The organism is Rhodococcus sp. NKCM2511, from assembly GCF_014905595.1.
In the GTDB taxonomy this organism is placed as follows: Bacteria; Actinomycetota; Actinomycetes; order Mycobacteriales; family Mycobacteriaceae; genus Rhodococcoides; species Rhodococcoides fascians.
The window spans coordinates 2,641,023-2,696,934 of record NZ_BNHJ02000001.1 but is presented as its reverse complement, the minus strand read 5'-3'; the positions used below and the strand labels follow the sequence as shown (position 1 = coordinate 2,696,934).

Sequence of the window (55,912 nt, the reverse complement as noted above, 5' to 3'; positions counted from 1 at the left end):
ATCGGCGGAGGCCGACGCGAAGTACCGCGAGTTCCGCGCCGGACCGGGCAAGATCGTCGAATTGCCGCCGCTGCTCGCCGCAGCACCGTCGTTGACTAAATTCACCGTCGATTCCTCGGTGTAGCGGATTCGTCGATCCGGCCACCGGCCACGGTGGCCGGTTGTGGTCGACCGGTGAGGAACCCCTGCACCATGTCGGCACCGAGATCGGCCGCCACCCGCAATTCCGCGTCGGTCTCGACACCCTCCATGATCACGCCGGCACCGATCTGTCGGGCGAAGTCGATGATCGCCGTGGCCGCGGCGCAACGGAACGAGTCCCGATCGATTCCGTGCACGAGTGCGTAGTCGATCTTGAGGGTGTCGGGCCTGAGCTCGACGATGTGGCGCATACCGGCGAATCCGGCTCCGACGTCGTCGATGGAGATTTGGACCCCCGCGTCGCGCAGGCTCTCGATGGCGCGCGTCACCGCACGGTAGTCGTCGACGCGTTCGTGCTCGGTGATCTCGAGGTGGAAGGTTCGGGTTGCCAGATGCGGACGCAACCGGTCGAGTAGGTCGGTCGTGCGGATGGTGTCGGCCGACGCATTGAGCGACACGAACGGCCCCGGTGGCAGCAGGTGAACATCCGCTAGTGCCCGTTCCAGTGCGGCGCGTTCGAGCCGTGGACCGACGCCGGCCTCGGCTGCGTCGCGGTACCACGACAGGGGCGATCCGTGGCCGAACGGGAATCGCGACAGTGCCTCGTAGCCGACGGTCGAACCGGTGACCGTGTCGCAGATGGGCTGAAAGAAGATGTCGGGACCGCCGGATTCGATGAGCGCATCGATTCTCTGCCTGGCCTGTTCGCGGGCGTCCGCTGCGGACAGTCCCGTCTCCGGAAACTTTCCGGAGGTCCGTGCTTTGAAGCGATACATCTCGATGTCGGCGAGTGCGATCAACCGTCGGACCAGTACGTGCAGGCCGGTGTCGGCGGGTGGCGTCTCCACGGCCGAGCCCACACTGGTGGTGAACGGCGGGCCGTCGAACGATTCCTCCAGCGATGCGCGAATCCTGTTGTCCGATTCGGCGATCGACTCTCTGGTTCCGACGCTGACGACCACGAACTCGTCGCCGCCGAGTCGTGCGACCGCGGACTTGTCCCCCACCGCACAGGACAGGCGACGGGCGACCTCGACGAGCACTGCGTCACCGGAGGGATGGCCGAACCTGTCGTTGATGTGCTTGAACCGATCGATGTCGAGGACGGTCACTCCGACCGCCTGCTGTGCGCGGTCTTCGGCCGGGGACAGGCGCAACGAGTCGACGGTATCGAGCAGCCCACGTCGGTTCCACAGACCGGTCAACGGATCTCGCAATGCCCTCGCCGCGCTCGTTCGCAGCTGACCGATGTACGACTTGATCATGAAGGGCGCGGCGTAGAGGGATCCGATGGTCACCATCCGAGAAGTGGTGGACCATGGATCGGCACCCTCGGAGACAGCCAGAGCGGCAAGGCCAGCAAGGGTGAGTGCACCGATTGCCAAGTGAATCAACATGACACGGTGCGAGCTCGCGACGACGATGAACGCTGCGACGATCGAGAACATCGCACAGCCCGGCATCGCGTCGAAGTGGGTTTGGAAGGCGAACAGAACGGTCACGATACCGACGTCGGCGTAGAGGATGTAGACGATCGCCATTCTCGGGGATGCCCACGGCCGGAGGTACCAGGCAATCGCCACCGGCACCGTGGTGACGGACGCCAGGAGCACGGCGATCGACATGGGGTTGGAGAACTGACCGGCGGGGACCATCAGGGCCCCGGCGAGGCCGAATGTGAGCGTCATTCCGCTGATGAACAGCCGCACCCAGCGTTCCTCCGCGGTGGGTGCGAAGTCTCCCGGTTCGGAAATGGTGACGCCCTCCGTAGAACCAGCCACTAACCTGCGTGAACGCTAGCACCCACACCTGGTCCCGTAGTGGGGATACAGCCGTTCAGACCATGTCGTGCTTGGTGAGCCAGCGCAACGTCGGCCAGCCGAGAAACACCGGTAACCAGCAGGTCAGTACGCGATAGAGCAGCACGGACGGGACTGCGATGGAGGCGGGGAGGCCGAACGCGGCAAGCCCGCCGATGAGGGCTGCTTCCACGGCCCCCACACCGCCCGGCGTCGGGGCGGCCGAGGCCAATGTTCCACCGATCATCGTCACCACTGTCACCGTCACGAACGTCGTTCCGCCGCCGAACGCCTCGACACTCGCCCACAGGGCGAGCGCAGCACCCAAAGTGGTTGCGGCGCAACCCAAGATGATGATCGAGAACCGTTTCGGGTCGCGGGCGAGTTCGCCGAGCTCGGTGAGCACTTCGGCAACCTGGGGCCGGACGGCCACTTTCAGCCACAGTCGCAGCTTGGGCACGAACATGAAGGTCCCGACGACTCCGAATGCGACGCCGGCGATGAGGTACAGCACGGTGTTGCCCGGCACCATGTTGGACAGCCCCGACGACGTTCCGGCGACGACGCTGAAGAAGATCAACAGGCTGACATGGGTGATCACCTGAACCGACTGTTGCAGTGCCACAGCGGCCGTCGCGCGGACGGTACCCAATCCACCCTTCTGCAGAAAGCGAACGCTCAGGGCCAGGCCACCGACGCCCGCAGGTGTCGTGGTCGCGGCAAAAGTATTCGCTACCTGCATGATCGTCAGATTCCTGAAGCTGACCTTGCCGAATGCGCAGGCCCACAATGCGGCACCCGCACCGATGTAGGTCAGTGCGGAAACGGCCAGACCGAGCAGTGCCCACCACCAGTCGACCGAGCCCAATTCGACGACGAACGCGGGAACTGCACTGATGAACGGGTATGCGACGTAGACCAATCCGATCAGCAACACGAGCGAGATGATCTGGTTGCGGCTGAATCGAGTCACCTGCTCGGCCTCGATCCTCGCGGCACCGGTCTGATCGAGGACTTCGAGCCGGACGGACTTCATCGTCTTTCCTGCATCGGCGACCGACTGGCGCACCCGAAGGGGGATGGCGGACTTGGTCAATCGACCGGACGCCGCGATCACGACGTCGATTCCCAGTACCTCGACGGCCCTGGCCACGGCGCGATGGGAGCCGAAAAGGTCTGCGGTGGTGAGTAACAGCTGTGCGACGTCGGATTGCATCTGGGCGTCCGACGCGCCGAGTTCTGCGTGCCCGAACCCGCAGAACAGTGCCGCGCCGTCGTGGAGCCGCAGTTCACCCCGATGCAGGTCACCGTGCGAGATCTGATTCTCGTGCAACGTGTTCAGAGCCGACCAGAGAGCTCTGAGCGCGGCATCGTCGAGCTCGGCCTCGATGGGGTCGCCGATGGGCTGGCTGTGCGCGTACAACGTCCAGCCGCGGTCGAGTGCTGCTACCGCCAACGGGTGGCTGCCTGCGGCATTCATACTCTTGATGGCCAGGCCCATCAACGCGCGATGCTCGACGGCGCGGCGCATGGACGCGTGCAACGGCGCCGTCTCGCTGCCGCGGCGGGTGATCCATCGCCAGAACTGGCGCAGCGCACCGCCACTGCGTTGGTTCTGTCCGTAGAGTTCGACCACCACATCGGCGTCCGGGGTGTGTGCGTTCAGCACCAACGGGCCCGGGCCTGCGGGGCGCACGACGGTGAAGCTGCGGACGTCGACGCCCCGGCTGCGGAACAGGCGCACGGCCGCGTCGAGTGGAACCTCCAGTGCCGGGGTGCCGACCAGCAGCACGATGATCGCACCGACGAGCCAGCCGACGGCCAGCCCGAGCAGCGAACGGGCCGGGACCACCGTGGACACGACCAGGTGTATCGGTACGAAGGCGAGCAACAGTGCCCACCATGCTCGACGCCACCGCGCGGGCAGGCCCGGGCCCGACACCGTAAGTGCCGCGGCGAGCATGGCGATCCAGCGCGAATCGTCGAGGAATTGTGACAGGAACGTGTCGAGTCGCTCGGGCACGTCCAGGTCCCACGTCGGAGTCGAGATTCCGGTACCGGTGATGGACAGAGCCAGCGCGGCGATCAGAGCTGCTGCGGCATACCCGGCCAACAGTTTCCATTTGCGCCCGGCGATCAGCCCGATCAACACTCCGAACGGGAGGGCGAGGATCGCGACGCCGTAGACGATGTAGACAGCGTTGGACTGATCGGGGCTGAGCACGCCGACGATGTTGGACACCGATTGTTCGAGTGCGTCCCACTGATTTCGGGTGATGAGCGAGCCGGCGATGACCAAGCTCAAGAACACCGAGGCGGCAACGACCCGAATGATGTCACTGGTTCTTCTCACCAGCGGCTGCAGCAGGTTTCCCGCTACGGGAACGTCCCGCCCATCCACGCGCATGGGCTCAACTTACCGTGCGGTACGCCGACGGAGTTCGTTGCGCACGGCGGGCCATTCGGATTCGATGATCGAGAACACGACGGTGTCGCGCAGTGAACCGTCGGCCATGCGTTGGTGATTGCGCAGAATGCCGTCCTGCTTGGCTCCGAGTTTCGCGATGGCCGTCCGCGATTGGAGGTTCATCCAGTGGGTGCGGAATTCCACCGCGATACAACCGAGTTCCTCGAAAGCGTGCGTCAGCAACAGGAGTTTGCTCGACGCGTTGGTACCGGTTCCGTGGGCGGAGCGCGCATTCCAGGTGTACCCGATCTCGACGCGACGGTTGTTCGCATCGACGTTGCAGAAGGTCGTCGCGCCGAGAATCTGCCCGGTATCGTTGCGCCGCAGAGTGAATGGAAGCATGGTTCCCGCGTCGAGCAGTCCCAGCCGGCGATCGATCTCTGCGGCCATGTCTTCCGGTTTCGGAACGCTCGTGTACCAGAGGTTCCAGAGCTCGCCGTCGCGGGCGGCATCGCACAGCCCCTCGAAGTGATCGCGGCTCAGCGGCTCCAGGGTCACGAGGTCGTCAGTGAGGGTCACCGGTTGCAGAAAGGACATTGGCCGACGATACGTCCCGGCGTGGTGTTCGCAACAGCGAGAAGATCACCGCCGCGGTCACGACGAGAGCTACGACGACGATCGACACGACCTCGGTGTAGGCGTGCGCGTAGGCGTCGGCAAACCCGGGGCGTCCGGCTGCTGTGGCATCGGCGTCGGCTCGGTCGGGTAGCTCGCCGCGGACCAGGACGGTCAACAACCAGGCATATCCGGCCACCATCAGGGCCTCGCTGCCGATGCGAAACAGGTTCAGCACGCCCGCCGCGGTACCGCTGCTGTGCGGCGGCACCGCAGCCAGTGCCTCGCCGTCCACCAAGCCGATCGGAAGTCCGAATCCGAGCCCCAACGCGATCATCGGGACCACGACGGCACCGAGCGGGACACCTGGTTGCAGCGCCAGCATGCCCAGATTGCCGAGTACGAGGCAGCCGAGGCTGACCAGCACGACGCGAGTGGGGGTGATGGCGTCGAACATGCGGCTCAGGCGGGCGACGGTCAACGGAGCGAGCAGAACGGGGATGGTCATGGCCAGCATGAACACTCCGGCAAGCCCCGGCGTCAGCGACGCGACAGCGCTCAGCGCAGCGGGCAGATACGTGAGCAGCGTGACGAATCCGATGGCCCCGGCCACCGGAACGAGGCACAGGGCCAGGAATCTGCGGTTGCGCAGCAGCGAGAAATCGAGCAGGCGGTGCGCCGTCGATTCGGTTCGCAGAGCCGGCAGAGCGACAGTTCCGATGGCCGCCGCAGCCAGGACGGCCGCCTGGGCGGCGAACACGCCCCGCCACTCGAACGCCGCGACGAGCAGCCCGGAGATGGTGGGCCCGAGTGCCAGACCGAGACCGTTCACGGTGCCGAACAGTGCGAACGCGGTTGCTCTGGCCGCGCCGTGGAAGTGAAGCGAGAGAATGGAAGTGGAGCCCACCAGAACCGCTGCGGCTCCGATGCCCGCGAACACCCGCGCGACATCGAGTAGGTACAACGACGGCGCGACGGCGCTGACCGCACTCGTGACGGCCGTCAGTACCACCCCGATGCGGAACGACGTGCGGTGACCGATTCGGTCCGACACCGCGCCCCAGACGACGGTGAACAGCGCGAACGCGATGTTGAAGCCGTTGACGACCCACTGCAGAGGCGTCGGGTCGGTGCCGAGGTCGCCGGCGATGACCGGAAGGGCGAGTGCAGTACCCGAGATGGACATGGGTACGACGAATTGAGCCGCGAGTACGACCGGTAGCACTGCCTTCATGTGTCCCCCTGAACCGTAGGTACGATGATTGTCGTACTAGACCAGGTTTCAAGGTACGGCGCAAGTCGTACCTTGTAGGAGGAGCGCATGGCGGACAAGGACGGGCATCCCGAGCCCGAGGAAATGCAACTGGGTGCGGTGATGTCCGCGTTGGCCGATCCGTTGCGTCGCCAGGTGGTCACCGAACTCGTCGGCGACGACGACGGGGCCGAGCGGACGTGTATGTCGTTCGAGCTCGGTGTCACCAAATCGACTCTGACGCACCATTTTCGAGTGCTACGCGAGGCAGGCCTGGTGTTCCAGGTCGATCGCGGAAACAGTCGCAAAGTGACGCTGCGTCGCCACGAGCTCGAAGAGCGATTCCCCGGTCTGCTCGATCTGATCGCCAACGAAAACCGGTAGCCCCGCACCCTCTTCGCGTCCTACGGTGGGCGGCATGCACTTCGCGATGATCGGCACGACGGCGCCGAGCCACATCTACCCCTCGCTCGCCGTCGTCGCCGAATTGGTCCGACGCGGGCATCGCGTCACCTATGCCGTCGGCGAGTCGTTGCGGCACTTGGTGGAACCCGCCGGTGTCGAGGTGGTGGCGTTCCCCTCGATACTTCCCGACGGTGAGGGCTCCTGGCCGGACGACCCGGCCTCGGCGATGCAGGTGTTCCTCGACGAAGCGATCGCGTCCTTTCCCGTGCTCACCGCGTTCTACGACGACGATCAGCCGGATGTGATCCTCTACGACATCGGCGGCCTGACCGCCCCGATCCTCGGCGTCCGGTACGGCGTGACGGCCGTGCAGCTCTCCCCCACGTACGTCGCCTGGGACGGCTACGTCGAGGATCTCGGTGACGGGATGACCTCTATCCGCGAGTCGACAGCCGGCGTTGCGTATCGCGATACCTATGCGACCTGGTTGCGAGAGAACGACATCGACGCAGACCCGTGGGACTGGATCACGTACCCGGAGCACTGCCTGTCGTTGATCCCGAAAGTGATGCAGCCGAACGCCGATCGAGTCCCCAGCTCGGTGCAGTTCGTCGGCCCGTGTCTCGATCCGGTGCGACTGCACGACCGATCGTGGTCCGCGCCCGAGGGGCCCGTTCTCTACGTATCGTTCGGCACCGGGTACAACGAACGCCCCGACTTCTACCGGCTGTGCATCGAGACGTTCGCGAACACGGACTGGCACGTGGTGATCTCGATCGGCCGTCGCGTCGACCCCGCCGTACTTGGGGAGCTACCGGCGAATGTCGAAGTCCACGAACATGTTCCGCAGCTCGCGGTGCTCGACGCCGCCACCGTGTTCGTCACCCACGCCGGAATGGGTGGGTGCACCGAAGCCCTGTGGTTCGGCGTGCCGACAGTTGCCCTACCGCAGGCGGTCGACCAATTCGGTAACGCGGCGATGCTCGCCGAACTCGGCGTGGGAGTGCAGGTCGACTTCGACGGGGTGACGGCGACAGGACTGCGCCACGCCGTCGAACAAGCCCGGGGACTCGCGCCGCGCGCACGTGAGATCAGCGCAAAGGTGCGCGCGCTTGGCGGCGTCGACCAGGCCGCGAATGCGATCGAAGCATTCGGTGTCGATGCCGGCGGCGCGGCTACGTAGCCAGCGTCGCCAACTCCTCGAACGTCTCGGCGTACGTGTCTCGGACCTGATCCCAGGAAGCCGTCATGTCCACACTCTCCGGACCGGCGATCGGCAGCGCATAGCCGTACTGCGAGCGCGGCACCGGGCTACCGGGCAGAACGAGTACCTGTGTGAACGCCGCAGAATCAGGATTGAACGTCAGAGTGTGCGAGGCGACGTTGCGGCCCCAATCCTCCGACGGCCACGACAGGAAGATCACGTGCCGAGGACTCTCGGCGGGGTCGGTGTACGAGACGTAGCTGCCGTAATGATCTTCTCCCGGAGACATGATCTTGTATGCGCCGTTGTCGGTGTAGATCAACAACGCCTCGGCGAACGGCTTCTGATCGAACAGTGCGGTGTACCTCAGCGCCTGAACGAACACGGGTCGGCCCAACGGAATCGAGATTGCATCCTGCTGTGTAGTCACGAGAATCAAAGGTACCGATTCAGTCCTCCAGAACGCTGACGCTCACGCCGTAGGGCAGGAAACGAACCCGTCGACGCGGGTCGGTGTTGTCCTTGTGTGCCCGCAGCGCATCGAGTTCGGTGGCGTAGAGCTGATCGATCTGCGCCGAGCCGGCATCGTCGACGCTGTAGATCGCCCAGACGCCATCACCCTTCTGGCCTGTGGTTTCCGGCTCCGGCGGGGCTTTGGGTGCTCCCGTGTTGGCGAACAGCGAGCCGACGACCTCGCGCAGGCCCTCGGTTGCTTCACGCGCGAACTTGTCGAAGTCGTCGGATCCGAATCCGAAGGGTCCCTGGTTGGCCATGGCGCTACCTCCTGAGTGAAACTCCAGTATGCGCGCTTTCTCCGAACGGACGAGAAGCTACTGCTGCAGTCGGGCCCCGATGGTGTTGTGCAGAGCCCGCAGTGAGTTCTGGCCGAGCGAGACCGTCTGCGATTCGATGTGCCGCAACAGATGGGTGTCGTTCAGAACCTTCTCGCTCGACTGGATCAGCACCGTGCCCGCGCCGGTGAAATCGAACTGACGCTCTTCGCCACTGTTGGCCCCGAGAAATCCGCGCGCGGCACCGAGGAAGTTCTGCATCCAGGCGGCATCGAAGTGATGCGAGGGTGACGGGCAATCTGCCCATCCGACGAGCGCTTCCGGGTCGATCCGCAGCGGCGGCTCGGCGAACATGACCGTGCCGTTGGAGGAGGCCAAGAACTTGCCGGTACCGAGCAGCGTCAGGAAGCCGGGCACGATGGACTGCTTGAGGTCGAGAGTCGGCTCGAAAGCCAGCAGATTTGCGGCTCGGATCGTCAGGTTGCCGTCGTCGAGGTCGTAGCTGTTTATGTTGAAGCCGCGATCCCCGAGGATCAGCTTGCCCTGCCCCTGCGCCACCACCCAGTCGTTCGAGTACAGCGGCGACGAGAACCGCGCCGCCACGATGGCGGGCATGGACGTCTGCCCGAGTGGTTCGAATCGGACGTTGCCGTAGTACGCGATCATCGCGCCTTTGGAGGTGAACCACGGCTGGCCTGCGAGTTCGACGCAGAACGCGTAATCGTTGCCGGGGACGTTGTCGTTGACCGGCAGGGTGTACGGGGTGTGAATCTCCAAACTCATTGCCGCTCCCTAGAACTTCTGCTCGGACGCCTGCACCCACACGGTGCCCATGCCGGTCATCTTCAACTGAATCGCCTCGCCGCTGCCCTTGCCGACGGCGTCACGCCAACCGACGTTGGCGGAGATGTCGACGTTGATGTTGCCGATATGGCAGACGTACGCCTGCGGATCGACCACGACCATGGGGTTGTTGGGCCCGACCTGCAGCGGAGTCGCGCCGCCGTGCGAGAGGACCGCGACGCTGCCCTGGCCGGTGAGTTGCGTCGTGAACAGACCCTGCCCGGTCATGGCACCGCGCACTGCTCCGCGAACGCCGCCCTGGGAGGTGAGCGCAACGATGGAACTCTGCAGGTAGCCGTCGTGCACCAGGAGCCGGTCGGCCTCCACGGTGAGCATGGACGAGCCGTCGAGATGGATCACTTCGACGTACAGCCCGGCGTGGCCGTAGAAGACCTCGCCCCGACCCTCGGCGGCCATCATCGCCACGTGCTCGCCTGCCATCATGCGGCCGGCCATCCCCGCGACGCCGCTCATGCCGGGCATGGCACCCGCGCCGCCGCCCATGGAATGCGGGACGAACCGGACGTCGCCGGTGTAGTAGAGCATCGATCCGCGTCGAGCGAGCACGCTCTGATTCGGTGCCAGAACGGATTTGACGACTTTGCTGTTGACGAGTTCGAGCGGCACGTCAGCGCTCCTCGGGTTGGATGTAGACGACACCCTGGCCGTCGAAGCGGAGGGAGAACGCCTCGCCACTGCCGCCGCCGATGGCGGAGCGCCACGTGACGTCGGTGACGAAACTCTGGTTGAGCTGTCCTCGATGCGCGACGAAGGCGTCGGGGTCGACGACGAGCGGATACTGCGGATCGACGGCGAGCGCGATGATCGGCCCACCCTTCGACAGCAGCGCCACCGTCCCGGAGCCGCTCACGACGGTGGTGAACAGTCCCTGCCCCGACGTCGCACCACGAAGGCCGGAGAACTTCACGTCCGTCTTCAATTGACCTGTGAGAGCAAGTAATTGAGACGATTCGACGTGCAGGTTGTCGCCTTGCACCTCGACCAGAGTGATGTCCTGGGCGTCGACCGCGAAGTACACGGTGCCTTTGCCGGACACGTCCATCAGCGACAACGACTCGCCGGTCACCTTTTGTTTGAGCGCGGCGCGAAAACCGCCGCCACCGCCCATGCCTGCGCTCTTGAAGGCGACATCGCCTTCGTAGGCAACCATCGAACCCGACATCGCGCGCAGAGAGTCACCGGTCAGGTCTGCGACCAAGACACGGTGCCCGTTCATCCTCAGCTGAGCCACGGGGGAACTATGCCACCGCTCGCACCCCCGCGGCTACTGCTGGAGAAAATCTAGACGAGCGGCTTCAGAGCCTTGCCCGCTAATTCGACGGCACCGGGCTGGTGTCCGTTGGTGATCAGGTTGATGATGACGCCGTCGATGCCCTGATCGAGTACGCGCTTCTGCACCTGCTCGGCTACATCGTCGGGGGTTCCGCAGAAGTGGCGGTCGGTGGCCTTCGCTGCGTCCTCCTCGGACAGGTTCGTCAGATCGAGGCCCTGCTTCAGCACGAACTCCCGCTGCAACTCCTTGGCCTTGTCGCCGTCCTCGTCGATGATGACGAAGGCGAGGAAGCTCGTCTCGAGATCCTTCGGATCGCGGTCGACTTCCTCGCAACGGGCCTGAACGGCCGCCATCTTGCGGGGCAGTTCGTTTGCGTCGCAGATGATGTTGAGGTGATCGGCGAACTGGGCGGCCAGGCCGAAGGTCTTCTTCTCGCCGCCACCGCCGAGCATGATCGGCAGATCATCGCGGATGCGGGGCTCGTTCATCGCGTTCTCGACCTGGTACCACAGGCCGTCGAACGTCGGGCGCTGGCCGCGGAGCATCGGTTCGATGATCTGTAGGGCCTCGTCGAGGCGCTCGAATCGGTCGGTGAACGTACCGAATTCGAGTCCGAAGCTCTGGTGCTCGAGTTCGTACCAGCCGGCACCGATACCGAGAATGGCCCGGCCGCCGCTGACGACGTCGAGGGTGGTGACGGTCTTGGCCAGGATCGCCGGGTTGCGGTACGTGTTGCCGGTGACCAAGGCGGAGAGCTGGATGGTGTCGGTGGCCGTCGCGAGCGCCGACAGGGCGGAGTAGGCCTCGAGCATCGGCTCGTCGGGCTTTCCGATTCCGGGGAGTTGGTAGAAGTGATCCATCACGAACGCAGTGTCGAACCCGGCCGCTTCGGCCTCGCGCGCCTGCGCGATGACCTGGGGAAAGAGTTCCGCGACCGAACCGTCGTAGCTGAAGTTGGGCATCTGGTAACCGAGGCGAATAGTCACGGGAGCCACGCTACTCGGATATCGGCCCGCAGCACGTGGGAGAGGGCGATAATTCGTCCATGACCACCATCGATCTGGCCCGAGCACCGTTCTCCGGATTCGCCGTCGACGACCTGCCGGCAGCTCGCACGTTCTACGCGGACACCCTCGGTCTCGAGGTGACCGAGAACGAGATGGAGATGCTCGAACTTCACCTGGGAGCGGCGACGGTACTGATCTATCCCCGGCCCGGTCACGTGCCGGCGCAGTATACCATCCTCAACTTCCCGGTGGTCGACATCGAGGCCGCAGTCGATGCATTGATCGCCAAAGGGGTGGTATTCCAACAGTATCCGGACATGGACACCGACGAGAAGGGGATCTTCCGGCACGGCGGACCGCTCATCGCCTGGTTCACCGATCCGGCGGGCAACGTGTTGTCGGTGCTGCAGGACTGAACTCGACCGCTCAGGCAGCCGGGGTTCCTTCCGCCAAAGCCGTTGTCGCGGAACGTCGTACGCCCTGAGGATCGACCCACTCGACGACGGCGACATCACCGGGGTGACGTCCGATGAGAGCCTGGGCAAGATCCGACGACGAACCGACACCGGCACCGTCGAAGGCGACGATCACATCGTCGCCGGACAGTCCGATTGCCGAGGCCGGAGAATCGGTAGCCACCGTCACCACCTCGGCACCCATCGCCGGCTTGTTGTCGAACACGGACACATCTCGCACCGACACCCCGAAGTACGGGGTCCGGCCCACATGAACCGTCCCGCCGGACTGCCCCGCGACGACCTGATCGAGCACGGCAGCAGCCTCCGAGATGGGAACCGCATACGCCTCGGGGGCTTGCGGAGGCCTGCTCTCGGAGCCGGTGCGCGCCTCGTCCGAGAGGCCCGCTGTATTGACGCCCACCACACGACCCCAGGCATCGAACAGTGGGCCACCCGAATCACCTGCTCGCACATCGGCATCGACTCGAATCATCCGATCCAGAGTGTTCCGCGAACCGTCCACCGAACTACGGGTACGCACCTGCTGATCCAGAGCCGTCACCGCACCCGGGGCAGGCACCAGAACACCTGCGCCAGCGGCATTCCCGACGGCAGTGACCGCATCCCCCACCTCGGGAGGTGAGTCCGGAGCGAACTCGACCACCGGCAGGTCGGCCGCGGATATCAACTGCATGACCGCCAGGTCACGAGATTTGTCGTAACCGAGCACGGTGGCGTCGTAGATCAGTCCGTTGCCCATGTGCACCGCGCTGATCTCGGTCGCGTTTTCGACGACGTGGAAGTTGGTGAGCACCAGGCCGTCCGGGGCAACGACGAAGCCGGTACCTGCGACGCCGGAGTAGCCGGCCGTGGCCGAGATCGTGACGACGGTGGGGTTCACTCGCGCCGAGAGGTCCTCGAGAGTGAGCGGGGGCGGCTCGACGACGGGGATGGACGTGACCTCGGGGGCCTGCAGCTGGACGTCGGTGCCTACAATTCCGGGACTCAGCACTCCGGGACTCAGCACTCCGGGACTCAGCGGCGTGGCGAGGAACCAGACACCGGCGGCGACCAGCGTCAGTACCCACGCTCGACCACCCGACTGCATGAAAATCGATTATGGTCCGATGCCGAGCACCGTGCCAGTCAGTCTGCGATCACCGCTCGGGGAACGTCGGCGCGCAACGTGAAGTCGGTGACGAATTCGCCGTCTTCGGGGCCGTATCGATTCTTGATGTCGTAGCTCTCGACGTCGAACGCGTCGAGGGACGGCGAATGGGTGGTGACGGCCATCGAGCCGCCGTCGATGTCGAATTGGAGCAGGCGTTGAAAGCCGGTGCTGCGTTCGCCGTCGACCTCGAAGTACTGGTAGTCGGCCAGCAGTTGCACGACGGTGCGGTCGGTCTCTCCCACGTGCTCGTCGACGACCGCGACCTGGCCGTCGACGTGCCCGGACAGGACGAGGAAGACGGTCTCGTGTGGAACGACCAGTCGATTCCAGATCTGTTGGCCGGAGCTCGACCCGATGTCGCCGAACCCCATCAGTTTCTTCTCGCCGAGTTCGTCGAGGTAGTAGTGCGTGCCGATGACGACATTGCGGTCGGGGTTCTCGTCGAGAACTCGTTCGGCCCACTGCATGACCTTCTCCGGCGGGTTGTAGCCGATGTACAGCATCAAGAATTTGGCACCCGCGATGTCGACCAGGTCGTAGTGCGCCGAATTGTCCTCGTCGGTGAACGAACCGCCCCAATAGGGTTGATCCCGATAACGCTGAGGGCCGAAGTACTCGTTGTAGAGCGCGTGATTCTTCTCGTGCTCCCCGGGGACCAATTTGCCTGCGGCGTTCCAGATGTTGTCGTGGTTACCGGGCAGAACGCCGTGGGCGATGCCGGCATCCTCGAGGATCTGCATCGATTCGCTGGCGGCCTCGAACTCCTTGCGCGCCTGAGTATCCGGACGCCCCGGGCTGATCCAGCTCTGAATCAGGTCGCCGGTGTGCATGCTGTAGTCGATCTTCAGCTCGTCGGCGTTGTCGGCGGTCCACTGCGTCATCTCCGAATACACACCGGGATCGTCGCGGGCTATGTACTGCGTGTCGGTGATGTGCTGGAGCGCGAAATCGTACGTGCTCGGATCGGCGAAGCTGCTGTCGGGGCGCGCGTTGGTTTCGGCGAAAGAACGATCTGCACGCGGGTTGTCGATGACCAGTACTTCGACAGTGCCTCTCTCGGTGGAGATCTCGGCACTCAATTCCACCTGACCGCCGGGCGCAACCGGGTCGGCCGTGGCAATGGCCGGGCCCCACGTGTTGCCCGACTGGTCCCATACATGCAACGCCAGATCGTTGGTGTTCACCGATCTGCCGGACCACGTCAGCGTCGCCGTGTCCGTACCCGGCGCGAACGTCGCGGTGTAGCGGAGGTAGGGGTATTCGTCCCACCCCGAGGTACGCATCTCCGTCATCGACGACTCGACACCGACCTCGTGAGTCGGCGGATTCGGCGCGTCTGCGACACCCGCGACCATGGACGTGGTGATCGCCGCGGGCACCGTCGTCAACCCGATCCCCGGTACCGCAGCCGCCTGGCGAGGCGTCGGCTGGTCGCGGCGCTCGGCAGCCGCATCGGCACCGGTGAGGGCAAGCAGCACACAGGTCAGCGCCAGGGAGCCGAATGCCGATGGGCGCTTCATGCCATCGAGGTTACCGATACCAGCGCCAGAGCTGCGGAGTTGCAAAGACGAGGGTCACTGCTAGGGCGGTGACCACAGCCTGGCCGATACGGCCTGCCGTCACACCCTCGGACGGGCCGTGCAGTGGGTAGTTCACGACGGCATTGGCCACGGCATCGAGCACCAATGTCGTGGAACCGATCAGCAGCCCGATCCGTCTGCGCTGTGCGATGAGAACCGCCGCAAGCGGATCGAGGACGACGAGCGCAACGAAGAACCACGCGATCACCGCGGGTGTGCCCGGGTAGGGGTTCTCCCCGCCGCCGGCCAGCTGCACCAAGTGAACCGCTGTGCCGTAGGCGAAGACTGCGGCGAAGAGGTACGTCAAAATCCGGACGTGTCGAGGGTCTGATCGCACGAGTCCGACGCTACTGCCCGTCTACAGTCGGCTCATGTCCGCGCAGCATCGCCCTCGGGTTCTGATCGGTATCTCCGGCTGGACGTACGCGCCGTGGCGAGGGGATTTCTACCCGAGCGGTCTCGCGCATCGCAAGGAACTCGGGTACGCGTCCGAACACCTGACGTCGATCGAGATCAACGGCACGTTCTACGCGATGCAGAAGCCGTCGAGCTTCACCAAGTGGCACGACGAAACTCCCGACGACTTCGTGTTCTCCATCAAGGGTGGGCGGTACGTCACGCACATCAAGCGGCTCGTCGGCGTCGAGTCGGCATTGGCGAACTTCTTCGCCACCGGGGTCCTCACCCTCGGTGACAAGCTGGGGCCATTCTTGTGGCAGCTCCCACCCAATCTCGAGTTCGACGCGCAGAAGATGACGGACTTCTGCGCCCTGTTGCCCAGAACTGTTTCTGCTGCAGTAACTCTGGCGGAGTCGCGGGACGACAAACTGGCCGAGGATCGAGTGCTGTTGCCGGCTGCGTCGTCTCGGCCACTGCGGCACTGTATCGAGGCCAGACATGCAAGCTTCGCCTCCGACGAGGCAGTGGAACTGTTGCGCGAGAACGATATTGCGATCGTGGTTGCCGACACTGCCGGAAAGTACCCGTACATCGACACCCCCACAGCGGATTTCATGTATGCCCGACTGCACGGAGACGAAGAGTTGTACGCCAGCGGCTACACCGACGACGCTCTCGATCGATGGGCCACCAAGATCTCCGAGTGGACGTCGGCGGGCCGGGACGTCTTCGTGTACTTCGACAACGACATCAAGGGCTACGCACCCTTCGACGCCATGAAACTCATCGAGCGCGTCGGTAGCTGAGTATTCGTCTCTCTAGGATCGAAGCTAGAGGAGCGAATACTCGTGTAGCTACTGACTCGATGCAGGTAGAGCCTCTGCGACACGTGAAAGGCTGCGCGCCGCCGCGAGAATCGTCTCCACCTTGTCCGTCAAGGCGTCGCCCTCGAATGTCTCCACGCGGCCACCGACGCTGATCGACGCGACGACCACCCCGTCGCGTCCGAGAATCGGTGCGCCCACCGCCGCGACGCCGGCCAGGTAGTCGGAGTTGCTCAGCGCGTATCCCTGCGTTCGGATCCGGTCGAGATGATCCATCAACTGGTCTGGTGACGTCAGTGTTCGGCTCGTGTATGCAGCAAGCTCTCCGCCGAGCCAGCGGTCGCGAATGCGAGCGGAGAACGCGAGCATCGCCATCGGCCCGGCCGTGGCGTGATACGGAAGAACGGATCCAATCGAAATGCCAGCTACCACAAGGGGATTGCTGCCCTCGTGGCGGTCGATGCACACCGCGCCCTCGTCAGCGGGAACCATCAGATAGGCGGTGTCGCCGAACTTTTGGGCGATGTCCGACAGATACGGCTGGGCGGCACCGCGGATGTCGAGCTGTGTCAACGCGGACGATCCGATCTCGAACACCGGCATGGCGATCCGGTACGCACCCTCCGCTGTTCTGTCCACCCAGCCGGCATGGATCAACGTCGTCATCAGGCGATGCACGGTCGTCTTGTTCATTCGACTCGCCGTCGTCAGGTCGTTGAGCGTCCACACAGGATGCGTCGTGTCGAAATGGTCGAGCAGAGCGCATGCCTTCACGACGGCACCGACGATGTCGCGGCCGGCCTGGGCGTCGGACTCGGTGGGAACTGCCACGAGTTGTTCCTTCCGGTCGGGTGGAGCGTCGTCGCCATCCTACGAACCGACGCGCGATGCGCTATCGATCCACGGGTATTGACTTGTGATCCGAGCCACTCTAAATTCGGAAGGCGTTCCGCAATACGAAACGGAGAGTGCTCGTGACGATGACTTTGAGAGGCCTGACCGAACAAGGCCTGGTGTATGCGCCCGGCGTCTGGGACGGGTTGACGGCCAAGCTGGCCGAGCAGGCGGGCTTCTCGGCGCTGTGCGCGTCCGGCTTCGCCGTATCGGCTGCGCTCGGACTGCCCGACGCCGAGCTGTACACCATGACCGAGAACCTGCAGGCCGTCCGGACCATTCGCGAGGCATCGTCTCTGCCCCTCGTCGCGGACATCGACACCGGCTACGGAAACGCCGTCAACGCCGCGCGCACCGCGACGCGGTTCGCCGAGGCCGGCGTCCAGGGTGTGTTCATGGAGGACCAGCTGTCGCCGAAGAAATGCCCGATCTGCGTCGGCGAGCCGGTGGACTTGATCTCCGTCGAGGAGGCGTCGGGCAAGGTTCGGGCGGTGCGTGATTCCATGCCGGACGACGTTCTGCTCATCGCACGCACCGACGCACGTGGCGACGAGGCGATCATGCGCGCACAGGCCTACGTCGACGCCGGAGCCGACATGATCATGCCGGTGACGAAGACGTTCGAGACCGTCGAGCAGTGGGAGAACTGTCACCGAGCGGTCGGGGTTCCGCTGATGGCCACGCTCACCGCGTCGACCTGGACCGAGCGGGAGTTCACTCCGGAGGTTCTGGCACAGATCGGAGTGCGGCTGGCCCTGCTGCCCACTCAGGTGCTGATGGCCGCAACCGGTGCCGCACGCGAGACTCTGCGTCGCCTGGCCGCAGGCGAAGCTCCCGCCGACGTCAGTGCCGACGCGCTGCAGCACCACGAGTTCGTGGACCTCATCGGTTTTCCCGAAGTCGAAGCGCAGCAGCGTAAGTACCTTCCTGCGGAGGCGAACCGATGACATCGGCCGCGTTCACGATGGTCGAGAAGATCCTCGGTAGGACCTGTGGCGGTGATCCCGTGCGTGCCGGTGAGAACCACGCGGTTCGACCGGCTCGGATGATCGCGTACGACTTCCCCGGGTACACCGATGTGATGTTCCGGCAGATGCGCGACGACTTCGGTATCACCTCACTCGAGGACCCGTCTCGGTACGTCGTCTTCATCGATCACATGTTGACCAAGCGCAACGACCGGGAACAAGAAGTACACCAGGTCACCCGAGAGTGGTGCGAGTACTACGGAATCGAGTTGCACGAGGGCCGCGGCATCGGGCACCAACTCACCGCTGAACTCGGCCTTGCCATCCCCGGTGACTTCCTCGTCCACTTCGACGGCCACATCAGCGGAATCGGCGCGTTCGGTGCGTTGGGCTGGGGTATCCGCCGAGATCTGATCGAGGCATGGGTGACCGGCCAACTCTACGTGGACATTCCGGCGACCACGCGGTTCGACCTGTACGGAGAATTCGCGCCGGGGGTGGACAGCCGCGATCTGGTGCACACCATCATCGACCTCGTCGGGGCCGACGGGTGCGCACACCAGGTGATGGAATTCGGTGGCCCCGGTGCCCGGTCGATGAAAATCGATCACCGGCAGGGATTGTGCGGCATGGCGATGTTCACCGGAGCCGTGTCCGCGATATTCGAACCGGACGAGACCTCACTCGCCTACGCCAACGATGTTGCGAGACAATCGTTCACGCCGGTCTACCCAGACTCCGATGCGACCTACGCAGCTCGGCACACCATCGACCTCGCCCAGATCGTGCCGCAGGTCGTGCAGCCCGGCTCGGCGCGTGCAGCCAACACCCACACTGCAGCCGAACTCGCCGGCACTCCGATCACCAAGGCGTTCATCGGATCCTGTGCCAGTGGACGAATCGAGGATCTGCGGGCCGCGGCACTCGTACTCGACGGACGCACCGTGGCTCCCGGTGTGGAGCTCAATGTCGTGCCCACGTCGCAGAAGGTGCACGATCAGGCCGAGCAAGAGGGGCTGCTCGACGTACTGCGCGCGGCGGGTGCGCACATTGCAGTGTCGAGCTGCGACTTCTGTTTCGGCTATCAGAAGCCGTTGGCGGCGGGCGAGAATTGCATATCCACCGGCGTGCTCAACATCTCCGGCCGGATGGGTAGCTCGGACGCCAACATCTACATGGGTTCTCCGTACACCGTCGCCGCCAGCGCGCTGGCCGGCACGATCCAGCAGGTGGGCTCGTGAGCGCCTACCCACCCCCGCCCGACGTCATCTCCGGCCGAGTTGCCTGGGTCTTCGGCGACGACTTCGACATCGATCTCGTTGTCGGCGTTGCGAATATCAAGTCGTACGATCCCGAACACCTGAGGTCGGTCTGCATGACCGCATACGATCCGGGTTTCGTCGATCGTGTTCGGCCGGGCGACATCATCGTCGGCGGCCGCAACTTCGGGTACGGTCACCCGCACTATCCGCCGATGGTGGCTCTGCGCAACGCCGGTATCCAGGCCATCGTGGCCGAGTCGTTCTCGCCGGGATTCTGGCGCGGAGAGACATTCAACGGAGTACCCCTCATCACCATTCCGGAAGTCTCCGGCGCGGTCGTCACCGGTGATGCCGTCGAACTCGATTGGCGACGAGCAGCATTGACCACTGCCGATGGGCGATCCCTGGTAGGTAGTGCGCCCAGCCCTCGTACTGTCGCAGTCATCGAGGCCGGCGGATCGTACGAACTACTTCTGGCCGAACACCGAAGCAAGCAACCACTCACAGGACAGGGAACAGCGCGATGACGAACGTCGACCAGCCTTCTGCGGTCACCAGCGCACCGAAAGCCGACACCACCACCGCGCGCCGTGCCGCGCTCGCCGGTGGCGTCGGCACGCTCATCGAGTATTACGACTTCGCCGTCTACGGATTTCTCGCCGTAGTCATTGCGCCACTGTTCTTTCCGTCCACCAGCCCCGGCGTGTCCATCCTCGCGACCCTGGCGGTATTCGGAGTCGCATACGTCGCACGTCCGCTCGGTGGAATCTTCTTCGGACGCCTCGGCGACAGAAAGGGTCGTCGACAGGCTCTGGTCGTGACGGTGGTCTGCATGGGCATCGCGTGCGGAGTCCTGGGAATGCTGCCCACACACTCGAGTGTGGGCGTGCTGGCACCGATTCTGCTCGTCGTCATCCGACTCGCCCAAGGGTTCTCTGCAGGAGGTGAAATCGGTGGTGCAGCAACCTATATCGCAGAGTCTGCACCGCCGAACCGTCGCGGCTTCTTCGGGTCGTTCACGCCGGTCGGTTCCACCCTCGGATTCGCGGTCGCCGCAGCCGTTGTCGGAGTGGTCGCCCTCATCACCACCGACGACCAGATGTCGTCGTGGGGATGGCGCATTCCGTTTCTGCTTGCACTTCCCCTCGCTCTGGTCTGTCTGCGAGTGCGGCTGAAGCTGGAGGACAGCCCGGAGTTCGAGGAAATGGCGGCGAAGAACGAGGTTGCGAAAAGCCCGTTGAGCGATGTCGTGAAGAAGCAGCCGTGGTCGGTGCTGCGCGTCGTGGGCATCGCCATCGCGATGAACGGATCCGGTTACATCGGTCTGACGTACTTCAGCGTGTACCTGATCAATGACCTCGGATTCTCCAAGGACTCGGTCTACTGGACATCGGCGATCGCAATTGCGTTGGCCTGTGCGACCTTCCCGCTCAGCGGCATGCTCACCGACAGATTCGGGCGCAAACCGGTACTGCTCAGCGGCTACGTTGCATATGTCGTCATTGCGTTGCCGGTGTTCATGATCCTCGGCGCGACGTCGTCGATCATCGTGGTGGGCTGTGTGTACTTCGTCTACATGGTTCTCAACGGAGTCGTGCAGGTACCCGCGTTCCCACTGTTCACCGAGCTGTTCCCCCGGGCAGTCCGATACACCGGAGTGTCGTTGGGCTTCAACATCGGCACCATCGCCGCAGGCGGAACTGCACCGTACGTCGCCGCCCAACTGGTCGAGTCGACCGGTAACGCCATGTCACCCGCCTACTGGGTCATGGGTGTCTGCGTGATCGGCGTACTCACGGTGCTGACCATCAAGGAAACCGGACGCGAGAAACTCCCGGTGTAGTGCGGCGTAGATGCCGGCCGTAGTTCGAGACTCGCCCCACCACGTGCACTCGGCGTGGTGGGGCGTCCCGCGTGTGTGCGGTCGAGGACGCGCCGACCGGGGTGACAAACGCGAGCGCACTTGCCAGATGCGCGCAGAATAGCGACGTGATCGGCGTCTAATTTGTGCGCGTCTGGCAAACGCGCGCGCGTTTGCGGAAATGGGGGCCGCTACCCCAGTATTCCGCACTCTTGCGTCAAAGCTAGATATGGATAGACAGCGCTACGGAGCGCAGAGTCGACGCACGGCGGCTTCGATTTTCGACGCCCGACGCTGAATTTCGGCGTCGTCGGCAGGCTCGCAGTGCGGGCTCGGCGCGGTCATCCACGCCGAGGTGATGCCGAACATCATGGTGATCAGATCCTCGACGGTGAAGGCGTCGGAGATCAGTCCGTCTCGCTGGGCGTCGGCCATGGCCCTGTGTCGCTCGGCGATGACCGAGTGGATGTCGTCGGTGCCCGAGGTCGCCATACCGCCCTGAAGCTGAGTCCACAGCAGGAGGCGGTGCTCCTCGGGATGCGCAGCGAGGTGCAGGTATTCGCGCGCTGCGTATCCGCCGAGGTCGTCGACGGCGAAGGGTACTTCGTCGATGAACCGCGCGAACCCGTCCTCGACGACGGCCCGGAACAGGGCTTCTTTGTCGCCGAAGTAGGCGTACAGACGTTCTTTGCTGGCCTTGGCCGCGGCCGCGATCCGATCGACGCGGGCCCCGGCCAGCCCGTGTACCGAGAACTCGTCCCGGGCGGCGACGACGATGCGGGCGCGGGTCGCACTGGCGTCAGGTTTCATGGCGGTCACCATACCCCCAACCAACTAGTTCGTTTGACTATTGGTTCTGGGTCGCCTACCTTTTTGCTCGGGACATTTTTCGTGCCCAGAATCAACGAGTACGAGTGGGGTACAAGCATGTCGCAGCACTCCGAGCGCGAAGCGCCGGATCTGAATCCGAACTACGAGCGCCGATGGCTGGTGCTGTGCATCGTCGCCATCACGCAGCTCACGATCGTGCTCGACGGCACGATCGTCAACATTGCGCTGCCGCAGGCTCAGCTGGATCTCGGCATCAGCGACAGCAGCCGCGCCTGGGTCATCACCGCCTACGCGTTGTCGTTCGGCGCACTGCTGCTGCTCGGCGGACGCATTGCCGACTACTGGGGACGCAAGCGCTCGTTCATCGTCGGCATGGCAGGCTTCGCCGTTGCCTCCGCTATCGGCGGACTCGCTCAGGAAGGCTGGCAGCTGTTCATCGCGCGCGCCGGCCAGGGTGTGTTCGCTGCACTGCTCGCCCCGGCAGCACTGGCCATCCTGACGGTGACGTTCACCGACACCAAGGAACGCGCCAAAGCGTTCGGCGTCTTCGGCGCCATTGCCGGTGGCGGCGCAGCGGTCGGCCTGCTCCTCGGCGGAGTGCTCACCGAATACGCGAACTGGCGCTGGTGCCTGCTGGTCAACATCCCGGTCGCAGTGTTCGCCATCGCCGCAGCGGTGCCGCTGGTGAAGGAGAGCAAGGCTCACGGAGACACCCGCTACGACCTGCCCGGCGCGATCCTCGTCGCTCTCGGTCTGGCATCGCTGGTCTACGGCTTCACCGAGGCCGAAGACGGCTGGGCGACGGTACCCACCATCTCGTTCATCGCGCTCGGCCTCGCTCTGCTGGCCGCGTTCGTCGTCGTCGAGTCCAAGTCCGCCAACCCACTGCTGCCGTTGAGTGTGTTGCTCGACCGTGACCGCGGTGCCGCGTACATCGGCTCGGCCGTCATCGGCGCTGCCCTGCTCGGTGGCACGTTGTACCTCACGTTCTACTTCCAGATCGTGCTGGAGATGAGCCCGGTGATCGCCGGCGTCGCGTCGCTCCCGATGACCGGCGGCATTTTGATCACGGCCGCGCTCGCTTCTGCACTCGTGCCGAAGATCGGACCCAAGCCGCTGATGGCCGTCGGTCCGGTCGTCTCCGCAGTCGGCCTGCTGCTGCTCACCCAGATCGGCGTCGACACCTCGTACTTCACGCACGTCCTGCCGGGCGTCGTGCTGCTCGGCCTCGGCCTCGGTCTGCTGATGGTTCCGATGCAGAACGTCGCACTGATCGGCGTTCCCGATCACGACGCAGGTGCCGCATCGGCGCTGATCAACGCCACCCTGCAGGTCGGTGGTGCACTCGGTGCTGCGGTGTTCACCACCGTCTACACCTCGTCGAAGACCTCGTACCTGGCCGAGAATCCGGCACCGACTCCGCCCGCCGGAGTTCCCGCGGAAGCTCTCGCCGGCCAGGAAGTGCCCAGCGACGAGATGTTGGCCGCGCTGCCGGAGCCGATCCGCAACTTCGTGCTCGCGACCATCGACCACGCGTTCTCGGCCGAGGTCTCCGGCTACGCCTGGGCATTCGGTACCGCCGCGATCCTCGTAGCGCTGGTGAGCCCGGTCGTGTTGCTGCTCGTCCGCGCGAAGAAAGACGACCTGCCCGTCGGCGACACCCCGGTACATATCGGATAACGCAGGCACGAACCGACAACCCCGCTGCTCAGCCGTCGAGCAGCGGGGTTGACGTTCTTCGAAGGCATCGTCAGTCCGGGTCGATTGCTTCGGCCTGCGCGGTGAGCAACATGTGCAGCAGCTCGGGAGGCAATGCCATCGGAGGCATCGCGCCGAGAGTGATGGAGTTGTCGGAATCGCCGTTCAGTTCCTCCACCTCGTCGTGCAGGCTTTCCATCTTCTCGTCCAGCGTGTTGGCCGTCTCGGCGGCCTCGGTCAGTTCCGCCAACAGGGTGGGCGGAATCTGGCCGCGGTACTTGTAGAAGATCTTGTGCTCGAGGCTCGCCCAGAAATCCATGGCAATCGTGCGGATCTGGAGTTCGACCAAGACCGGTTGGACGCGATCGGACATGAACACCGGAATTTCGACGATGAGGTGCAAACTCTTGTAGCCGTTGGCTTTCGGGTTCGCGATGTAATCCTTGACCTCGACGACTCGAACGTCGGTCTGACTACTGAGCATGTCCGCGATGCGGTAGGTGTCGGAGATGAAGCTGCACGTGATGCGGACACCTGCGACGTCGAAGATGTTCTCGCGAATGGCGTCGAGCGTCAGTGCGCACTTCTTGCGCTGAGCCTTGTCGACGATGCTCTCGGGCGTCTTGAGTCGCGACGAGACATGCTCGATGGGGCTGTAGCGGTGGATGTGAGTGAATTCCTGCTTCAGGATGTTGATCTTGGTGATCAGTTCGTCGATTCCGAACTTGTAACTCATCATGAAGCGGGTGAAATCGTGCCTCAGCTGCACCAGGTCGACGACGGCTTCACTGTTGCTCATGCCCCCGATTGTCCACGATCGCCGGACGTGACCGCGCCGCGCGAGAATCGAAGCTGGCGTCGCTGCACGTGGCACCGAGTTCTGGGGTGAACCGCACGAGATTGCACCTCTGGCACTGATGGGTACGGTGATGCCCCCGCTCACACGAGCAAGCACGCGAACCCACCAGTACCGAACCGGCGACAAGCGGATGGCCGTTGGTGCAGTGAGTAGGTGCTCGTTCTGCCCACCGATCGCCGACGCGGTAGAGCGAGCCGGCAACCGGGTCGGTGTCGCGCTCGTCGGATGCCATCGCGCGCAACCGCCTTCGACACTGTCTACCGCCCGATTTGGACCGCCCGAAGTGGCTCCGCTGGCCGCATCGCCAACTCCGGGGGCCCGCTCAGACTAACAGAAATCGAACGTATGTTCTAACGTGGATGTCAAAACCACGTCTTGCGGCCACCGACTGCGCGCCCCATCGAACCGAGCAACGTCAGAACCGCGCCGACGACCACCAGAATGATGCCGATAGTCGTCAAAATTGAAATGCCGGCGAAATAGCCGATGAGGGCGAGGATGATTCCGAGAACGATCATGACTACTCCTGGTGCCAAAGTGAGCCCACTATCGACGAATTGTCGATGGGACCGAACCTACTCGGGCGCGTGGACGATTGCTCACAATTGTCGCTATTTTCCGGCATCCACTTTCGCCGCGAGGAAAGCCTCCGGATCGATCAGATCCGCCTGCCCCACGATCGATCCCAGATCCGCGATGCGCTCGATCCCGGTGAGCACCATCTCCTCCTCGACGGTGCCCTCGGCGTAGCCGTAGTAGCAGGTCGACGTGGTGTGGTTGTGGTCCTTGTCGATGCGGTTGGCGCGGCCCTCGATCTGCCTGATGTCGATGGGTGTCCACCGAGGATCGTGAATCAGCGTCACGCGCGGTGCGAGTGTGGAGACCGTCCCCTCCGGGAGCAGTAACTCGTTGGTGTGCAGGTTGATCGCGCTCGTGGTGGTCGAGACGATGACCGACGCGTCGCCGGTCTGAAAACGACGAATCGACGCCTCCTGCTCGGGACTGCTCATGCTCCCGTCGACCACGGCGACCTCGAGCCCCTCGTCTCGAAGTGTCTGGGCCAGAGCAGCGACCGACTCGCGGTAGAACATCGAGACGAACACCTGATTGCCTGCCTTGACCCACGTCCGGACTTGATCCGCAGACGCGGGAATGCGCAGGTACGAGCACTTCTGGCGAAATCGCAGCGTCGCCGCACGAGTACTCGGATTCTTCTGCAGCACTCGCTTTCCGCCGACGGCCTTCCAGATCGGCAGGCCGACTTCCTTGCGGTAGTCCACCCACGCCGAGTTGTACAGCCGCTTCTGCGCGGCCGTGAGTTCCTGACCGAGGGGCTCCCGCGGAGTCGGTGGGGACGGCCGCGAAATAGACCACGGCACAGCACCTCCCGAGAGCCAGCCGTGCACAGACGCGATGTCGCGGGCTCGCTTCGTCGCGTCCTCGGGCTCCCACCGCCACGTGGTCAACCCCGTCGTCGCCTTCCCTGCCTTGACAGCGAACCCGGACTCGATGAGGAACTCCGCCCACTTCATGGTCACGGCATACCCGAGATACTCGTCGTCGCCGAGGATCTCGACGCCGCGGCTGCGTTCGACGGCGCGGGCCATGTACGCGAAATGCAGCGGCTGATAGCCGGGAGTGGCAGACATCCACACCACGGATCGGGCCGCCTCTTGATACCGCCACAGAATTTGCGACTGCTGCGACTCGATATTCATCAACGCATGCGACTCGTCGGCGATCACCACATCGATGTCGAACCGCAGCTCGCCCAGCGAGATGGTCCGCTTGTTCTGCGTCCGTTTACGTTTGCCCAGATCGGTCTCGGGCGGAACCGACAGCAGCTTCTTGGTGGACTGATAGGTGATCAGCAACCAACGCTTGCGGTCGGATGGTTCGATGTCGGCCTCGCTGTCTGCAATGGTGCGACGCCACCCCGGCAGCGCACCCTTGGGTGCCACCACCAGAACCGTGCCGATCTCGGCGGCCGACATCTGCCGCACGGCCTCGCACACGGCCAACGTCTTACCCAGACCCGTCGAATCCATCTGCGCGAAGTACGGGAAGCCGGCGTCGAGCGCGGCCAAATGGCGTCGGACCGATTCGAGTTGGGTGTCGCGAGGCTGCATCGCCCGTTCGCGCACCTCTTCGTCGCGCCAACTGTCGTTCGCGTCGTCCTCGAGCCACCGCTGCAGGCTGTACGGCATCGATTCGTACGGCTGCAGGTACTCGGGCAGTTCGGTTCCGTAATACGCGAACACGCGCGGTCCGGGGTACCAGCGCGCTCCCGCTGCGCCCGCCGCGGACCGATCCTCGAACGGCACGTCCAACACCCAGACGCGCTCGCCGGGATCGGGCACCCGAAGATCGGGGGCGGCGGACTTGCGGGGCGAGGTCTTGCGCGGGGCTGCTCTCTTGCGAGGTGCGGCCTTCTTCGGGGCAGCTTTCTTCGCTGCAGGCTCACCGTTCTTCGCAGCCGCGAACTTTCGCGCAGCGCTGCTCTGCCCGGCCTTGACGGTGCGGGCAGTGGTGGATCGGGCAGTGCGTTTACGAGGTGGCATCGGATCCAGTCTGTCGTACGGTGTGCACGAACACCGTAAAGGAGCCCTGTGACATACCCGAACGACCCGCGCGCCGTAGTTCTCGTCCACGACCGGGACCCGTCCCTGGCGCGTCGCGATATCGGCACCCTCGCCGCCGAATTGCGCACCAGGGGTTTCCTGTTGGACGTGCATTCCTTCGACCACAGTCCCGATGTCGCACCACCGACGCTGTCCGACGCGCAGGTGGTCGTGGTCATGGGCTCACCCGACGCTGCGTACGACGACACCCTGACGTGGCTCGCGCCGGAGATCGCGTACGTGCAGCAGGCGATCGATGCGCATGTCCCGGTTCTGGGTGTGTGCTTCGGCGGCCAGTTGCTTGCTCGCGTGCTCGGCGGATCCGTCCGCAAGTCCGAGTACCCCGAGTACGGATTCGTCGACGTCGAGACCTCCGATCCCGAGCTCGTCGCCTCGGGCCCGTGGATGGAATTCCACGGCGACACGTTCGTCGCGCCGCCGGAGGCCACGGTCATCGCCCGCAACGCGGCTGCGCAACAGGCCTTCGTCTGCGGCCCGCACCTCGGGTTGCAGTTCCACCCCGAGATCGACCTCGACACCTACGATGCATGGGCGGCCGCGTGGGAGCGCGACGGCGTCGAACACGCGGTGGACGTGCACCAGATCAGGCAAGACATTGCCGACTCCGAAGCAGCAGCTCGCAAGCGGTGCTCGGCCCTGCTGGACGCATTTCTCGCCCGATCCTCGGCGGTGCCCCGGTAGGGTCGAACGATGACCGAGGCCAGGCCCAGCAACTTCAGCGATCACCAGCTCGGCATCTACGCCGCCGGAATGTTCGCTCAGCAGACACCGTCGATCACCACCAACCTGGCAAGGCTGGAGGACCAGGCTGCCGAGAAGCTCTCGCCTGAGGCGCTCGGCTACATCGTCGCCAGCGCGGGCAGTGGCTCGACGGCGCGGGCGAACCGGGCCGCCTTCGACAGGTGGGCCATCACGCCGCGGATGCTGCGCAGCTCGGCCTCGCGTGATCATGCGTGCACCGTGCTCGGCACCGACATGCCTGCACCGCTGCTGATCGCTCCGGTGGGTATTCAGACTCTCGCCCATCCCGACGGTGAACTCGCGACGGTTCGCGCGGCTGCGGAACTCGGTGTGCCGTACATACATTCGACGCAGGCATCGCATTCCTTCGAGCAGATCGCCGAGGCGGGCGGAGATGCGCCGCGCTGGTATCAGTTGTACTGGCCGACGGACGAATCGGTACTGCTGAGCTTCCTGCAGCGCGCGAAGGACACCGGATTCACCACGCTGGTGCTGACGCTCGACACCACGTTGCTGGGCTGGCGGCCCGCCGATCTCGACCGCGGGTACCTCCCGTTCTTGGCGAACCTTGGCATCGAGAACTATCTGAGCGATCCGGCGTTCCAAGCCGGACTCGCTCAGCCCGTCGAGGAGAATCCCGTTGCGGCCGCCATGCATTGGGCGCAGATGTTCCCCAATCCCGGCCTGTCGTGGAAGAACCTGGCGTTCCTGCGCGAGCATTGGGACGGCCCGATCGTGCTCAAGGGCATCTGCACCGTCGGCGACGCCCGACAAGCGGCCGCCCAGGGAGTCGACGGCATCGTCGTCTCCAACCACGGTGGACGTCAGATCGACGGTGCCAGGCCGTCTCTCGACGCATTGCCGTCCATCGTCGAGGCTGTGGGCGACGAACTGACGATCCTGTTCGACTCCGGTGTGCGCACCGGTGCCGACATGGCCAAGGCGCTGGCGCTCGGTGCCGATGCGGTTCTTCTCGGCCGCCCGTTCCTGTACGGTCTCGCCCTCGGCGGGCAGGAGGGTGTTGCGCACGTATTGCGTTGCCTGCTGGCCGAATTCGACTTGGTGACCAGCCTGTCCGGCCATACCGGCGCGGGCGAGCTCGGTCGCGACTCGATCGAGGCGTCCTGATGGAGTGGACGAAGCACGCCATCTGGTGGCACCTGTACCCGCTCGGCTTCACCGGCGCTCCGGTGCACGGATGGGACGGTGAATCCCAATCGGATCTGCACCGGCTCAACAGAATCGAGAAGTGGCTCGACTACGCCCTCGAGCTCGGAGCCTCGGGCATCGCCCTGGGGCCGATCTTCGAGTCGGAGAAGCACGGCTACGACACGGTCGACTTCTACCATGTCGACGGTCGGCTCGGCACCGACGAGGACATCGACTCCCTGATCGCGGCGGCGCACGGTCGAGGCCTGAAGGTGATGTTCGACGGCGTCTTCAACCATGTCGCGCAGAGCTTCCCGAAGTTCCGTGAGGCTCTGGCCGAGGGCCCGGACTCCGAGGCCGCCGGATGGTTCCACCTCGACTGGTCCGGAGACGAGCCGACGCACCGCAATTTCGAGGGCCACGACGAACTGGTGGCGCTCAACCACGAGAGCCCGCATGTGCAGCAGTACGTCGTGGACGTGCTGTCGCATTGGCTCGAACGCGGCGTCGACGCCTGGCGGCTCGACGCGGCCTACGCGGTACCGCCACGCTTTTGGGCCGCGGTGCTGCCGAAGGTTCGTGAGAAGCATTCGGACGCATACTTTTTGGGCGAAGTCATCCACGGTGACTACGACCGGATCGTCTCGGCCTCCACGTTGGACTCGGTGACGCAGTACGAACTGTGGAAGGCGATCTGGAGTGGGCTGAGCGAGCTCAACTTCTTCGAGCTCTCACACGCCCTCGAGCGCCACAACGGGTGGCTCGACTCCTTCGTGCCCGCCACGTTCGTGGGAAATCACGACGTCAATCGCATCGCCAGCGTCATCGAGGACGAGCGGCATCTGCTGCACGCGTTGGTGGTTCTGTTCACCGTGGGCGGTATGCCGATGATCTACTACGGCGACGAGCAGGCCTTCCGCGGTATCAAGGAAGATCGGGTCGGCGGTGACGACGAGGTGCGTCCGGAATACCCGGAGACATCCGAGGATCTGGCCCCGTACGGCTGGCCGGTGTTCCGAATTCACCAGGAGCTCATCGGTGTACGACGTCGCAATCCGTGGTTGTACTCCGCGCGCACCGAGACGCTCGAGCTCACCAACACAGCACTGCTCTACCGCGTGTACGCGGACGACAATTCCATGACGGTGGCGCTTAACCTCGGCGACGAGGCCATCGACTACCCGGCCCAGGGCAGCGAAGTACTGGCCGGTGAGGCGCACCTGAACGACGGACGGGTAAGCGTTCCTCCCCACGGCTGGGCTGTCATCGGCTGATCGCTGCATACGGTTGTGTTCGGCTGTCTACGTCGAGCGCAAGAAAGCAGTAGAGAGACCTACAGGTACAGTCGACCGCGACACGGGGTGCCCGTCAGGGCTGAGATGACACCCGTCGAACCTGATCTGGTTAGGACCAGCGAAGGGAATGTCGTGATGTCTCGGTATTTCCTGTCCCTCGTGACGGTCCCGACCTCGAACGAGAGGCATAGCGCATGAGACTCGACGAGCAGACAGTGTTGATCACCGGCGGTGGACGCGGGCTGGGAGCAGCGATCGCCGCGGCGTTCGCCGGTGAGGGCGCACGTGTGGTGATCGACTACCGCACCAGCAAAGAGGCAGCGGAGGTGTTGGCGGACAGGCTCGGCGACCGTGCATTCGCGGTTCAGGGCGACGTGACCGACGAGAGCGCGGTGGCCTCGGTGTTCGACTCGGCCCGTGCGCACTTCGGCACCCCGATCACCACCGTCGTCAACAACGCACTGGCCGACTTCTCCTTCGACGGAGATGCTCGACCGAAGGCCGACACCATCACCTGGGAGCGGTTCGACGCTCAGCTGCGAGGCAGCGTTCGCGCGGCACTGCTCACCACGCAGGCGGCCTTGCCGGGAATGCGTGAGGCGGGCTTCGGTCGAATCATCAACGTGGGCACCAACTTGTTCCAGAATCCGGTGGTGGCGTACCACGACTACACCGCCTCCAAGGCCGCCCTGCTCTCACTGACGCGCACGTTGTCGGTGGACCTGGGCGTGGACAACATCACCGTCAACATGGTCTCGGGCGGACTGCTGCGCACCACCGACGCCAGTGCCGCGACCCCGGCCGAGGTGTTCGACTTCATCGCGGCCTCGACCCCGCTGCAACGCGTCACCACGCCCGAGGAGTTCGCCGATGCTCTGCTGTTCTTCGCCTCGCCGTGGGCGCGGTCGGTAACCGGTCAGAACCTCGTTGTCGACGGCGGTTTGGTCAAGAACTGATATGCACCTCAACGCGTTTCTGTACGGCTGCGGACATCACAGTGCAGCGTGGCGGCATCCCGATTCGCGAGTGGAGGACCTGGGCGATATCGCGTACTACGAGGAACTTGCGCAGCTGGCCGAACGGGGAAAGTTCGACGCGGTGTTCTTTGCCGACGGGCATTCCGTTCGCGACCCGGCCGGCGCAGGAACCTGGTTTCTCGAACCGATCACGGCGCTGTCGGCCATGGCCAGAGCGACCACCCACATCGGTCTGGTCACGACTGTGTCGTCGACGTTCTACACCCCGTTCCATGCCGCGCGCATGCTGGCGTCGTTGGACCACATCAGCGGCGGCCGAGCCGGCTGGAACGTCGTCACCTCGATGTTCGACGCCGAGGCACGCAACCACGGGATGGATGTCATCCCGGCTCGGGAGGAACGCTATGCCCGCGCCGAAGAATTCATCGATACGGCACTGGCACTCTGGGATTCGTGGGATCCCGATGCCCTGACGCTCGATCGGACGGGGATGTACGCCGACCCGGCCAAGGTGCACTCGATCGACCACGACGGCAAGCACTTTCGAGTCGACGGCCCGCTGACGGTACCGCGGTCGCCGCAGGGCAGGCCGGTGTTGTTCCAGGCCGGGGCGTCGGGCCCGGGTCGGGACTTGGCGGCGAAGTACGCCGAGGCGATCTATGCCGTCGCCTACGATCTCGTTGCCGCGCAGAGCTATTACGACGATGTGAAGGCGAGAATCGATCGAGCCGGTCGCGACAGTGCGACAGTGGGCATCATGCCGGGTTTGGTGACGTACATCGGATCGACGATGGAGGAGGCTCACCGGAAGAAGGCCGAACTGGACGTCTTGCTGCCGACGGAACAATCCCTGGCGATGCTCTCGACGTTCACCGGACAGGATTGTGCTGCCTGGGAAGTCGATGAACCCGTACCGCCGCTGCCACCTGCGGCCGAGTTCACGGGACCGCAGGGTCGGTACGAGACCATCCTGCGCATCGTCGAGAAGGACCGGCCCACCGTGCGTCAGTTGCTGGGCACCCTCGCGGCCGGTGGCGGGCACGCCACGATGATCGGCACACCGGATTCCATCGTCGACGAGATGGAATCGTGGATCGGCCGCGGTGCCGATGGATTCAACCTGATGTGCCCGCGCTACCCCGACTCACTCGCCGACTTCGTCGAACACGTGGTCCCGATCCTGCAGCAGCGCGGCCTCTTTCGATCCGAATACACGTCGTCCACGCTGCGCGGGCATCTGACCGTATGACCTGAAGGTTCAGTCCAGCGAGTCGATGAATTCTGTCGTCAATCGTGCGATGTCGTCCGCATGGGAGATCGGCGACCAGTGACCCGCCGGAATGTCGTTGCGCGTGAGGTTCTTCACCCACTTGCCGGTGTCGTCGTAGTGGTACGGCCGCACCGCGACGTCCTCGGTGTTGACGATGAGGTGCACGGGGATGTCGATGTACCGATCTCGCGGATTGGTCAGAATCGGAATGATGTTGGCGCGGTACAGGTTGGTGCCGTTGGTTGCGTCCGACCACAGCGTGGGGTTCTGGGTGACGAGCTTCGGATCGACGCCGGAAAATTCTTGTAGAAATGCCGGCCAGCCCTTGGCGAACTGTCGCTTGATGCGCAGCGTCGACAGGCCGGGGATGTGAAAGGTGACGGTGTACCAGGACGCTCGCGTCTGGGCGAGAACCTGCTTGATTCCGGCAAGAGTGGGACGACGCAGGCGCGACTGCGACCACTTACCCAGGTGATCGAGGTTCGGTCCCGAAATCGATGTGTACGAACGGATTCGATCCTTCGCCTGGGGCTGGGCTGCAGCCTCCCATACCTCGACGGCGCCCCAGTCGTGCGCGAGCACGTGAACGGGAGCGTCGGGGCTGACCGCATCTGCCACGGCATAGAAGTCCGCCGCCAACCGGGCCAACTTGTACGCCGACTGCTCGACCGGCACCGTGCTCTCGCCGGCTCCGCGCGAGTCGTAGCTGATCACCCGAAAACGGTCTTCGAGTTGCGGGACGATGTGGCTCCACAGTTCGTGAGTATCGGGCCACCCGTGAACGAGGACGATGGGTTCGCCCTCGGGGTTACCGCTCTCGAACACCGCCAGCCGAATGCCTTCGTTGACGACCGTCATGCGAACTGCGTTGCTGCTCACTGTCTTTCCGTTCTATAGATCGAGTACGAGACGGGCGCTTCGAGCGCGCGAGACGCAGATGAGCATGTGGTCGCGCTGCTCTTCCGGGGTCAATCGCGATTCCAGGTGTTCGGGCTCGCCGGCGAGCACACGCACCTTGCAGGTACCGCAGAAGCCCTGTTGGCACGAGTACGCGATATTGGGCTTCTGCTGCTTGACGGCCGTGAGCACGGAGGCGTCGGCGGCGACGTCGAGCACGGCTCCACTGCTGATCAGCTGCACCTCGAACGGTGTGCCGTCGAGGATCGGCGGCGGGCCGAAGCGTTCGAAATGCAATGCGGTGGCGGCGCATTGGCGGAAGTCGCGGCGGACGGCGTCGAGCATGGGGGTAGGACCGCAGCAGTAGACCGCACCGCCTGCGGGTGCGCGCTCGAGCAATTCACCCTCGGTGGGGTACCCGTGCACGTCGTCGGTCCGGACGAACACGCGATCCGATTCCCAGCTCTCGATCTCGTCGAGAAAAGGCATCGTGTCCCGGGAGCGACCGCAGTACACGAACTGCCAATCCATCCCGAGAATCCGTGCGGCACGGACCATCGCGATGATGGGGGTGATGCCGATGCCGCCGGCGACGAACAGCGCGCTGCCCTCGGCGACGAAGGGAAAGCCGTTCCGTGGGCCGCGTACGGTGACCTCGGTTCCGGGCTCGAGTGCATGCATCTCGATGGATCCACCTGCGCCGGTGGGGATTCGGCGCACGGCGATCCGGTAGCAACTACGGTCGGACGGATCGCCGCACAGCGAGTACTGCCGACGGCGACCCGACGGCAGATGTAGATCGAGGTGGCAGCCGGGATGCCAGGTCGGCAGCTGCTCCCCCGTCGGCGAGGCGAGGGTCAGAGCGGCGACGTTCTCGTCCTCGGCGATGATCTCGCGGTCGACGACCACCAGCCGCAGCGCGGAATCGGGATTGTGGCCGGCTACCGCGTCGTCGTACTCCTTGCCGGCAGTCGCATGCATGTAGCCGTTGAGGAACGTTCCGAGCATCTGCATCGAGCGATCGGCGCGAGGGCGTCCGCGGAGATCCGGTGGCGCGTCCTTGGGCAACAGCCGCGGAACGCGACCCGTCGAGAGCTTCACCGCGCCGCAGCCTGCGCGGCCGGGGACGACGCCAGGTAGCGCACGGCCTGAGCCGTCGAGCCTTCCTGGCTCGGGTGATACGACTTCTTCAGGTAGCGAGACATACTGCGGCCGACGTGCGTCAGCGCCGGCAGCGTGCCGCGGCGAACAGACTTGCGCCACAGGGCCGATCGGGGCTTGCGGACCGACTTCGGGGCGCTCTGCAGCTCGGGGTCGTTCTTCATCAGGAAGATGATGCCGCGCATCCAGATGTACCCCATCAACGGAACGACCACGACGAACGTGCGCAGGCGACGTACCTCGCGCTTGTCGAAGTAACGAAGGGTGTCGTACGCAACCGAGCGGTGTTCCACTTCCTCGGCACCGTGCCACCGCAGCAGATCGAGCATCGTCGGATGGATGCCGGCGCGGTCGAGACCGTCGGCATTGAGTACCCAGTCACCGAGGAACGCCGTCACGTGCTCGATGGCTGCGATCAGGGCCAGCCGCTCGACGAGGTTGTTCTTCGATCGCAGACTCGTCACCGAATCCGATCCGAGGACCTTGCCGAAGGCCCATTCCATCTGATCGGTGAACGGAGTGGGGTCGAGTCCGTTGTTCTGCAGATGCACGAGGACGCCGGTATGAGCCTCGGCGTGTACGGCTTCCTGCCCGATGAAGCCGATGACGTCGTCGCGCAGCTTCTCGTCGTCGATGTAGGGCAGGGCCTCTTTGAACGTGTCGACGAACCAGTGCTCGCCGGCCGGGAGTAGTAGATGCAGCACGTTGAGGACGTGCGTGGTGTACGGATCGCCGGGCACCCAGTGCATCGGCAGATCGCTCCAGTCGAACTTGACGTTCCTGGCCTGAAGCATCACTTCGCCTGGGTCCGATGCGACGGCGTTGCGCTCGTTCATCGAGTCGACCTCCTCCACGTCAGCACTGTGGCCGCTGCCACAGTACGCGACTTAGTATAAACATCGGTTACAGGTAAAAGGAACCATGTCGGTAGACAGTGAGAGACTTGTGCGATGACCGACCCCTCCCCAGCGGCTGTTCCCCCGAGCAGCGTGCCCGTGGCCTGGCCCACCGAGTGGCCCGTCGATGTGCGTCGAATCGCGGACGCCACAGTCGATGCCCTTGCTGCTGTCGTGGCGCAGGATCCGATCGCGTTCGACGAGGCCGTCGAACTGTTGGACCGCTCGGACGCGGCCAAGGCCGGGAACGTGCATGCGGAGATGGTACGGAGTTTGCTCGAAGAGGTATACAGCGATGGCTTGACCGGGGAGAACGTTCAAGACGTACTGGGCCGGACCGTTCGGGGGGCAGGCTGGCTGCCGAGCTTGGACATCGCCGGATTCGTCGAAGTGCTCACCGGCGCGCTGGGTGTGACGGACGTCGACGAACAGTCACGTTCGCGGCCGCGGCCTGCACATGCTCTGTTGGTGGTGGCGGATCTGCTCGCGGTTCGGCGAAGCCGCGCCGAGACGTATGTGCGCCGCGCACTCGCCGAGATTCACCGCGCGCAGACAGTGGAGATGCCCTAGCGAGATCTTCGCCTCTCTTGCGCCGATGCTAGAGAGTCGTAGAAGGCACTACCGACGCCGACGACGAACTCGAAGTTATGGACACTTTTCGACGGATTCTCGTCCCCAACTTCGAGTTCGCGGCGTCGGACGTGGCTATCGATGCAGCAGATTGGCCCCGGCGACGATGGCCCGGATGGACGACAGGGTTGCGTCGGGCTCGATGGACATCGACCATTCGCGGCGACCGTCGTGCTCGGCCAGGACGAAGGTGGCGGTCTCGTCGCCGATGCGCTGCTGGTGGAACGAGAGGATCTCGATGCGGAATCCGGCGTCGTGGAGCATCGATGTCAACGCCTCGATCGGTCCGTATGTTGTTGCGGCACAAGCGAAAATGGTGTCACCGATACCGAAGGTGGCGTCGAACGACATCTTGCCCCCGGTGGCCCCAGTGCCGGACCAGGAGCCCAGCCGAAGAGGGCCGGTGGTGGGCGAGAAGCGGTCGACGAAGGCCGCCCACGACATGTGTTGCCCGGAGATCTCGTCGCGCATCGTGCGCGGCAGGGCGCAGCCGAAACGGGCATGGAACGGATCGGTGGCGTAGGTGGAAGCAAGTGAATTCATGAGGGTGGTCCTGGCGAATGTGAAGGGAGGACCGAGAGAGCACGACGACCCGCAGCGAGGGGTCGGTCCGAATCAGACCCCGCTACGGCGGCGTACTACGAGAATGCGCTTCACGGAGCCGACAGTAGCCCCGGCCTCGGGCGTCCCGCAAGTATCGAACGAATACGGATCTCTAGGACACGAGCTAGATGTCCGCATATATCGCACGATTCGTTGTAACTTTGGCCCCATGGACCCCGTGCGTAACCCTTACGCTCCCGGCGCAGGCCAGCGCCCACCCGAGCTCGCCGGTCGAAAGAAGCAGCTCGACGCCTTCGACGTCGTCCTCGAACGCATCACCCGCGGCAGACCGGAACGCAGCGTCGTGCTCACTGGGCTGCGCGGCGTCGGCAAGACGGTGCTGCTCAACCACCTCCGATCCGCGGCCATCGCGCGCGGCTGGGGCACCGGCAAGATCGAAGCTCGGCCGGACCAGGAACTGCGCCGGCCCCTGTCGTCGGCGCTGCACATGGCGGTACGCGGCATTGCGGCCTCGCATCGAGACCCTGAACGCGTCGACGAGTTTCTCGGCGTCCTCAAGGCCTTCGCGCTGCGCGCCACCGCGGACAAGGGGATGCGCGAGCGGTGGCAACCGGGCATCGACGTCCCGGCGAAGACTGGCCGCGCCGACTCCGGTGACATCGAGATCGACCTCGTCGAACTGCTGCTCGATGCCTCCGCGCTGGCCGGGGACGTGGGTGTGGGTATCGCCATCTTCATCGACGAGATGCAGGACCTCGGGCCCGCAGACATCTCCGCACTGTGCGCGGCCTGCCACGAACTCAGTCAGGACACCGCGCCGCTGATCATCGTCGGGGCCGGACTACCGCACCTACCGGCTGTGTTGTCGGCATCGAAGAGTTACTCCGAGCGCCTGTTCAGCTACCACCGAATCGGCAGGCTCGAGCGAGCCGCAGCAGACCTCGCGTTGATCGCGCCGGCCGACCGCGAGGATGTCGAATTCACCCCCGAGGCACTCGACGCGCTGTACGCAGCCGCCGATGGCTACCCCTACTTCGTGCAGGCCTACGGCAAAGCGACCTGGGATCTCGCCGCCGACAGCCCGATTTCCGCCGAGGACGTGCGTGTTGCCGCTCCGACAGCGGAGGAGGAACTGGCCGTCGGATTCTTCGGTTCGCGCTACGAACGCGCGACGCCCGCCGAACGCGAATACATGCGCGCGATGGCCGAACTGTCGGTGGACGACGGTTCGGTGCCGACTTCGGCCGTGGCCACCGAGCTCAAACGCAAGCCGGCATCACTGTCGCCTGCCCGCGACGGCTTGATCAAGAAGGGCCTGATCTACTCGGCCGAGCGCGGCACGATCGCGTTCACGGTGCCGCATTTCGGGCGCTACCTGAGAGCGCAAACCGACGAGCCCGCCGCGGTCTGAGGCGTCGACGCTACGACTGCGCTCGCGCCCCGGTCAGCTTCTCGAGGCGGCGGACCGCGGTGCGATCGGTCCGGTCGACGTTGACGAGGCTCGGGTCGCCGTCGTAGAAGTCCATCAGGCGCTGATCCATCACCTTGCGCCACAAGGGCGGAACCATCGAGCAGAAGATCATCACCGCGTATCCGGCCGGGAGTTGCGGAGACTCGTCGACGGTTCGTAGTGCTTGGTAGCGGCGCACCGGATTGGCGTGATGGTCGCTGTGACGTTGCAGGTGGTAGAGAAACAGGTTGCTCCACAGGTGATCGCTGTTCCAGCTGTCGCGGTGCGAGGGCTTGGCGTAGCGCCCGTCCGAACGCCTGGTGCGCATCAGGCCGTAGTGCTCGAGGTAGTTCGCCGCCTCGTACAGGACGATGGCGATGCCGGCCTGAATCAGTAGGTACGGCAAAACGATCCAACCGAACACTGAGATCAGTGCCCCGAACAGAACGATGCTCATCGCGGCCGCGTTGAAAAGGTTGTTGCGCAGCGTCCACGGTGACGAGCCCGACCGCGCGAGTCGACGGGTTTCGAGATCCCAGGCCGAATGCAGACCGTGGATCATCGTGCGTGGCAGAAACTTCCAGAACGATTCACCGAATTTCGCCGACGCCGGATCCTCGGGGGTGGCGACGCGCAGATGGTGGCCGTGGTTGTGCTCGACGTAGAAGTGGCCGTACAGCGTCTGCGCCAGAGTGACTTTGGAGAGCCACCGCTCGACGTTCTCGCGCTTGTGCCCCAGTTCGTGCGCGGCATTGATGCCGACGCCGCCGACGACGCCCACGGTGACGGCCAGACCGATCCTCTCCGGTGCGCCGAGTGGGCCGTGGGCCCACAGGTAACACGCGGCCACCAGGCCGGCGTACTGCAGCGGGAGGAAGAGGTAGACGCACCACCGGTAGTACTTGTCTTTGTCGAGTGCTGCGAGAGCCTCGTCGGGTGGATTGCTGCGATCGACGCCCGCGAACTTGTCGACCAACGGCAGCGCGATGCCCATGATCATCAGCCCGAGTGCCCAGAATGCGCCGGGTCCGAGGAGTGACACCAAGCCCCACGCCAGGAACGGGCTCAGCGGAATCGTCAGGCCGAGCGGCCAGAGATAACGCTTGGGATCGCGCCACGTCGGCGAGGCCCCTGCGGCGTCCTTGTCGGGCATGCGTGAACTCACTCCTGATCTTCGAGGCTGCCCACGCGGTACGAGGGGGTGCGGTGGTGGTCTGTCACAAGTACATCGCCACGCCTCTGAGGATAGTTACCTAGACGAATCTGTGGGGTTCGAGCGATGGGCCGTCGAAGGCGTCGCGGTCCTTGTACGGTGACCGAATGCAGCATGTCGAGTCGTCGTTCGCCGGGGTACACGGAACTCGTATCGTCTACGACGTCTGGACCCCGGACGCCGCCGCCGATAATTCCCCTACCGGCGTTCTGGTGCTGGCCCATGGCCTGGCCGAGCACGCAGGACGGTACCGACACGTGATCGAGCGGCTCGGCTCGCTCGGCCTCGTCGTCTACGCACCCGACCACCGCGGGCACGGGCGATCCGGCGGCAAGCGAGTCTCCTTGGCGAAATGGTCGGACTTCACCGACGACCTGCACACACTGTTCTCGATCGCGGCTGAGGAGCACCCCGGCAGCCGCACCTTCCTCCTCGGACACAGCATGGGCGGTGCCATCGCACTGTCCTACGCCCTCGACCATCAGGGTGATCTGGACGCACTGATGCTGTCCGGGCCTGCGGTCAACCCGTCCGTGGGCCAGCCGAAAGCGTTGGTCGCGGTGGGTGCAGTACTCGGCAGGTTCCTGCCGTCGCTGCCGGTGCTGAAACTCGACCCCAACGACGTCTCCCGCGACAAGGCCGTCGTCGACGCCTATGTCGCCGATCCGCTGGGCTATCACGGCAGCGTCACGGCCGGGCTCGCTGCAGCACTGTTGCAGGAGAGTCGTACGTATCCCGCCAGATTGCCGTCCCTGACCATTCCGGTGTTGCTGCAGCACGGAACCGCGGACCGGTTGGCCGACGTCTCGGGCAGCGAGCTGATCGCCGAACTGGCGGGATCCGAGGACCTGACCTTGAAAACCTACGACGGGTTGTTCCACGAAGTCTTCAACGAGCCGGAGCAGGAACGCGTGCTCGACGACCTGATCACGTGGTTACGTCCGCGGGTCGGCGGCGGGGCTGTAAGTTCCTGACGGGTCCAGCGGAAGAACGGGGTTACGACCATGGCCAGACGAGCGCTCGTATTGGGCGGCGGCGGTGTAGCGGGCATTGCGTGGCAAACAGGCGTCCTTCTGGGACTGGCCGAGGCCGGGGCCGATGTCAGCGACGCCGAGATGTTGCTCGGAACGTCGGCCGGTTCTTCGGTGGCCGCTCAGATCTCGAGCGGCACCCCGGTGTCGAAGTTCTTCGAGCGTCAGGCGGACGAGTCGAAGCAGGACAACGAGCCACACGCCGAGGCCACCATCGACGAGCTCGTCACCATGTTGGCCCGAGCAGCCCAGAACTCGGACGGCAGTGCGCTGGACACCCGCAGGCGCATCGGTGCCGAAGCTCTGGCGACAGCGACGATCAGCGAACGGGAACGACGAGCCATCATCGCCCGTCGACTGACGACGCACTCGTGGCCCGACCGTGATCTGCGGATCGTCACCGTGGACGCCCTGACGGGGCGCCATCGAGTACTGGACCGGGGATCGGGCGTCGAGCTCATCGACGCCGTGGCCGCGAGTTGCGCGATCCCGGGCATGTGGCCGCCGGTGACGATCGGCGATCACCGCTACGTCGACGGCGGTATCCGTGCGAGCGAGAACGCCGATCTGGCGGTGGGTTTCGAGAAGGTGCTGGTGCTCAAGGTCGGTGCACTCGACCTGGAAGGCGACCCCTTCGAGGTCGAACGGGGAAAATTGGTCAAGGGCGGCTCGAAGGTGGAAGTGATCGTTCCCGACGCGGCTTCGTCGGCTGCGATCGGACCCGACCCCACCGACATCGCCGTGCGCGCAGCGGCGGCAACAGCGGGCCGGGCGCAGGGCGCCGCCATCGCCGAGCGTATCGCCGATTTCTGGGTGGGCTGAGACCCGCGAACGGGACTCAGCCGAACAGGGCCGCGCCGTTGCTCCAGCACACGGCGCGAACCCACTCGTCGCCGAGTCCGAGACGGGTCACCGCCTGCAGCGCGTCCAGGTAGGGGTACGGGATGTTCGGAAAGTCGCTCCCGAACAGAATGCGATCCTGCAGGTCCAACAGCCGCGGCATCTCGTGCCGGGGAAACGGCGCAGCGGCTTCGGAGAAATCCGTGAAGGCCATGGTGGTGTCCAGACGTACGTTCTCGTATCGATCGGCCAGATCGAGAAAGTCGACGTACTCGGGCATGCCCATGTGCGCGACGATCAGCGGTAGCGTCGGAAACCGCTGCAGCAGAGCGGCGATCGGCTCGGGGCCGGTATACGAGCCGGGTGCCGGTCCGGAGCCGCAGTGGATGACCACCGGAATCTGCGCATCCGAAATGGTGCCCCAGACGCCGTCGAGCAGCGGGTCGTTGGGCGAGTAGTTCCCGACCTGGATGTGCGACTTGAAGATTCGAGTTCCGTTCGTCACCGCCTGCTCGACGTACTGCGTGGCTCCGTCCTCGGGATAGAACGTCGCAGTCTGCAGGCAATCGGGGGTGCGGGCCGCGAAGTCGGCACCCCAGGAGTTCAGCCAGGCCGCCATCGCAGGTTTGTGCGGGTAGATCATCGACGTGAATCGCCGCACGCCGAACCCTCGAATCACCTGCAGTCGTCGGTCTTCGGCGAAGCGGTACGAGATGGGCCAGACGCTGCCCGTCAGCGGGCCGGCGCTGTCGAAGTAGCTCCACACCTTGTCCATCACGTTCTTCGGCATGAAATGCGTGTGGACGTCGAACAGGCCGGGCAGCGACAACTCGGTCCAGAACGCGACGATGCGTTCGGTCTCCTCCGCGAGTTCGGCGTCGGAGCGAGGGTGCTCAGCGTGCGACATGCGCGTCGAACCACTCGAGGGTCTTGGTCCACGCGTCGCCTGCGGCTGCGGCATCGAACACGGCAGGGCGGTCGTCGCAGTGGAAGCCGTGCTTGCCGTGGGGGTATCGGGTGATCTCGGTGCCGACCGGTGCCGTGGCGGTGATCTCCCGCAGTGTCTCGACGTCCTGGAACGGAATGCCCTCGTCCAGATCTCCGAAGAAGCCGTGCCACGGTGTCTGGAGAGCGTCGCCCACCGAGGCCATCGCGGGATAACCGAAGCGGCCCTTCGTGATTCCGCCACCGTAGAACGTGGCGGCCGCACCGAGTTGCCGTCGAACCGCAGTATGGAAGGCCACGGTCCCGCCCATACAGAAACCGACGATCGCGATGGACGAGGGCTCGAACCCCAGTTCGGCCAGCGCACTCGCTGCTGCGTCCACGTCGGAGTCCACCTCGTCCGCCTCGAGTTTTCCGATGGCCGCCATGGCGGAATCCATGTCCGAGTAGTCGAGCACGCTCACCCCCTCCTGCCGGTGGAACAGATGCGGAGCCACGGCTACCCAACCCGCCGCAGCCGCGCGGTTGCAGACGTCGACGATGTGGTCGGTGACCCCGAAGGCTTCTTGGATGACGATGATGCCGCCGCGGGCGGTGCCGTCGGGCGAGACAACGGTGAGGGGAGTGGTGTTCACCCCTCGATTGGAGCACATCACCAGGAGTGGATGCCGGTAGCGGCGGTGAGTACGGCAGTTTTGTACCGTGGCAGGCAGGGAACGATCCCGACCGAGAGGACACTTCATGCGCGCGGTACAGATCTCCAGTCTCGATGGACCCGATTCGGTGACCGTTGCCGATATCGACGAACCCACCGCGCGTGACGGGTCGGTGGTCATCGAGGTCAGGGCCGCGGGCGTCGCGTTTCCCGACGCGTTGCTCACCCGTGGGCTGTACCAGTACAAGCCCGAGTTGCCGTTCGTTCCGGGCAGCGAGATCGCCGGCATCGTGCGGTCGGCTCCGGCCGATTCCGGCTTCTCGGCCGGAGACCGCGTGGCAGCGTTGACGGGGCTCAGCGACGGTATGGCAGAAGTCGCCGTCGTCTCGCCCGACATGGTGTTCGCGTTGCCCGAGTCCGTGTCGCTCACTGCGGGCGCGGGCTTGCTGTTCAACGATCTGACGGTGCACTTCGCGTTGCGCGAGCGCGGCCGCTTGGCGCAGGGCGAGACGGTGTTGGTGCACGGCGCGGCGGGCGGGATCGGAACCTCCGCTCTGCGAATGGCTCCGGTGCTCGGGGCAGCACGGGTGATCGCAGTGGTGAGCTCGGAAGCAAAGGCAGACATCGCGCGAGCCGCCGGAGCCACCGACGTCGTACTGGTCGACGGCTGGAAGGACGCGGTCAAGGAGCTGACCGGTGGCCGTGGCGTCGACGTGGTCGTCGATCCGGTGGGCGGTGACCGATTCACCGACAGCATCCGTTCGCTCGCGCCGTCGGGCCGAATCCTGGTGCTGGGCTTTACCGGTGGCGAGATCCCGACCGTCAAGGTCAACCGTTTGCTGCTGAACAACGTTGATGTCGTCGGCGTCGGCTGGGGTGCATGGTGGATGACGCGCCCCGGCTACCTGGCCACTCAGTGGGCCGAGATCGAGCCGCTGCTCGCGGACGGTTCGCTCGTGGCTCCCGAGCCGTCCGTCTTCCCCGTCTCCGACGCGGCAGCAGCGATCGCCTCGCTCGAAAACCGAACGGCAGCAGGCAAAGTGGTACTCGACTTCAGTCTGTGATCGGGTGCGCGGGCTGCCGGATCACTCCGGCAGCTCGATGCCCCGTGCCTCGGACAGCGCCGCGATCTCGGCGGGAAAGACGTTCTTGAACACGAACGGGTCGGTGCCCAACGCCCAGTTCGGTGCGAGTTCGATGGCATACCTCTCGAAGTAGCCGAGCTGCTTGGCCACCAGGATCAGTTCCTCGGGGCTCGACGTCTTGTACTGCTTGCCCATGCCGACCAACGCCCGGATGAAGTCCGCCAGGCTGAAGTGGGCGAGGGTGGCCGAGAGCATCGGCGCGAACACCGACTGCAGAATCGCGCCGACTTCGGCGTCCGAACCCATCTGCGGGGCAACGATTCCCAGACGTTTGACGGTACCGGCGAGGCGGGTGAAGTCGCCGTCGATCACCGTGGCGTGGAAGAGGTCGAGCAACAACGCGCGCCACTGCTCGTCCACCTCGCCCATGACGCCGAAGTCGAGAAAGGCCACTCTGCCGTCGTCGAGCACCCAGACGTTTCCCGCGTGCACGTCGCCGTGGAACAGGCCGTGCAGTACCAGGGCCTCCATCCAGACCTTGGCGGCACGGCGAACGATCAGCTCCGATTGCTCACCGGGCCGGTACCGGTCCAGCGGCGAGCCGTGCATGCGTTCCATGCAGATCACGCGTCCACCGCAGTAGTCGAGAAACACCTCGGGTGCGGTGACGTGCTTGTTGTCGCCGAATGCCCCGATTGCACTGCGAAAGCTGTGCTGGCGCTTGGCTTCCACTGCGCTGTCGAGTTCCGCGAACGTCGCGGCGTGCAGGTCGACGATGATGGCCGACGCGTTGGCCGTGGCAAAGAACGGAATGAACTTCTCGAGACCGCGCGCGATGAGATATGCGATTCGCAGGTCGATCTTCATGCGGTGGTAGATGCCTCGCCGCTGCACCTTCATGACCACTTCGCGGCCGTCGTCGCGGCGCACACACAGGTGCACCTGGGCGACCGACGCCGACGAGAGCGGTACGTCGTCGAACGAGGAGAACAACTCGTCGACGCTCCGGCCCAGGTCTGCCTCGATCACCGCGCGGGCCTGCGACCCGGGAAACGGCGGCACCTCGTCCAGGCATCGCAGACAGGTGTCGGCGAGGACCTTGGGAAACAGTCCGGGCGACGAACCCATCAGTTGCCCCACCTTGACGAAGGTGGGGCCGAGCACGAAGAACGCGTCGACGACGGCCTTGGAGGCGTGAACCGGCCAGCCGCGCCGCGGCGCACGAACCCAGCGGCCGATGGCGATGAACTGAAAGTACGTCAGCACCGATCCGATCACGATGAGTCGCAACAACTCTCGTATCCCGAAGGTCTTCAGCTCGGGTGCCGGCTTCGGCGTCGTGTCGTCAGGTGTCATGCGTGCACTCCCTCCGACACGCGTGCGGCCGAGGCTTCGAGTCGGGCCAACACCCGGTCGAATCGTGTGGCATCGTCGAAAGCCCTTGCCAGCACCAACGCCCCCTGGATTCCGGCCACGATCTCTTCGGCCAGCTCGGCCGCCGAGTCGCCGTGTCCGAGCCGCTGCAGCACCGGAGTGAGTGCCTCGATCCACTGGGTGAAATGCGCGGCGACACGGCTGGAGAAAGCGGCACGCTCGAGCCCGAGCGTGAACGCGCCGAACAGGCACACCAGGCGATTGGACCGAAAATAGCGGGCGGTCTGCTGAAACATGTCGTGGGTGGTCGACGCCGCGTCGTCTCCGTGCCGCAGCGGCTCGAAGACGTTGTGGTGGAACCACAGCTCGACGTCGTCGAGGACTGCCTCGGCCATTTCCTGCTTTCCCCGCGGAAAGTAGTGGTAGAGACTGCCTTTGCCGAGTCCGGTGCATCTGCTGATGACCGCGAGGGACGACCCGTCGAACCCGTGGTCGCGGAACACTCCTGCGAGTATCGGCACCACGTCGTGGCGATCGCTCATGAGCCGGTACTGTACCAATCGGTACAAGTCCGGTGCATCGGGGTCGCCGGGAGTGGAGCCTGCGGAATGACCCAGCTCTCGGGAGTGGAGCCTGCGGAATGACCCGTTGACGTGGGGGCAGTGAATACTGCAGTGGTGAAGCGATCTACAGTTCTGGCCGCCGCGGCGTTTCTGGTCGGTGGGTGTACCTACCTCGCTGCCGAAGCGGTTTCGGCGCTGGGCTGGACCGACCGACCGTACAGCTACGCGCGCAACAACATCAGTGACCTCGGGATTCCGGACATCTCACCGTGGCACCCGGTGATGAACATCGGCTTCGTGGTGGACGGGGCTCTGTTCGCCTTGGCGGGTCTGGGTCTGTCGGTGTTGTTCGAGGGTCGAGCGCGCTGGATCGTGCTGGGCACGTCGGTCGTGCACGGCGTCGGCAGCATCGTCGTCGGGCTCGCGCATGCTTCGGTCGACGGAGCATCGACTCCCCATGCAGCGGGCGCGGGTATGGCGATCATCGGTGGAAACCTGGTGCTCCTGGCTGCAGGCCGGTACGGCGGACGCGTCGGCGCACCTCGGTGGTACACGGCGGCCAGCGGCGTCGCCGGTGTCGCGGGGCTGGCCGGTTTCGCATTGTTTCTCGCCGATACCGGCATCCTCGGCGGTGGAGCGTTCGAGCGGATTTCCGTCTACACCATCATCGGATGGGAGATCGTCACCGGTGCAGCACTTCTCGCGCGGGCCCGGCTATCGAAAGTTCGGTGATTGCTTGGCGAGGAAGGCCCGTACGCCCTCTCGGCCGTCGGCCGACTCGAAGGCTTCCTCGAACACCGGCAGTGCGCGTCGTGCCGGTTCGTGTGGTGACTGCCCGAACGTGAGCGCGAGAGCTCGTTTGTTCGCGTGCACGGCCGAGCGGGACTTCGCGGCCAGCACGTGTGCCAGGTCCAGTGCCATCGACAAGGACCCACCGCGTGGAGCCACCCTGTTGATCAGACCCCATTCCAGAGCGGTCTCGGCAGAGATGGGCTCGCCGAGCAACACCAGTTCGGCTGCGCGCGACTGACCCACCCGCCGCAACGCACGCATGGTCCCGCCACTGCTGGGGACGAGCCCCAGATCGATCTCGGGCAAGCCGAGGCGGGCACCCGCGTCGGCAACGACGAGATCGCAGCACAGCGCCATCTCGAGCCCACCGCCCAGGGCGAACCCGTCGATCGCTGCGACCGTCGGGAGCGGTAGGTCGGCCAGTAATTCGAGGGTCGCGTTCTCGACATTGCTCTTGCGTTCGAGGACGTCGCCTGCCGCCTGCATCGCGGGCATTTCGGAGATGTCCGAACCGGCACTGAACACCCGGTCGCCGGTGAGCACGACGGCCCGGACGGAGGAGTTCTCGGCCAGCTCGCGAAGCATCGCCCGCAGACGTCGCGTCGCAGGCTGGGTCAAGGCGTTCACCGGGGGGTTGCTCAGCGTGATCTGTGCGACGGCCTGGTGTGGAAAGGACAGGACGGGTGACGACTCGGTGGGCATGAAAGAACCGTAGAGCGTTGACCTGGCGATTGGGAGTCTGCCACGACGGCATGTACCGTGGGTATCACCCGACGCGGGGTGGAGCAGCTCGGTAGCTCGCTGGGCTCATAACCCAGAGGTCGCAGGTTCAAATCCTGTCCCCGCTACTACGAAGATCAGGTCCGGCACCGATGGTGCCGGGCCTGATTTCTTTTCTGGGTTCGCCGGGATGGCTCCGGTCAGGGCTGAAGTCTGAATTGCACGACGGCCGTGACGTTTTCGATCGCGTCGTCGAGTGCCTTCAAGCGCGACGGGGCGTCCGGTGCCGACAGGATGTCGAGTCGGTCGGACTGGCCCATCGGGATCAACGAGGCCAGTGACCAGATCTTCTCGGCGGCCGAAATCGGGAGGCTCAGAAAATCCGGAACGCCCGGCGTCACGATGTCCCCGGAGGATTCGAGCCGACCGATCAGCTCGTACAGGTCCTCGACCTTGGCCCAGGTGGCGGCGAATTGCGTGTCGGCGATGACGGCATCGACGTCTGCGTCGGGCCATGCGCGAACGTCGGCCAGTGGGTAGGGGTCGTCCGGGAGCCACGCGTCGATGCGGATCCGTTCGCCTCCGACGCATTCGAGCAGATACCTGCCGTCTCCGATGGCCTCGTGACCGATGATGTGGGCGATCGTCGCCACGTCGTGTCGGACGTCGCCGCCGCCTGCTTCGTGTCCCCGGGCAATGAGAACGACGCCGAAACGGGGATCGTCCATCTTCAGACAGTCCTGTACCAGTGCCTGGTATCGCGGCTCGAAGATGTGCAACGGGAGACGTTCGCCCGGCAGCAACACGCTGCCGAGCGGAAACATCGGGATGACGCTCACGGGCGCTGCAGCGGCATGGCTGCCGGGGTGATCTCCGTCGGCGCGCCGGTGTCCGCGTCGCTCGAGTCGGTGTGGTTGGCGGCCAAGAACTCGTCCAGTAGCCGGAAGAAGAAGTCCGGCTCGTCGAGCTGCGGGAAGTGGCCGGCGTCGGGAAAGATCTCGACGCGACTGTTGGGTACCTCGCGTCGGATGTTGTCCGCATGCTTGGCGGGAATCATGCGGTCCTTACCGCCCCAGATCAGCAGCGAGGGAATGGACTCGAACTTCTCGAAATGCTGCTTGGCGCTGACGGTTTGGCCGCGAGGACCCACGACGGCCCGCGTCGACGCCAGAAATGCCTCCCGCGTCGACCGGTCTGCGACCGATCGGAACGAGCGCCACGTCTCGGCCATGCTGGGGCCGGGCTCTACCGGAACCCCCCACTTGCCCAGTCGAGCCAGCACACCTTCGGTGTTCCTTCGGAACCAATCCGAGGCCAACATCGGAAGCACCAGTTCGCTGCCGGGTAGCGTCGCGGCCTTGAGTAGCAGGCTCACCTCCGGGCCGAGCCCGCCGCTGCTGACCAGCACGAGGCGATCGACCCGTTCGGGAAAGAGGTACGTCATCTGCATGACGATGCCGCCGCCGAGCGAGTGGCCGACCAGTGGTGCCGAGTCGATGTTCAGATACTCCATCAGGTCGCGGATGGTGGCCGCGTGCGAACTGAGCGAATAGTCGCCGGACGGTTTGTCGGAGTCACCGTGCCCGAACAGGTCGGGTGCGATCACCCGATACCGGTCCGACAGTCGCTCGATCTGCGGGCCCCAGGACTTATGCGATCCGAGCAGCCCGTGGACGAGAATCACGGGCGGCCCGTCGCCGATATCGACGTACCGCAAGACGTCCTTGTGTAGTTCCACCGACTGCAGTTCGTACGATGCGCTCATGGTCGACCTCCCTGTCTCGGTTCGGGCCGGTGGCTCGGCTAATTAGCCGTCCGGCACAAACGTACAAGCTGTGCCGCCACCGCGACAGGCCGTCGCGGGTGATATTCCCAGTCAGCGCGCGTTGTCGACGGTGTCGTCGATGATGTCGGCCAGTTCCTTCGCCATCGGTCCGCGCAACATGTTCGCGTGGTGGCCGGTGATATCGACGAACGTCAGCTCGCCGTGAGCGACTGCTCGCCACGACCGGAGGTCCTTGACGTTCTCGGTGGTGCGAACCACAGTCATCGACCCCGACCACGGAGTCGGCACATGCTTGTTCAACGCCACGTACCCGATGCTGGCGAACACCAACCATTCCATGGTCGTCGGATACCGCAGCAGCCCAGCGAATTGCATACGCAGCCACAGCGCGGCCGTACCGACACGGCCCAGATGGAAGCCGGCGTCTTCTCTGGTCGGTGCGGGCGGCGCTGCCGGGACAGACGTACCCCCGGGAAGCCGGTCCAGGAGATGACGGAACAGCCGGGTGTCGAGAAGTAGCAGATGCGGGGTACCGACGCCGGAATCTCTGATCTTCTCTGCCATCGCGATGGCGATCCAGCCGCCGAGCGAGTGGCCGACAAGATGGAACGGGCCGTCGGGGGCCACCGTCCGGATCGCGTCGACATACCGTGCCGCAGTGGCTCTGATGGTCCGGTCCGGTCGCCCGCGTGTGCCTCGGCCGTGTGCCTGCAGGGCATAGACGGGACGGTCTGCGTCGAGGTGCTTGACCAGATCGAGAAACGCCATCGCGCCCACGCCGGCACCACCGATCAGGAAGATCGGAGCTCCGGTACCCCCGGTGCGCAGCGGGACCAGAACGTCGTGGACACCGGACGAGCTCCGACGTGCGGCGGCGGTGTCGCGAAGCCGAGCGTCGACGGTGGTCGCCAGCGTTCGCACGGTGGTCGACGCGAACACGTCCTGCGGATCGAGGTCGATCTTCAGGTTCTCGCGCAAGTGGGCGAGCATCGCCGTCATGGTCAGCGAGTTGCCACCGAGTTCGAGGAAATCCTCGTCCCGCCCGATGGCGTCCAGTCCGAGTGCAGTGCGAGCGGCCTCCGCGACGATGTATTCGGTGGGGCCGACCGCGGTGCGTTCGACGCGTCGGTCGGACGGCTCGGGCAGTGCTCTGCGGTCGATCTTGCCGCGTTCGTTGCGGGGCATGGCGTCGAGCGCGACGAGGTGGGTGGGCACCATCCATTCCGGCAGGGTTCGGCGCAGGGCGGCCCTGATGTCGGCCTGGCTCGCCCGGACGGTGCGGTCGGAGCAGATGTACGCGACGAGGTCGGTATCGGCGCCGGATCTCCTGCCGATCACCACGGCATCGTCGATGTTCGGCAGCGCGCGCAGTGCTGCCTCCACCTCGGCCGGTTCGACGAGGTAGCCGCGTACCTTGACTGCGTCGTCGATGCGCCCGGCGAGCTGCAATGTTCCGTCCTGATCGAACCGGCCCAGGTCGCCGGTGCGGTAGCGGAACAGGCCGTCGCCGAGGGCGGCGAATTTCTCCGAGTCCACGCCGACATCCTCGAGATAGCCGTCGGCCAGGCACGCCGACGTGACGCGCACCTCGCCGATGACGTCGGGTTCGCACGGGGAGCCGTCGGCAGCAACGACCTCGACGAGCTTTCCTGCGACGGGAGTGCCCGCGGGCAGAAAGCCGGACGGTAGCGCACGGTCGAGGGGGTACTCGCTGAACGCGACGGCCCCGGCCTCGGTGGTCGCGTACCAATTGACGAGTGTGGCGCGGTTGTCGGAAGCCAGGCGGAAGCGGCGCGCGTCGTCGGCGTGCAGTGATTCCCCGTAGGTGGTGACGACGCGCAGCGTGGGTACGGTGACCTGGCCCGCGACGGCGCGCAGCAGCGACGACGAGCAGTGCAACGTGGTCAGCGAGTGCTCCGATACCCACTCTGCGATGCTGCCGACCGTGCCGGATCGAGGGTCACGGCAATGAACGGTGGCACCGCTGAGCAGCCCGGCGAACAGAGTGTTCAGGCCCGCGCCGAAACTGACGGGAAGGGCATCGCCGACGCGATCGTGGGTGCCCAACCCCAGCGCGGTCGACACCTCGTACGCCTTGGTCAGGCACATGCGATGACTGAGTACGACGCCTTTGGGCGTACCCGTGGATCCGGACGTGTAGTTGATCACCGCGGTGTGGCCGCCCGAGACCGTCGGCAGCGGTACGCAGGAATCGACCGCTGCGTCGACGGTCGTCGAATCGAGGGTCGAGGCCTTGGCCTGTTCGACGATGCGGTCGCGGCGCTCGTGGGGGAGTTGCGGATCCAGCGGAACCAATGGGTGGCCTGCAGCGATGACGGCCAGCATCAGCACGATCGAGTCGACCGACGCGTCCGCCTCGACGGCGAGGGGCCGGTGATCGGACGGGCGCAGGGCAGCGATCTTGCGTGCCTGCGAATACACGCGATGCAGCAGCTCGTCGAAGGTCAGTGACGTCCCTGCCGCGTGCAACGCGGCTGCGTCCGGCATGGCGTGCGCTACCTCGCGGTAGCGAGCCATCAGCGTGTCGCGGCCGTCGGGACGACACAGCGGGGCGAGCGCGGATCGCGTCGGCACAGGTTCCGTCGACACAGCTCGACTCGACACAGGTCCCGTCGGCACAGATCGGCTCGACACAGATACCGTCGGCACAGATCGGGTCGGCGCGTACGCGTCCTGAATCGTCATGATTCTCCTTGCACGAGCCCGACCCGCGAGGTAAAGGTTCGTTTGCGGTACACAAACCTACTTGAAGACTGTTTTACCACCCTAAAGTAGACGCGGGCCGTCTTTCCGCGCAAGCCGAAAACCGGACATTTCGTAACGAACGGGTGTCGTTACGAAATGCCCGGTGTCGGGGCGACCCTGATCAGAGGTCGGCTATCGCCTCCAGCGGTTTGGTGCGCGCGGCCCGAACGGCAGGCCACAGAGCGGCCAGCACTCCGACCACCGCGGACCCGAGAAGCATCGCGACGACCTGCCCCCAGGGCACCGTCATGGCACCTAGGCCCTCGTCGCGCAGGGTCTGAACGAAGCCCCACCCGAAGGCGATGCCGAGGGCGACGCCGACGATGGCACCGAACAGGGCGATGAGCAGCGACTCGAGGTAGATGATGCGCCGCACCTGCGGTCGCTGCATTCCTATCGCCCTGAGCATGCCGATCTCGCGTCGGCGTTCGACGACCGACAGGGCGAGGGTGTTGACGATGCCCAGCACTGCGATGACCACGGCCAGGGCGAGCAGTCCGTACAGCACCGCGAGCAGTGTGTCGATCTGCTGGCCTTGGCTGCCCTTGAATTCTTCGACGTCCTGTACCTGCACCACCACGGACGGTTTGGTCGCGGCTTCGAGGTCGGTCCGCAACGTACCGAGATCGGTTCCGGGCGCGGCTTTGACGAGGACCAGCAGATCCGACCGCGTGATGGACGGCGTCACCTTCTCGTAGATGTCGCCCGAGACGATCCAACTGCCGATCAGTGGGTTGTCGGTGAACACACCGGTGACGGTGACGGGAACCGAAGCTCCGTCGACGGAGTCGAACACGACCTGGGTGCCGATGTCCCAGCCCTTGGTGGACGCTTCGGTCTCGGACACCGAGAAGCCGTTGCTCTCGAGGTCTGCGGTGCCCCGAACCATGGACAGGTCGAGCAGCCCTTCCGGGGAGCCGTCGATGGCAGCGCCGAATTCTTCTTCTCCGGCGATCGTGACGAACACCGGATGCAGCACAGCGGTTCGTTCCACCCCGTCGACCTGTTGTGCGGCCGCCGTGGCTCCGGCCGGGACACCGATCGACTGTGGACCGGACAGGATGTAGTCGGCTTCGACGCCGGTGTCGACGAGCGAATCGACACTCGCCTTCGCCGTCGACCCGAGTACCCCGATGACGGTGACGAGCATGAGGCCGAGCATCAACGCGAATGCGGTGGCTGCCGTGCGGCGCGGATTGCGCACCGAGTTGGTTCTGGCCAAGCGACCGATCGCACCGAACGGCCGGGTGAGGACGGCCCCGAGCGCTCCCACGACGGGCCGAGACAACGACGGTGCGGCCAGGGCCGTGGCCACGATCGCCGCCACCGCGCCGACGCCGACGGTTGCTGCGGCAGCGCCGCCGGTCGACTGAGCGCCGATGACTATCGCTGCCGCTCCGGCAATACCCAGTCCGACGCCGATGAACGTCCGGGTTCGCAGGGTGTCGCCGGCGGACGCGAACTCCTCGCGCATTGCGGCCACCGGTGGAATCTTGGCTGCTCGCCGCGCCGGTGCGTAGGCGCTGAGGACGGTGACGATGATGCCCACCGCGAAGGCGACGACGACGGTGCGTGGTTCGAGGGCGAGAGGGCCCGACGGCAACCCGAGGTCGAAGGCATTGAGCAGAGCGCGCAATCCGTACGCAAGTCCCACGCCGCCGGCGAACCCCAGCACACTTCCGATGACGCCGACGACGACCGCTTCGAGTACGACCGAGCGACTGACCTGCCCACGGCTGGCTCCGATGGCGCGAAGCAGCGCCAGTTCGCGTACCCGCTGAGCGACGATCATCGAGAACGTGTTGTAGATGATGAACGTGCCGACGAGCAGTGCAATGGCACCGAACGCGAGCAGGAAGTACGTGATGAACGACAGTGCCGACTCGACCTCGGCCTTGGTTTCGGCCTGGACGTCGGCAGCGGTCTGCACTTTCAGATCCGGGAACGCGGCGGCGATCTCGTCCCTGAGGTCGCTCTGCGTCTTGCCCTGTGCGGCGAGATCGTTGCCCGCGACGTCGATGTACTGCACGTGCGCACCGTCGGTGAACAACTCGTTCGCCTGGCTCTGCACAAACTGAATCCCGATGAAACCACCGGATTCTGTTGCAGTGGAATAGATTCCGGAGATCGTGATGTCGGTGATCCCCTTGGACGGCACGAGTACCTGGGTCGCGTCGCCCACCTTCAGGCCCGCTCGATCGGCGCCACCTGCGTTGATCGCGACCTGGCCGGGCGCGGTGGGGGCCGAGCCGGAGACGAATGTCGCCGGATCGCCGAGCCGCTGCTCGTCCGGCAGGTAGGACTCGCCGATCGTCGGTGCTCCGCCGGATTGCACTGCGGCACCGTCTTTACCCAGCAGAACGAGTTGTCTTCCTACATACGGAGAGACAGCACGCACGCCGGGAAGCGCCGAGATGGCGGCGATGTCCTCGTTGGGTACTCCGCTCGATCGCGCATCCTCGGGGGCGACTCGAACGTCGGCTCCCTGTGCGGTGTCGGCGAACAGTGACGAGAACGTGCGCTGCAGCGTGTCGGTGAAGACGAACGAGCCTGCGACGAAAGCGGTTCCGAGTACGACGGACAGAACTGTCAGTGCCAGCCGAACCTTGTGGGCGGCAAGGTTTCGCAGCGACACCTTACGCATGGGGTTGCCCGACGCGGCCCGCGTCGGGGCCTTGTCGGGATTCGATTTCTTGGCGACCGAGTGCGACATCAGTGGACCGTTTCCAGCTTCTTCATGCGCTCGAGGACGGCGTCGGCGGTGGGCGACGCCAGTTGATCGATGACAGCTCCGTCGGCCAGGAACACGACGCGGTCGGCGTAACTGGCCGCTCGTGGGTCGTGGGTGACGATGACGACGGTCTGATCGAATTCGTCTGCGGCCGTGCGCAGAATCGACAGCACCTCACCGGACGAACGAGAGTCCAGGTTGCCCGTCGGCTCGTCGCCGAACACGATGTCGGGTCGACCGGCCAGTGCACGAGCGCACGCCACGCGCTGTTGCTGCCCACCCGAGAGTTCGCTCGGGCGATGGCCCAGGCGGTCGCGCAGGCCCAGTCGGTCGACGACGGTATCGAGCCAGCCCTGATCCGGGGTGCGTCCGGCGATGTCGAGCGGCAGAGTGATGTTCTCGAGTGCGGTCAGGGTGGGCACCAGATTGAAGGCCTGGAACACGAAACCGATTCGGTCCCTTCGTAACCCGGTCATCTCCTTGTCGGACAGCGCCGTCAGCTCGGTGTCACCGATCGTGACCGTGCCCGAGGACGCGGTGTCCAACCCGGCCAGGCAATGCATCAGTGTGGATTTGCCCGAGCCGGACGGGCCCATGATGGCGGTGAATTCTCCGCGGGCGAACTCGACGTTCACCCCGGACAGTGCGTGCACCTGGGTGTCGCCAGAACCGTAGACCTTCGATACGTCGACCGCACGTGCGGCAATGTCGCTCATGGGTGCCAGTGTTTCAGTGTTCGGGCCCGGTCGCTATCAGGGGAGACCCTGAACTCGACCCCTATGATGGGCGTCATGCGCATCGGAGCACATGTCCGCGACAGCAGCGACCCTCTGGGCACGGCCGAGACGCTCGGCGTCGACCTGGTCCAGATGTTTCTGACGGATCCGCAGAAGTGGAACAAGCTCACCCCGCACCCCCAAGGTGAGGCTCTGTTGACCGGAGACGTCGATGTGGTGGTGCACTCGTCCTATGTTCTGAACGTGGCGAGCCTGAACAATCGCATCCGAATCCCGTCCCGCAAAGCGGTCGTCGAACAGGCCGCAGCAGCTGCCGAGATCGGTGCGATCGGTTTGGTGGTGCACGGCGGTCACGTCCGAGAGGGCGAGGACACCGCCAAGGGAATCGACAACTGGCGCAAGCTGTTCGAGCGTCAGGCCGAGCAGGGTGGTTTCGGCG

At 64.9% G+C, this 55,912-nt stretch carries 55 protein-coding genes, 1 tRNA gene and 1 riboswitch (2 of these 57 only partly in view); of the genes, 23 read left to right on the top strand and 33 right to left on the bottom strand.

Going from position 1 to position 55,912, the window contains the following annotated elements:
• Positions 1–124, top strand: the 3' end of a protein-coding gene (locus JLZ96_RS12450; protein WP_032367731.1) for a putative quinol monooxygenase. Its footprint begins 173 nt before the window's first position; the window shows 124 of its 297 coding nt (coding positions 174–297); its start codon lies beyond the left edge, outside the window; the stop codon is at positions 122–124.
• On the opposite strand, the gene JLZ96_RS12445 is transcribed toward JLZ96_RS12450, so the two are convergent.
• From JLZ96_RS12445 to JLZ96_RS12430, 4 genes are read right to left on the bottom strand one after another with little or no spacing between them, the layout of a single operon-like run.
• Entirely contained in the window at positions 102–1,922 is a 1,821-nt protein-coding gene (locus tag JLZ96_RS12445; RefSeq protein ID WP_236253929.1) for a bifunctional diguanylate cyclase/phosphodiesterase, read from the bottom strand. The genes JLZ96_RS12450 and JLZ96_RS12445 overlap by 23 nt on opposite strands.
• A gap of 55 nt (positions 1,923–1,977) precedes the next feature.
• Positions 1,978–4,347, bottom strand: coding sequence for a lysylphosphatidylglycerol synthase transmembrane domain-containing protein (locus JLZ96_RS12440; RefSeq protein WP_201010259.1), 2,370 nt, complete (start codon positions 4,345–4,347; stop codon positions 1,978–1,980).
• Positions 4,348–4,356: 9 nt separating this feature from the next.
• Entirely contained in the window at positions 4,357–4,944 is a 588-nt protein-coding gene (locus JLZ96_RS12435) for a GNAT family N-acetyltransferase (protein ID WP_048319229.1), read from the bottom strand.
• Complete coding sequence (locus JLZ96_RS12430) at positions 4,913–6,196, bottom strand: MFS transporter (protein WP_201010258.1); 1,284 nt, start codon at positions 6,194–6,196, stop codon at positions 4,913–4,915. The genes JLZ96_RS12435 and JLZ96_RS12430 overlap by 32 nt, the downstream gene beginning before the upstream one ends.
• 87 nt (positions 6,197–6,283) lie before the next feature.
• On the opposite strand from JLZ96_RS12430, the gene JLZ96_RS12425 reads away from it, so the two are divergent.
• On the top strand, positions 6,284–6,598 hold the full coding sequence (locus JLZ96_RS12425) for a helix-turn-helix transcriptional regulator (RefSeq protein WP_027495157.1): 315 nt from the start codon (positions 6,284–6,286) through the stop codon (positions 6,596–6,598).
• Between the two features lie 34 nt (positions 6,599–6,632).
• Entirely contained in the window at positions 6,633–7,802 is a 1,170-nt protein-coding gene (locus tag JLZ96_RS12420; protein WP_201010257.1) for a macrolide family glycosyltransferase, read from the top strand.
• On the opposite strand, the gene JLZ96_RS12415 is transcribed toward JLZ96_RS12420, so the two are convergent.
• From JLZ96_RS12415 to JLZ96_RS12390, 6 genes are all read right to left on the bottom strand, one after another.
• Positions 7,795–8,253, bottom strand: a complete 459-nt coding sequence (locus JLZ96_RS12415) for a hypothetical protein (protein WP_032373489.1) — start codon at positions 8,251–8,253, stop codon at positions 7,795–7,797. The genes JLZ96_RS12420 and JLZ96_RS12415 overlap by 8 nt on opposite strands.
• A 19-nt stretch (positions 8,254–8,272) precedes the next feature.
• Entirely contained in the window at positions 8,273–8,596 is a 324-nt protein-coding gene (locus JLZ96_RS12410) for a hypothetical protein (RefSeq protein ID WP_032369979.1), read from the bottom strand.
• Between the two features lie 57 nt (positions 8,597–8,653).
• Entirely contained in the window at positions 8,654–9,397 is a 744-nt protein-coding gene (locus JLZ96_RS12405; RefSeq protein ID WP_201010256.1) for an AIM24 family protein, read from the bottom strand.
• A gap of 9 nt (positions 9,398–9,406) precedes the next feature.
• Positions 9,407–10,084 (bottom strand): AIM24 family protein, encoded by a 678-nt coding sequence (locus tag JLZ96_RS12400; RefSeq protein WP_201010255.1) that lies wholly within the window; start codon positions 10,082–10,084, stop codon positions 9,407–9,409.
• A gap of 1 nt (position 10,085) precedes the next feature.
• Positions 10,086–10,694 carry an AIM24 family protein gene (locus tag JLZ96_RS12395; protein ID WP_027495163.1) on the bottom strand — a complete coding sequence of 203 codons (609 nt, stop codon included), beginning with the start codon at positions 10,692–10,694 and terminating at the stop codon, positions 10,086–10,088.
• Positions 10,695–10,759: 65 nt separating this feature from the next.
• The gene (locus JLZ96_RS12390; RefSeq protein WP_032368006.1) at positions 10,760–11,737 is read right to left on the bottom strand and encodes an LLM class F420-dependent oxidoreductase; all 978 of its coding nucleotides are present in this window, start codon (positions 11,735–11,737) and stop codon (positions 10,760–10,762) included.
• A 59-nt stretch (positions 11,738–11,796) separates the two neighbouring features.
• On the opposite strand from JLZ96_RS12390, the gene JLZ96_RS12385 reads away from it, so the two are divergent.
• Positions 11,797–12,174 carry a VOC family protein gene (locus tag JLZ96_RS12385; protein WP_201010254.1) on the top strand — a complete coding sequence of 126 codons (378 nt, stop codon included), beginning with the start codon at positions 11,797–11,799 and terminating at the stop codon, positions 12,172–12,174.
• A gap of 10 nt (positions 12,175–12,184) precedes the next feature.
• Here JLZ96_RS12385 and JLZ96_RS12380 read toward each other — a convergent pair whose 3' ends face one another.
• Genes JLZ96_RS12380 through JLZ96_RS12370 form a run of 3 tightly spaced genes read right to left on the bottom strand, consistent with a single transcriptional unit; the run spans position 12,185 to position 15,304 of the window.
• Positions 12,185–13,324: a S1C family serine protease gene (locus tag JLZ96_RS12380; RefSeq protein ID WP_201010253.1), complete on the bottom strand. Its 1,140-nt coding sequence runs from the start codon at positions 13,322–13,324 to the stop codon at positions 12,185–12,187.
• A 38-nt stretch (positions 13,325–13,362) separates the two neighbouring features.
• Positions 13,363–14,907 (bottom strand): metallophosphoesterase, encoded by a 1,545-nt coding sequence (locus JLZ96_RS12375; protein WP_201010252.1) that lies wholly within the window; start codon positions 14,905–14,907, stop codon positions 13,363–13,365.
• A gap of 10 nt (positions 14,908–14,917) precedes the next feature.
• Positions 14,918–15,304, bottom strand: coding sequence for a hypothetical protein (locus tag JLZ96_RS12370; RefSeq protein WP_201010251.1), 387 nt, complete (start codon positions 15,302–15,304; stop codon positions 14,918–14,920).
• 34 nt (positions 15,305–15,338) lie between these two features.
• On the opposite strand from JLZ96_RS12370, the gene JLZ96_RS12365 reads away from it, so the two are divergent.
• On the top strand, positions 15,339–16,172 hold the full coding sequence (locus JLZ96_RS12365) for a DUF72 domain-containing protein (protein ID WP_032367739.1): 834 nt from the start codon (positions 15,339–15,341) through the stop codon (positions 16,170–16,172).
• 48 nt (positions 16,173–16,220) lie between these two features.
• Here JLZ96_RS12365 and JLZ96_RS12360 read toward each other — a convergent pair whose 3' ends face one another.
• Positions 16,221–17,021, bottom strand: coding sequence for an IclR family transcriptional regulator (locus JLZ96_RS12360; RefSeq protein ID WP_201010250.1), 801 nt, complete (start codon positions 17,019–17,021; stop codon positions 16,221–16,223).
• A 149-nt stretch (positions 17,022–17,170) separates the two neighbouring features.
• On the opposite strand from JLZ96_RS12360, the gene JLZ96_RS12355 reads away from it, so the two are divergent.
• Genes JLZ96_RS12355 through JLZ96_RS12340 form a run of 4 tightly spaced genes read left to right on the top strand, consistent with a single transcriptional unit; the run spans position 17,171 to position 21,157 of the window.
• Positions 17,171–18,031: an oxaloacetate decarboxylase gene (locus tag JLZ96_RS12355; RefSeq protein ID WP_027495170.1), complete on the top strand. Its 861-nt coding sequence runs from the start codon at positions 17,171–17,173 to the stop codon at positions 18,029–18,031.
• On the top strand, positions 18,028–19,293 hold the full coding sequence (locus JLZ96_RS12350) for an aconitase family protein (RefSeq protein WP_374758036.1): 1,266 nt from the start codon (positions 18,028–18,030) through the stop codon (positions 19,291–19,293). Before JLZ96_RS12355 ends, JLZ96_RS12350 begins: the two co-directional genes overlap by 4 nt.
• The gene (locus JLZ96_RS12345) at positions 19,290–19,841 is read left to right on the top strand and encodes a 3-isopropylmalate dehydratase (RefSeq protein WP_032385138.1); all 552 of its coding nucleotides are present in this window, start codon (positions 19,290–19,292) and stop codon (positions 19,839–19,841) included. The genes JLZ96_RS12350 and JLZ96_RS12345 overlap by 4 nt, the downstream gene beginning before the upstream one ends.
• Complete coding sequence (locus JLZ96_RS12340; RefSeq protein WP_167328092.1) at positions 19,838–21,157, top strand: MFS transporter; 1,320 nt, start codon at positions 19,838–19,840, stop codon at positions 21,155–21,157. The genes JLZ96_RS12345 and JLZ96_RS12340 overlap by 4 nt, the downstream gene beginning before the upstream one ends.
• Before the next feature lie 261 nt (positions 21,158–21,418).
• Here the strand turns inward: JLZ96_RS12340 and JLZ96_RS12335 are convergent, their stop codons facing one another.
• Positions 21,419–21,985, bottom strand: coding sequence for a TetR family transcriptional regulator (locus JLZ96_RS12335; RefSeq protein WP_032368008.1), 567 nt, complete (start codon positions 21,983–21,985; stop codon positions 21,419–21,421).
• A gap of 117 nt (positions 21,986–22,102) precedes the next feature.
• On the opposite strand from JLZ96_RS12335, the gene JLZ96_RS12330 reads away from it, so the two are divergent.
• Complete coding sequence (locus JLZ96_RS12330; protein ID WP_032367742.1) at positions 22,103–23,686, top strand: MFS transporter; 1,584 nt, start codon at positions 22,103–22,105, stop codon at positions 23,684–23,686.
• 70 nt (positions 23,687–23,756) lie between these two features.
• Here JLZ96_RS12330 and JLZ96_RS12325 read toward each other — a convergent pair whose 3' ends face one another.
• The 3 genes from JLZ96_RS12325 to JLZ96_RS12315 all read right to left on the bottom strand — a co-directional run bounded on the left by JLZ96_RS12325 (position 23,757) and on the right by JLZ96_RS12315 (position 27,124).
• Positions 23,757–24,503, bottom strand: coding sequence for a GTP pyrophosphokinase family protein (locus JLZ96_RS12325; RefSeq protein WP_027495176.1), 747 nt, complete (start codon positions 24,501–24,503; stop codon positions 23,757–23,759).
• A gap of 422 nt (positions 24,504–24,925) precedes the next feature.
• Entirely contained in the window at positions 24,926–25,081 is a 156-nt protein-coding gene (locus JLZ96_RS12320; RefSeq protein ID WP_094611554.1) for a DUF6131 family protein, read from the bottom strand.
• A gap of 93 nt (positions 25,082–25,174) precedes the next feature.
• Positions 25,175–27,124: a DEAD/DEAH box helicase gene (locus tag JLZ96_RS12315; protein ID WP_236253927.1), complete on the bottom strand. Its 1,950-nt coding sequence runs from the start codon at positions 27,122–27,124 to the stop codon at positions 25,175–25,177.
• 48 nt (positions 27,125–27,172) lie between these two features.
• On the opposite strand from JLZ96_RS12315, the gene JLZ96_RS12310 reads away from it, so the two are divergent.
• From JLZ96_RS12310 to JLZ96_RS12290, 5 genes are all read left to right on the top strand, one after another.
• On the top strand, positions 27,173–27,886 hold the full coding sequence (locus tag JLZ96_RS12310; protein ID WP_201010249.1) for a type 1 glutamine amidotransferase: 714 nt from the start codon (positions 27,173–27,175) through the stop codon (positions 27,884–27,886).
• Positions 27,887–27,895: 9 nt separating this feature from the next.
• The gene (locus tag JLZ96_RS12305) at positions 27,896–29,074 is read left to right on the top strand and encodes an alpha-hydroxy-acid oxidizing protein (protein WP_201010248.1); all 1,179 of its coding nucleotides are present in this window, start codon (positions 27,896–27,898) and stop codon (positions 29,072–29,074) included.
• Positions 29,074–30,369, top strand: a complete 1,296-nt coding sequence (locus tag JLZ96_RS12300; RefSeq protein ID WP_201010247.1) for an alpha-amylase family glycosyl hydrolase — start codon at positions 29,074–29,076, stop codon at positions 30,367–30,369. The genes JLZ96_RS12305 and JLZ96_RS12300 overlap by 1 nt, the downstream gene beginning before the upstream one ends.
• A gap of 73 nt (positions 30,370–30,442) precedes the next feature.
• Positions 30,443–30,535: riboswitch (TPP riboswitch) on the top strand.
• Between the two features lie 49 nt (positions 30,536–30,584).
• Positions 30,585–31,346: a 3-oxoacyl-ACP reductase gene (locus JLZ96_RS12295; protein WP_201010246.1), complete on the top strand. Its 762-nt coding sequence runs from the start codon at positions 30,585–30,587 to the stop codon at positions 31,344–31,346.
• Position 31,347: 1 nt separating this feature from the next.
• Positions 31,348–32,616 carry an LLM class flavin-dependent oxidoreductase gene (locus JLZ96_RS12290; RefSeq protein WP_201010245.1) on the top strand — a complete coding sequence of 423 codons (1,269 nt, stop codon included), beginning with the start codon at positions 31,348–31,350 and terminating at the stop codon, positions 32,614–32,616.
• 9 nt (positions 32,617–32,625) lie between these two features.
• On the opposite strand, the gene JLZ96_RS12285 is transcribed toward JLZ96_RS12290, so the two are convergent.
• The 3 genes from JLZ96_RS12285 to JLZ96_RS12275 are packed head-to-tail and all read right to left on the bottom strand — an operon-like array spanning position 32,626 to position 35,531.
• On the bottom strand, positions 32,626–33,516 hold the full coding sequence (locus tag JLZ96_RS12285; RefSeq protein WP_374758035.1) for an alpha/beta fold hydrolase: 891 nt from the start codon (positions 33,514–33,516) through the stop codon (positions 32,626–32,628).
• A 12-nt stretch (positions 33,517–33,528) separates the two neighbouring features.
• A complete protein-coding gene (locus tag JLZ96_RS12280) occupies positions 33,529–34,635 on the bottom strand; it encodes a PDR/VanB family oxidoreductase (protein WP_201010244.1) in 1,107 nt (368 codons plus the stop codon).
• On the bottom strand, positions 34,632–35,531 hold the full coding sequence (locus tag JLZ96_RS12275) for a metal-dependent hydrolase (protein ID WP_027495186.1): 900 nt from the start codon (positions 35,529–35,531) through the stop codon (positions 34,632–34,634). Before JLZ96_RS12275 ends, JLZ96_RS12280 begins: the two co-directional genes overlap by 4 nt.
• A gap of 114 nt (positions 35,532–35,645) precedes the next feature.
• Here JLZ96_RS12275 and JLZ96_RS12270 point away from each other — a divergent pair, with 114 nt between their 5' ends.
• On the top strand, positions 35,646–36,161 hold the full coding sequence (locus tag JLZ96_RS12270; RefSeq protein ID WP_201010243.1) for a hypothetical protein: 516 nt from the start codon (positions 35,646–35,648) through the stop codon (positions 36,159–36,161).
• A gap of 135 nt (positions 36,162–36,296) precedes the next feature.
• Here the strand turns inward: JLZ96_RS12270 and JLZ96_RS12265 are convergent, their stop codons facing one another.
• Entirely contained in the window at positions 36,297–36,764 is a 468-nt protein-coding gene (locus tag JLZ96_RS12265; protein WP_027495188.1) for a 2-isopropylmalate synthase, read from the bottom strand.
• Positions 36,765–36,993: 229 nt separating this feature from the next.
• Here JLZ96_RS12265 and JLZ96_RS12260 point away from each other — a divergent pair, with 229 nt between their 5' ends.
• Positions 36,994–38,196, top strand: coding sequence for an ATP-binding protein (locus JLZ96_RS12260; protein ID WP_032367752.1), 1,203 nt, complete (start codon positions 36,994–36,996; stop codon positions 38,194–38,196).
• Positions 38,197–38,206: 10 nt separating this feature from the next.
• On the opposite strand, the gene JLZ96_RS12255 is transcribed toward JLZ96_RS12260, so the two are convergent.
• A complete protein-coding gene (locus JLZ96_RS12255; protein ID WP_201010242.1) occupies positions 38,207–39,388 on the bottom strand; it encodes an alkane 1-monooxygenase in 1,182 nt (393 codons plus the stop codon).
• Positions 39,389–39,555: 167 nt separating this feature from the next.
• Here JLZ96_RS12255 and JLZ96_RS12250 point away from each other — a divergent pair, with 167 nt between their 5' ends.
• Together JLZ96_RS12250 and JLZ96_RS12245 are read left to right on the top strand one after the other, a co-directional pair.
• Positions 39,556–40,422, top strand: coding sequence for an alpha/beta hydrolase (locus tag JLZ96_RS12250; protein ID WP_027495190.1), 867 nt, complete (start codon positions 39,556–39,558; stop codon positions 40,420–40,422).
• Positions 40,423–40,452: 30 nt separating this feature from the next.
• Entirely contained in the window at positions 40,453–41,301 is an 849-nt protein-coding gene (locus tag JLZ96_RS12245; RefSeq protein ID WP_201010241.1) for a patatin-like phospholipase family protein, read from the top strand.
• A gap of 16 nt (positions 41,302–41,317) precedes the next feature.
• Here JLZ96_RS12245 and JLZ96_RS12240 read toward each other — a convergent pair whose 3' ends face one another.
• Positions 41,318–42,226, bottom strand: a complete 909-nt coding sequence (locus JLZ96_RS12240) for an amidohydrolase family protein (RefSeq protein WP_201010240.1) — start codon at positions 42,224–42,226, stop codon at positions 41,318–41,320.
• The gene (locus JLZ96_RS12235; protein WP_230592064.1) at positions 42,213–42,899 is read right to left on the bottom strand and encodes a dienelactone hydrolase family protein; all 687 of its coding nucleotides are present in this window, start codon (positions 42,897–42,899) and stop codon (positions 42,213–42,215) included. Before JLZ96_RS12235 ends, JLZ96_RS12240 begins: the two co-directional genes overlap by 14 nt.
• Before the next feature lie 106 nt (positions 42,900–43,005).
• Here JLZ96_RS12235 and JLZ96_RS12230 point away from each other — a divergent pair, with 106 nt between their 5' ends.
• Positions 43,006–43,983, top strand: coding sequence for an NADPH:quinone oxidoreductase family protein (locus JLZ96_RS12230; RefSeq protein ID WP_201010239.1), 978 nt, complete (start codon positions 43,006–43,008; stop codon positions 43,981–43,983).
• 21 nt (positions 43,984–44,004) lie between these two features.
• Here JLZ96_RS12230 and JLZ96_RS12225 read toward each other — a convergent pair whose 3' ends face one another.
• Positions 44,005–45,360: an AarF/ABC1/UbiB kinase family protein gene (locus JLZ96_RS12225; RefSeq protein WP_027495195.1), complete on the bottom strand. Its 1,356-nt coding sequence runs from the start codon at positions 45,358–45,360 to the stop codon at positions 44,005–44,007.
• Complete coding sequence (locus JLZ96_RS12220) at positions 45,357–45,920, bottom strand: TetR/AcrR family transcriptional regulator (protein WP_201010238.1); 564 nt, start codon at positions 45,918–45,920, stop codon at positions 45,357–45,359. The genes JLZ96_RS12225 and JLZ96_RS12220 overlap by 4 nt, the downstream gene beginning before the upstream one ends.
• 135 nt (positions 45,921–46,055) lie before the next feature.
• On the opposite strand from JLZ96_RS12220, the gene JLZ96_RS12215 reads away from it, so the two are divergent.
• On the top strand, positions 46,056–46,673 hold the full coding sequence (locus JLZ96_RS12215) for a DUF998 domain-containing protein (protein ID WP_201010237.1): 618 nt from the start codon (positions 46,056–46,058) through the stop codon (positions 46,671–46,673).
• Here the strand turns inward: JLZ96_RS12215 and JLZ96_RS12210 are convergent.
• Complete coding sequence (locus tag JLZ96_RS12210; RefSeq protein WP_201010236.1) at positions 46,656–47,435, bottom strand: enoyl-CoA hydratase/isomerase family protein; 780 nt, start codon at positions 47,433–47,435, stop codon at positions 46,656–46,658. The two genes, JLZ96_RS12215 and JLZ96_RS12210, sit on opposite strands and share 18 nt — an antisense overlap.
• Positions 47,436–47,507: 72 nt before the next feature.
• Here JLZ96_RS12210 and JLZ96_RS12205 point away from each other — a divergent pair.
• Positions 47,508–47,581 (top strand) — tRNA-Met (locus JLZ96_RS12205).
• 72 nt (positions 47,582–47,653) lie between these two features.
• Here the strand turns inward: JLZ96_RS12205 and JLZ96_RS12200 are convergent.
• From JLZ96_RS12200 to JLZ96_RS12180, 5 genes are all read right to left on the bottom strand, one after another.
• Entirely contained in the window at positions 47,654–48,292 is a 639-nt protein-coding gene (locus tag JLZ96_RS12200) for an LON peptidase substrate-binding domain-containing protein (RefSeq protein ID WP_027495199.1), read from the bottom strand.
• Complete coding sequence (locus JLZ96_RS12195; protein WP_032401005.1) at positions 48,289–49,218, bottom strand: alpha/beta fold hydrolase; 930 nt, start codon at positions 49,216–49,218, stop codon at positions 48,289–48,291. Before JLZ96_RS12195 ends, JLZ96_RS12200 begins: the two co-directional genes overlap by 4 nt.
• Before the next feature lie 111 nt (positions 49,219–49,329).
• Positions 49,330–51,849 carry an alpha/beta fold hydrolase gene (locus tag JLZ96_RS12190; protein ID WP_236253924.1) on the bottom strand — a complete coding sequence of 840 codons (2,520 nt, stop codon included), beginning with the start codon at positions 51,847–51,849 and terminating at the stop codon, positions 49,330–49,332.
• Positions 51,850–52,126: 277 nt separating this feature from the next.
• Positions 52,127–54,649: an ABC transporter permease gene (locus JLZ96_RS12185; protein ID WP_201010724.1), complete on the bottom strand. Its 2,523-nt coding sequence runs from the start codon at positions 54,647–54,649 to the stop codon at positions 52,127–52,129.
• Between the two features lie 68 nt (positions 54,650–54,717).
• On the bottom strand, positions 54,718–55,452 hold the full coding sequence (locus tag JLZ96_RS12180) for an ABC transporter ATP-binding protein (RefSeq protein ID WP_032367760.1): 735 nt from the start codon (positions 55,450–55,452) through the stop codon (positions 54,718–54,720).
• A 75-nt stretch (positions 55,453–55,527) separates the two neighbouring features.
• Between JLZ96_RS12180 and JLZ96_RS12175 the strand changes: the two genes are divergently transcribed.
• Positions 55,528–55,912 carry the 5' portion of a deoxyribonuclease IV gene (locus tag JLZ96_RS12175; RefSeq protein WP_027495204.1) on the top strand. 380 nt of this gene lie beyond the right edge of the window, so only the first 385 of its 765 coding nucleotides appear in the window; it begins with the start codon at positions 55,528–55,530; its stop codon lies beyond the right edge, outside the window.

Excerpts from the sequence above, each read along its gene's own strand:
- JLZ96_RS12260 (WP_032367752.1), top strand. The coding sequence starts at position 36,994 with ATGGACCCCGTGCGTAACCCTTACGCTCCCGGCGCAGGCCAGCGCCCA.
- JLZ96_RS12375 (WP_201010252.1), bottom strand. The coding sequence starts at position 14,907 with ATGAAGCGCCCATCGGCATTCGGCTCCCTGGCGCTGACCTGTGTGCTG.
- JLZ96_RS12295 (WP_201010246.1), top strand. The coding sequence starts at position 30,585 with ATGAGACTCGACGAGCAGACAGTGTTGATCACCGGCGGTGGACGCGGG.
- JLZ96_RS12315 (WP_236253927.1), bottom strand. The coding sequence starts at position 27,124 with ATGCCACCTCGTAAACGCACTGCCCGATCCACCACTGCCCGCACCGTC.
- JLZ96_RS12430 (WP_201010258.1), bottom strand. The coding sequence starts at position 6,196 with ATGAAGGCAGTGCTACCGGTCGTACTCGCGGCTCAATTCGTCGTACCC.
- JLZ96_RS12435 (WP_048319229.1), bottom strand. The coding sequence starts at position 4,944 with ATGTCCTTTCTGCAACCGGTGACCCTCACTGACGACCTCGTGACCCTG.
- JLZ96_RS12250 (WP_027495190.1), top strand. The coding sequence starts at position 39,556 with ATGCAGCATGTCGAGTCGTCGTTCGCCGGGGTACACGGAACTCGTATC.
- JLZ96_RS12300 (WP_201010247.1), top strand. The coding sequence starts at position 29,074 with ATGGAGTGGACGAAGCACGCCATCTGGTGGCACCTGTACCCGCTCGGC.
- JLZ96_RS12365 (WP_032367739.1), top strand. The coding sequence starts at position 15,339 with ATGTCCGCGCAGCATCGCCCTCGGGTTCTGATCGGTATCTCCGGCTGG.
- JLZ96_RS12380 (WP_201010253.1), bottom strand. The coding sequence starts at position 13,324 with ATGCAGTCGGGTGGTCGAGCGTGGGTACTGACGCTGGTCGCCGCCGGT.
- JLZ96_RS12195 (WP_032401005.1), bottom strand. The coding sequence starts at position 49,218 with ATGAGCGCATCGTACGAACTGCAGTCGGTGGAACTACACAAGGACGTC.
- JLZ96_RS12275 (WP_027495186.1), bottom strand. The coding sequence starts at position 35,531 with ATGAACGAGCGCAACGCCGTCGCATCGGACCCAGGCGAAGTGATGCTT.
- JLZ96_RS12350 (WP_374758036.1), top strand. The coding sequence starts at position 18,028 with ATGACATCGGCCGCGTTCACGATGGTCGAGAAGATCCTCGGTAGGACC.
- JLZ96_RS12420 (WP_201010257.1), top strand. The coding sequence starts at position 6,633 with ATGCACTTCGCGATGATCGGCACGACGGCGCCGAGCCACATCTACCCC.
- JLZ96_RS12240 (WP_201010240.1), bottom strand. The coding sequence starts at position 42,226 with ATGTCGCACGCTGAGCACCCTCGCTCCGACGCCGAACTCGCGGAGGAG.
- JLZ96_RS12245 (WP_201010241.1), top strand. The coding sequence starts at position 40,453 with ATGGCCAGACGAGCGCTCGTATTGGGCGGCGGCGGTGTAGCGGGCATT.
- JLZ96_RS12225 (WP_027495195.1), bottom strand. The coding sequence starts at position 45,360 with ATGACACCTGACGACACGACGCCGAAGCCGGCACCCGAGCTGAAGACC.
- JLZ96_RS12305 (WP_201010248.1), top strand. The coding sequence starts at position 27,896 with ATGACCGAGGCCAGGCCCAGCAACTTCAGCGATCACCAGCTCGGCATC.
- JLZ96_RS12410 (WP_032369979.1), bottom strand. The coding sequence starts at position 8,596 with ATGGCCAACCAGGGACCCTTCGGATTCGGATCCGACGACTTCGACAAG.
- JLZ96_RS12355 (WP_027495170.1), top strand. The coding sequence starts at position 17,171 with ATGACTTTGAGAGGCCTGACCGAACAAGGCCTGGTGTATGCGCCCGGC.
- JLZ96_RS12340 (WP_167328092.1), top strand. The coding sequence starts at position 19,838 with ATGACGAACGTCGACCAGCCTTCTGCGGTCACCAGCGCACCGAAAGCC.
- JLZ96_RS12270 (WP_201010243.1), top strand. The coding sequence starts at position 35,646 with ATGACCGACCCCTCCCCAGCGGCTGTTCCCCCGAGCAGCGTGCCCGTG.
- JLZ96_RS12220 (WP_201010238.1), bottom strand. The coding sequence starts at position 45,920 with ATGAGCGATCGCCACGACGTGGTGCCGATACTCGCAGGAGTGTTCCGC.
- JLZ96_RS12180 (WP_032367760.1), bottom strand. The coding sequence starts at position 55,452 with ATGAGCGACATTGCCGCACGTGCGGTCGACGTATCGAAGGTCTACGGT.
- JLZ96_RS12265 (WP_027495188.1), bottom strand. The coding sequence starts at position 36,764 with ATGAATTCACTTGCTTCCACCTACGCCACCGATCCGTTCCATGCCCGT.
- JLZ96_RS12320 (WP_094611554.1), bottom strand. The coding sequence starts at position 25,081 with ATGATCGTTCTCGGAATCATCCTCGCCCTCATCGGCTATTTCGCCGGC.
- JLZ96_RS12385 (WP_201010254.1), top strand. The coding sequence starts at position 11,797 with ATGACCACCATCGATCTGGCCCGAGCACCGTTCTCCGGATTCGCCGTC.
- JLZ96_RS12425 (WP_027495157.1), top strand. The coding sequence starts at position 6,284 with ATGGCGGACAAGGACGGGCATCCCGAGCCCGAGGAAATGCAACTGGGT.
- JLZ96_RS12395 (WP_027495163.1), bottom strand. The coding sequence starts at position 10,694 with ATGAACGGGCACCGTGTCTTGGTCGCAGACCTGACCGGTGACTCTCTG.
- JLZ96_RS12185 (WP_201010724.1), bottom strand. The coding sequence starts at position 54,649 with ATGCGTAAGGTGTCGCTGCGAAACCTTGCCGCCCACAAGGTTCGGCTG.
- JLZ96_RS12330 (WP_032367742.1), top strand. The coding sequence starts at position 22,103 with ATGTCGCAGCACTCCGAGCGCGAAGCGCCGGATCTGAATCCGAACTAC.
- JLZ96_RS12325 (WP_027495176.1), bottom strand. The coding sequence starts at position 24,503 with ATGAGCAACAGTGAAGCCGTCGTCGACCTGGTGCAGCTGAGGCACGAT.
- JLZ96_RS12230 (WP_201010239.1), top strand. The coding sequence starts at position 43,006 with ATGCGCGCGGTACAGATCTCCAGTCTCGATGGACCCGATTCGGTGACC.
- JLZ96_RS12290 (WP_201010245.1), top strand. The coding sequence starts at position 31,348 with ATGCACCTCAACGCGTTTCTGTACGGCTGCGGACATCACAGTGCAGCG.
- JLZ96_RS12255 (WP_201010242.1), bottom strand. The coding sequence starts at position 39,388 with ATGCCCGACAAGGACGCCGCAGGGGCCTCGCCGACGTGGCGCGATCCC.
- JLZ96_RS12405 (WP_201010256.1), bottom strand. The coding sequence starts at position 9,397 with ATGAGTTTGGAGATTCACACCCCGTACACCCTGCCGGTCAACGACAAC.
- JLZ96_RS12210 (WP_201010236.1), bottom strand. The coding sequence starts at position 47,435 with ATGCCCACCGAGTCGTCACCCGTCCTGTCCTTTCCACACCAGGCCGTC.
- JLZ96_RS12440 (WP_201010259.1), bottom strand. The coding sequence starts at position 4,347 with ATGCGCGTGGATGGGCGGGACGTTCCCGTAGCGGGAAACCTGCTGCAG.
- JLZ96_RS12335 (WP_032368008.1), bottom strand. The coding sequence starts at position 21,985 with ATGAAACCTGACGCCAGTGCGACCCGCGCCCGCATCGTCGTCGCCGCC.